Source organism: Mycobacterium kyorinense (genome assembly GCF_002101735.1).
Lineage (GTDB): Bacteria > Actinomycetota > Actinomycetes > Mycobacteriales > Mycobacteriaceae > Mycobacterium > Mycobacterium kyorinense.
Genome location: NZ_LQPE01000161.1, coordinates 1 through 55,193, shown reverse-complemented (window position 1 = coordinate 55,193; position 55,193 = coordinate 1). Strand labels below are relative to the sequence as shown.

Below are 55,193 nucleotides of genomic sequence, written 5' to 3'. Positions count from 1 at the left end.
TCGCGAGAAGGCTCTCGAACTGGCGATAGCCCAGATCGACAAGAATTACGGCAAAGGTTCGGTGATGCGCCTCGGCGACGAGGTGCGCCAGCCCATCTCTGTCATTCCGACCGGGTCGATTGCACTGGACGTTGCCCTGGGCATCGGCGGCCTGCCGCGCGGCCGGATCATTGAGATCTACGGCCCGGAATCCTCGGGTAAAACCACCGTCGCCCTCCATGCGGTGGCCAATGCCCAGGCCGCCGGCGGCATCGCGGCGTTCATCGACGCCGAGCACGCCCTGGACCCCGAGTACGCCAAGAAGCTCGGTGTAGACACCGATTCGCTGCTGGTATCCCAGCCCGACACCGGTGAGCAGGCGCTAGAGATCGCCGACATGCTGGTCCGTTCCGGCGCGTTGGACATCCTGGTCATCGACTCGGTGGCCGCACTGGTGCCACGTGCCGAGATCGAAGGCGAGATGGGCGACAGCCACGTCGGCCTGCAGGCCCGGCTGATGAGCCAGGCACTGCGGAAAATGACTGGCGCGCTGAACAATTCGGGCACCACCGCGATCTTCATCAACCAGCTGCGCGAAAAAATCGGTGTGATGTTCGGCTCACCCGAAACAACAACGGGCGGAAAGGCTTTGAAGTTCTATGCCTCAGTTCGCCTGGACGTCAGGCGAATTGAGACTCTTAAGGACGGAACGGACGCGGTGGGTAACCGAACCCGGGTTAAGGTGGTCAAGAACAAGTGCCTAGCCGAAGGCACTCGGATCTTCGATCCCGTTACCGGTACCACGCATCGAATCGAAGATGTTGTCGACGGACGCAAGCAAATTCACGTCGTGGCTGCGGCCAAGGACGGAACGCTGCATACACGGCCCGTGGTGTCCTGGTTCGACCAGGGAACGCAGGATGTGATCGGATTGCGGATCGCCGGAGGCGTAACCGTGTGGGCGACACCTGATCACAAGGTGCTGACGGAATACGGGTGGCGCCAGGCCGGGGAACTCCGCAAGGGAGACCGGGTGGCACAACCGCGGCGCTTCGATGGATTTGGTGCTAGTGCGCCGATTCCGGCGGATCACGCACGGCTGCTCGGCTATCTGATCGGAGATGGCTACGTGGGGGGTAAGACCCCTATCAACTTCATCAATGTCCAGCAGGCGCTTATTGACGACGTGACCCGAATCGCGGCGACGCTTGGTTGCGCGGCTCATCCGCAGGGGCGTATGTCACTTGCGATCGCTCATCGACCCGGTGAACGCAACGATGTCCTCGACCTCTGCCGGCGGGCCGGGATCTACGGCAAGCTGGCGTGGGAGAAGACGATTCCCGACTGGTTCTTCGAGCCAGATATCGCCGCCGATGTCGTCGGCAACCTGCTCGTCGGCCTCTTTGAGAGCGACGGCTGGGTGAGTAGGGAACAGACTGGAGCGCTTCGGGTCGGCTACACGACGACCTCCGAACAGCTCGCGCACCAGATTCATTGGCTGCTGCTGCGATTCGGCATCGTGAGCACCGTTCGCGATTACGATCCGACCCAGAAGCGGCCGAGTATCGTCAACGGCCGCCGGGTCCAAGGCAAGCGCCAAGTGTTCGAAGTACGGGTCTCGGGCATGGAGAACGTCACGGCATTCGCCGACGCAGTTCCCATGTGGGGGCCACGCGGTACGGCTCTTACGAAGGCCATTCCCGACGCCGCGCGGGGGCCGCGGCGTGGATCACAGGCGACATACCTGGCCGCGGAGGTGGCCGATGCCGTGCTGAATTACCTTGACGAACGTGGGGTGACCGCGCGGGATGCCGCTTCCATGATCGGTAAAGGTGCCGGCGATCCTCGTGGCGGCATGAAGCAGGTCTTGGGTGTCGGTCGTCTCCGCAGGGACCGCGTGCAGGCGCTGGCGGACGCCTTGGACGACAAGTTCCTTCATGAGGTGCTGGCCGAAGAACTCCGGTACTCAGTGATCCGAGAAGTGCTGCCAACGCGGCGGGTACGGACGTTCGACCTCGAGGTCGAGGAACTGCATAACCTCGTCGCGGAAGGGGTTGTCGTGCATAACTGCTCACCCCCCTTCAAACAGGCCGAGTTTGACATCCTGTACGGAAAGGGCATCAGCCGGGAAGGCTCGCTGATCGACATGGGCGTGGACCAGGGCTTCATCCGTAAGTCCGGCTCCTGGTTCACCTACGAGGGCGAGCAGCTCGGCCAGGGCAAGGAGAACGCCCGAAACTTCCTGATGGAGAACACCGAAGTGGCCCTCGAGATCGAGAAGAAGATCAAGGAAAAGCTCGGCATTGGCGCCGTGGTGACCGATGACGAAGTCCTGCCCGCCCCCGTCGACTTCTGACGGGGCGCCGGCTCGCGAGGAGCAGGCGCGGGCATTGTGCCTGCGCCTGCTCACCGCGCGGTCGCGCACCCGCGCAGAGCTGGCCGGGCAGTTGGCCAAGCGGGGATATCCCGACGACATCAGCGCCCGGGTACTGGACCGCCTGGCCGCTGTGGGCCTGGTCGACGACGTCGACTTCGCTGAACAATGGGTGCACTCCCGGCGAACCAACGCCGGAAAAGGCAAGCGGGCGTTGGCCGCTGAGCTGCGCACCAAAGGCGTCGACAACGACGTGATCACCGCGGTGCTCGACGGCATCAAACCTGCCGCCGAGCGGGACCGGGCCGAGAAGCTGGTGCGGGCCAGGTTGCGCCGGGAGTCGCTGAACAACGAGAACGACGACGCACGAGCCACCCGCAGGCTGGTGGCGATGCTCGGGCGCCGCGGATACAGCCAGAGCATGGCTTACGACGTGGTCAGCACGCAGTTGGCCGCCGAAAGGGAGCGTCGACGCGTCTAGCGTCCACGCGGGCCGAGGTTCGGTTCCAGTCTCCATGTTGCTTACATATACTTCAGGCATACATCACCAACATGGGAGGCTGGAGTGTCGGTGACGCAGATCGACCTCGATGACGAGGCGCTAGCGGAAGTTATGCGCATCGCGGGCGTGCACACCAAGAAGGAAGCCGTGAATCTCGCCTTGCGCGATTACGTCGAGCAATTCCGGCGCATCAATGCGCTCGCTCGGTCGCGCGAACATGCAAAGAGCTGGGACTACGAGGGCTGGCTCGCGGCGCGCGCCGACGAGAAGGCCGTCGGGCCTTGATCCACTTCCTGGTGGATTCCTCCGCGGTGTGGCGACTCCAACGGCAGCCAGAACTCACCGAGGCGTGGAGCTTGTCTCTTCGCAGAGGAGCCGTCGGATCATGCGAGCCACAACGTGCCGAGTTTCGTCGATCGGCGCGGAATGCGGACGAGTTCGATCAAATGGGCGAGATGTTTCGTGATGTGTACCCCGATGTGCCCGTGCCGAAATCTGTGTGGCGGTGGATCGATTCGGCGCAGCGACGGCTTGCAGGGGCGGGTGCGGTGCGCGCCCTGTCGGTCGTCGATCTGCTGATCTGCGCCACCGCGGCGGCGAACGGCTTAGTTGTCCTTCACGACGACGCCGACTACGAACTCGCGGAGCGCCACTTTCCCGATATCCGAGCGCAGCGCGTCGTGAGCGCCGGAGGGTAGCGGCCTTCTGGCCGACGTGTCTAGCCTGCCGCCTGCACCACTGGGGCGCCGGGCGTGCCCTCCGGTTCGATCGTTGCGGCCTCCAGCGGCGGACGGCGGGTGCGCCGCAGACGCTGTTCGATGCCGAATGCGACGCCCGACAGCGCCATGTTCACCGCGATCATCAGCGCGGCGATAACCACCAGTGCCGGAAGGAAATTGCCGTACTGCGAGCCGACAACGGTGCCCTGGCGCACCATTTCGACGAACGTGATCTGATACCCGATCGCGGTGTCTTTGAGCACTACCACTAGTTGTGACACCAGCACCGGCAGCATCGCGGTAATGGCCTGGGGGAGTAGGACCAGGCGCATGGTCTGGGTCCAGCGCAACCCGAGCGCTGCCGCGGCCTCCGACTGGCCGCGCGGCAGCGTATTCACGCCGGCGCGCACGATTTCGGCGATCACCGCGCCGTTGTACAGCGTCAGCCCGGTCACCACACCGGCCAACGCCAGCTGCCGGCCCGGAACGACGTCGTAAGCCGCGTAGCAAAAGTAGGCGAAGATCATCAGGATCAGCACCGGGATTGCGCGGAAGAACTCCACCACGACCGCGCACGGCCACCGGATCGCCGCGACCGTCGACAACCGGCCCACACCGAGCACCGCGCCCAGACCTGTTGCCAGCACCATCGACCATGCCGCCGCCGTCAGCGTGCCCCGAACCCCGGGCAGCACATAGGTTTTCCACAGGTTCGCGGTGAGAAACGGCGACCACTTCGCCGTCTCGAACTGTCCCTTGGCCTCCAGCCGGCAATACAGCGCCCAAAGCAGCAACGCCGCAACCACAACGGTGGCCACCGACAGCACCCGGTTGCGGCGCAGTCCACGCGGGCCCGGCGCGTCGAACAACACCGACGCGCCCGTCACCGCGCCACCTCCCAGCGTTTGCCCAGCCAACCGAATAGCAGGCCGAGTGGCAGTGTCAGGACGAGGAATCCGACCGCGAAGATGGCGCCCACCTCGATCAGCGCGGCGGTGTTCTCGATCATCGATTTCATCAGCAGCGCCGCCTCGCCCACACCGATCGCCGAAGCGATCGTCGTGTTCTTCGTCAACGCGATCAGCACCGACCCCAGCGGAACGATGACCGCGCGAAAAGCCTGCGGCAGCAGAATGAGTCGTAGGTTCTGGCCGAACGTCAACCCCAGCGACCGCGCCGCCTCCGCCTGTCCCACCGGGACGGTGTTGACGCCGGAACGCACCGACTCGCACACGAATGATGCGGTGTAGACGGTGAATCCGAGCACCGCCAGCCGGAAATCGCTGTCGTCGATCGAGGTTGGCGACGCCGAATCGGCCAGCGTCACACCCAGCGTCTGGGACAGCCCGAACGAGCAGAACAGGATGATCAGCGTCAGCGGCGTGTTGCGGACCAGGTTGACGTAGCCGGCGCCGATCCAGTTCAGCACAGGTACCGGTGCCAGCCGCATGGCCGCCAGCGCGGTCCCCAGTATCAGTGCGCCGACGGCCGACAGCACACTCAATTCCACGGTGACCCCGAACGCCGAGAAGATCTGCTCGCGATACTCGTTGAACATGGTCAATACCGATCGACCACCGGTGGTTTCGGCACCGCAAGACCCGACGCCCCAAAGTTCTTCTCGAAGAACATTTTCCACGACCCGTCGCGCTCCATCTTCTCGATCGCGTCGTCGACCTTGTTGCGCAGCGGCGTGTTGTCCTTCTTCAATCCGATTCCGTACTTCTCGGTGGAGAACGGCTTCCCGACCAGCTTGAAGGCGCCGGGGCTCTGTGCGGCATAGCCGGCCAAGATCACGTCGTCGGTGCTAACGGCGTCCACTGCACCGTTTTTGAGCGCTTCGACGCAGGCGGAGTAGGTGTCGTAGCGCTGCAACTGCACACCGGGGTAGCGGTCTTTGATCAACTGCGCCGCCGTGGAGCCCGCGACCGAGCACAGCTTCTTGTTGTGCTGCAACGACTGTGGACCGGTGATCCCGGTCTCGCCGGCACGCACCAACAAGCTCTGCCCGGCGATCAGATACGGCCCGGCGAAACCGACCTTTTTCTTGCGCGCATCGGTGATCGAATAGTTCGCGACGATGTAGTCGACTTGCCCATTGCGGATCAGCATCTCGCGTTGCCCCGCCGGCGCCTCGACCCACACGATGTCGTCCGCCGAGTAGCCGAGCTGCCGGGCGACGTAGCGCGCCACGTCGACGTCGAATCCGCTCATCGTTCCGTCGGGCTTCTTCAGTCCCAGCCCGGGTTGGTCGAACTTCACCCCGACCACGAGCTTGCCGCCCTGCCCGCCGCACCCCGCGGCCAGCGCCACCACCGCGAGTGCGATGACGACAAGCCGCAGCATGGTGACCTTCTAGTGGTTGAGGATCTTCCCGAGGAAGTCTCTCGCACGCTCCGTTCGCGGGTGCTCGAAAAAGTCAGCCGGTTCGGCGTCCTCGACGATCGTCCCGTCGGCCATGAACACGACGCGGTCGGCGGCGTGCCGCGCGAAGCCCATCTCATGGGTGACCACCAGCATCGTCATGCCATCACCGGCCAGAGACGTCATCACCGCCAGCACCTCGGAGATCATCTCGGGATCCAGCGCGCTCGTCGGCTCGTCGAACAGCATCACCTTCGGGTTCATCGCCAGCGACCGCGCGATCGCCACCCGCTGCTGCTGACCGCCCGACAGTTGCGCAGGATGCTTGTCGGCCTGATCGGCCACGCCCACGCGCTCCAGCAGCGCCATCGCGGTGTCCCGCGCCTCGGCCTTCGGCACCTTGCGGACCTTCATCGGCGCCAGCATCACGTTCTGCAGCACGGTCTTGTGCGCGAACAGGTTGAATGACTGAAACACCATGCCCACATCGGAGCGCAGCCGCGCCAACGCGCGGCCTTCGGCGGGCAGCTGGACGCCGTCGATCACGATCGTGCCGGAGTCGACGGTCTCCAGGCGGTTGATGACCCGGCACAGCGTCGACTTGCCCGAACCCGATGGGCCCAGCACCACGACCACCTGCCCGCGGCCCACATCCAGGTCGATGTCGGCGAGCACATGCTGACCGCCGAAATACTTGTTGACCCCGCGCAACGAGATCATCGGCCCGGTGGCCTCCATGCGCTGTGACCTTACTGGTCGCCGTACCATGGCCCCGTGACTTCGACGGCGCTAGCGGGCCGGACCTACCAGGTCCGCACCTACGGCTGCCAGATGAACGTGCACGATTCCGAGCGGTTGGCCGGGTTGCTGGAGGCGGCCGGCTACCACCGGGCGCCCGACGGCGCCGACGCCGACGTCGTCGTCTTCAACACCTGCGCCGTGCGTGAGAACGCCGACAACAAGCTCTACGGCAACCTCAGCCACCTGGCGCCGCGCAAGCGGACCAACCCGGACATGCAGATCGCCGTCGGCGGCTGCCTGGCGCAAAAGGACCGCGACACCGTGCTGCGCAAGGCGCCCTGGGTCGACGTCGTCTTCGGCACCCACAACATCGGGTCGCTGCCCACGCTGCTGGACCGGGCCCGGCACAACCGGGCGGCGCAGGTGGAGATCGCCGAGGCGCTGCAGGAGTTCCCGTCGAACCTACCCACCGCCCGCGAATCCGCTTACGCCGCTTGGGTTTCCATCTCGGTCGGCTGCAACAACAGCTGCACGTTCTGCATCGTGCCGTCGCTGCGCGGCAAGGAGGTCGACCGCAGCCCGGCCGACATCCTGGCCGAAATCCGATCCCTGGTCGCCGACGGCGTGCTGGAAATCACGCTGCTGGGCCAGAACGTCAACGCCTACGGCGTCTCGTTCGCCGACCCGGCCCTGCCGCGCAACCGCGGCGCTTTCGCCGAACTGCTGCGCGAGTGCGGCCGCGTCGACGGCCTGGAGCGGGTCCGGTTCACCTCACCGCATCCCGCCGAGTTCACCGACGACGTCATCGAGGCGATGGCCGAGACCCCGAACGTCTGCCCGGCCCTGCACATGCCGCTGCAGTCCGGCTCGGACCGCATCCTGCGGGCCATGCGACGGTCGTATCGCGCCGAGCGCTACCTCGGCATCATCGACCGGGTCCGGGCGGCCATGCCGCACGCCGCGATCACCACCGACCTGATCGTCGGCTTCCCCGGGGAAACCGAGGAGGACTTCGCGGCCACGCTCGACGTGGTGCGGCGGGCCCGGTTCTCCGCCGCGTTCACCTTCCAGTACTCCAAGCGCCCCGGCACCCCGGCCGCCGAGCTCGACGGACAACTGCCGAAACAGGTGGTGCAGCAGCGCTACGAACGGCTGGTCACACTGCAGGAGCAGATCTCGCTCGAGGAGAACCGCGCGCAGATCGGGCGCACCGTCGAGCTGCTGGTCGCCACCGGGGAAGGCCGCAAGGACGAGCGCACCGCGCGGATGAGCGGACGTGCCCGCGACGGTCGGCTGGTGCACTTCGCGCCCGGCGCCAACGAGGTGCGTCCCGGCGACGTCGTCACCACGGTGGTGACCGGCGCCGCGCCGCACCACCTGATCGCCGACGGCCAGCTCGTCACCCACCGCCGCACCCGCGCCGGCGACGCCCACGAAAACGCTCCGCGCGGAGTGGGTTTGGGAATGCCGGCGGTGCGGCGATGAACGCCAAAAACGACGGCGACTTCGACGCCTTCCGTGACGACATCGAGGCGGCCGAACGCCGCATCGCACGCGAAATCGAGCCCGGCGCAAGGGCTTTGGTGGTCTCGATCCTGGTGTTCGTGCTGCTGGCGTCGTTCATCTTGCCGCACACCGGCGACGTGCGCGGCTGGGACGTGCTGTTCGGCAGTCACGGGTCCGCCGACGCCGCGGTGGCACTGCCGTCGCGGGTGTTCGCCTGGCTCGCACTGGTATTCGGTGTCGGATTTTCGATGCTGGCGCTGCTGACCCGCCGCTGGGCGCTGGCCTGGGTGGCGCTGGCCGGCTCGGCGCTGGCCAGCGGTGTCGGCCTGCTGGCGGTGTGGTCACGGCAGACGGTGGCCGCGGGGCACCCCGGCCCGGGCATCGGGCTGATCGTGGCGTGGATCACCGTGATGGCGTTGACTTTTCACTGGACCCGGGTGGTTTGGTCGCGCACGATCGTGCAACTGGCCGCCGAGGAGCAGCGCCGCCGCGCCGCCGCGCAAAAGCAGTCCCGCACGCTGCTGGAAACCCTCGACGACGACGAGAAGCCAGGGGACGAGCAGTAGCTCGCCGTTAGGACTTCAGCGCCTCGGCCGCCGCGTCGGCCCACTGCCGCCACTGCTCGGCGTTGGCCTTGGCCTCCTCGGCCTCTTTCTCGCGCCCGGCGGCTTGGGCTTTGGCGGCCTGGCGTTCGAACTGCTCGGCACGAGCTTTGAACTGCTCGGCGCGGGCCTGCGCCTGCGGGTCGGCCCAGTCCGACTCGCCGGCCTCGCGCACCTTCTTCTCGACGGCGCGCAGCCGCCGCTCCAATTCGGCAGAGCGCTCCCGCGGCACCTTGCCGATCGCGTCCCACTTCTCGGCGATCGTCCGCAGGGCCGTCCTGGCGGCCTCGAGATTGCTGGTGTCGATCTTTTCCGCCTCGGCCAGCAACGCCTCCTTGGCGGCGGCGTTGGCCCGCAGCTCGGCGTCGCGTTCGGCCGTCGCGGCGTTACGCGCCTTGAAGAACGTGTCCTGGGCGGCCTTGAAGCGGTGCCACAGCGTGTCGTCGACGTCGCGGGCCGCCCTGCCCGCGGCCTTCCATTCGGTGAGCAGCTTGCGGAACTCGGCGCTGGTAGCACTCCAGTCCGTGGACTCGGCCAGCTCCTCGGCCTGCCGGCAGAGCCGCTCTTTGACCTCGCGGGCACCGGCCCGTTCCCGGTCCAGCTCGGCGAAGTGCGACCCGCGGCGCCGGTTGAACATCTCCCGGGCGGCCGAGTACCGCTTCCACAGCGCGTCGTCGGTTTTGCGGTCCAGCCCGCCGATTGTCTTCCACTCGTCGAGAATCGCGCGCAGCCGATCGCCGGCGGCTTTCCACTGCGTCGAGTTGGCGGCCAGTTCCTCGGCTTCGGCGGCCAACGCCTCCTTGCGGGCGGTCTGGGCGGCGCGGTGCTCCTCACGCCGGGCGCGCTCCGCGGCGGCCACCGCGTCGGCGTGGTCGGCGATGGCGGCCAGCCGGGCGGCCAGCGCGTCGACGTCTCCGAGCACGCTCGCCGTCGGCAAGGTCTCGGCCAGCGCCGCGGCGTTGGCCTTGATCTTGCGGGCGTCGCCGGTGCCCGACGCCAGCCGCTCCTCCATCAATGCGACTTCGGTGCTCAGATCGTCGAATCGCCGGCCGAAGTGGGCGAACGCGGCTTCGGGGTCGCCGGCCTGCCAGGAACCGATCACTCGTTCACCGGAGGCGCTGATCAGCCACACGGTGCCGTCGGGGTCGACGCGGCCGAACCGGTGCGGATCGGTGGCCAGCGGCGCTATCACGGGGTGGGGGGACGGTCTGGGGGTGGGCCGAGGGCCGGGACGCGGCCCGGGCCGGGGCACCGGCCTGGATTCGTTGCTGCGGGGCTCGTCAGCCATCTACACCGTCACCTACCCTTCGCGCGGGTTCATCCCGCGCACCTGCCGCGCATCGCGGCGCCGCCTGCCATAACTCCCGGAGATATCCCGAGGGTCCCCTTCAGTATTGAAGCAGCTTGGCGGGCGGCATGCCGCCACCTTTTTGTTGCCAACCCTGGCTACGACGTCATGTGACAGTGGGTTTGTACCCGCCACCGGTGACCGGCTACCGACGAGGAGATACCCATGGCAGACGCGGACATCGCCAGCCTGCTTGCCCTGGGTGCGGCGCTGTTCATCGCGATCGGCGACGTCCTTCACCAGCGTTCGGCACACGAGGTTACCGACGAGCCCGTCGGCAACCTCGGCCTGTTCGCCAAGCTGCTGCGCGATCGGCGCTGGTGGCTGGGCAGCCTGGTGTCCGCGGGCGGATTCGCATTGCAGGCCGCGGCGCTCGGTCTGGGTTCGGTGCTGTTGGTGCAGGCGCTGCTGGTCAGCTCCCTGCTGTTCGCGCTGCTGGTCAGCGCGCGACTGTCCGGCCGTGCGGTCACCCGCTGGGAGTGGGTGTGGGCGGTGTTGCTGGCGGCTGCGGTGGCGGTGATCGTCACGGTCGGCAACCCGCAGGCGGGGCAGTCGCGGGCGTCCTGGGAGACATGGGTCTGGGTCGCCGCCGTGATGGGGCCGGCGGTGGTGGCCTGCGTGATCGGCGCACGGATGCTCGGCGGCCGGGTGGCGGCGGTCCTGCTCGCGGTGGTGTCGGGTTCGCTGTGGGGCCTGTTCGCGGTGCTCACTAAGGGCGTCGTCGGCCAGATTCCGCACGGGGTCGGCGAGCTGCTGCGGACCCCGGAGCTCTACGCCTGGGCGCTGGTCGCGTTGGCCGGCACCAGCTGGCAGCAGTCCGCGTTCCGGGCGGGCGCACTGACGGCGTCGCTGCCCACGATGACGGTCACCGAGCCGGTCGTCGGGGCGGTGCTCGGGGTCGTCGTGCTCGGCGAGACGCTGCACACCGGCAGGGCCGGGTTCGTCGCCCTGGCGGCAGCGGTGGCGGTGATGGCCGCGGCCACGGTCGCGCTCGCCTACAGCGAGGCTACCGCCACCGCGCCACAGCCCGCCTAGTTGTCAAGGCGCACAACGGAATTCGTTGATGCGACACGCCCGGGCCGCGAATACCGGCCAGTGCCAGCGACTTTTGTGACACTGGAAACAACACCAGGCCGCATACCGCGAGGGGGTCCACCCATCACGTACGTCGATATCGCGGCGGTGCTTGCGCTGGTCGCAGCGTTGATTTCCGGCATCGGGGACGTGGTCCGCCAGCGCTCGGCGCAGGAGATCACCGACGAGCCGGTCGGCCACTTCGAGTTGTTCCGCATATTGTTGCGCGACACCCGGTGGTGGGTGGGCGGCGTGGCGGCGGCGGCCAGTTTCGGTCTGCAGGCCGTGGCGCTGGCCCTGGGGTCGGTGGTGCTGGTGCAGGCGCTGCAGGTGACGGCGCTGCTGTTCGCGCTGCCGATCAGCGCGCGGCTGACCGGTCAACCGGTGACCCGGCGGGAGTGGATGTGGGCTGTGCTGCTGGCCGGCGCCGTCGCCGTCTTCGTGAGCGTCGGCGATCCGGCCGCGGGCTACCAGCGGGCCTCGTTGGAGAGCTGGGCGGTGGCGGCCGCGGTGCTGGGCCCTGCGCTGGTGCTGTGTGTGGTCGCGGCGCGGATCTGCACAGGAGCCGTCGCCGCGGCGCTGCTGGCGGTGGTGTCGGCCTCGTCGTGGGCGCTGTTCGCGGTGCTGACCAAGGGCGTCGTCGACGTCCTGCCGCACGGCGCCGGGGCCCTGCTGCGTGCGCCGGAGCTCTACGCCTGGATCGCGGTCGCGCTGATCGGCACGGTGTTTCAGCAGTCGTCGTTTCGGGCCAGCGCCTTGACCGCTTCGCTGCCGACGATGACGGTGGCCGAGCCGGTGGTGGCCTCGGTGCTGGGGGTCACGCTGCTCGGCGAGACGCTCGACGCCGACGGCCCCGAGATGCTGGCCCTGGCGGCATCGGTGGTCGTGGTGGTCGTCGCGACGGTCGCGCTGGCCCGCGGCGAGGCCGCGACGATGACGGGCGGCGAAGACGTAGCGATCCCGGCCGCCGACCTCGAGCGGTGCCCGGACGCACGAGCTGTCGCGCCGGCGGCGGCAGGCACGGGCAGCGCCCCGCTCGGCCCCGCGCAATAGAGTGGCAGCAATGTGGAGGACGGATCTGGCAGCGCTGATCGCGCTGTGCGCCGCGTTGGCATCCGCGTTCGGGGATGTGATTCGTCAGCGCTCGGCGCAGGAGATCACCGACAAACAGGTCGGCCACCTCGAGCTGTTCGGCATGTCGCTGCGCGACCCCCGGTGGTGGTTGGGCGGCGCGGGCGCCGTCGCCAACTACGCGCTGCAGGCTGGGGCGCTGGCGCTGGCTTCGGTGATGTTGGTGACGTCCCTGCAGGTGACGGCGCTGCTGTTCGCACTGCCGATCTACGCGCGGTTCACCCACCACCGGGTCACCCGGTGGGAGTGGATGTGGGCCGCGGTGCTGGCGGTGGCGCTGGCGGTGGTCGTCGTCGTCGGTGACCCCACCGCCGGCCATTCGCGGGCGTCGCTGGAAACCTGGATCATGGTCGCCATCGTGATGGGCCCGGCCCTGGTCTTGTGCGTGCTGGGAGCGCGGATCTGGTCCGGCCCGGCAGCGGCGGTGCTGCTGGCGGTGGTCGCGGGGTCGTCGCTGGCGCTGTTCGCGGTGCTGACCAAGGGCGTCGTCGAGGTGCTCGAAGGCGGCTTCGGGGCGGTGCTGCGAGCGCCGGAGTTCTACGCCTGGATACCGTCTGCGCTGGCCGGGATGATCTTTCAGCAGTCGGCGTTCCGGGCGGGTGCGCTGACCGCCTCGCTGCCGACGATCACGGTGGCCAAGCCCGTGGTGGCCTCGGCGCTCGGCGTGATCGTGCTGGGCGAGAGCCTGCGGATCGACGGCGCTGAGGGCTTCGTGCTGACCGCGGCCGTCGCGATGGTCATCATTGCGACGGTGGCGCTGGCCCGCGGCGAGGCCGCCACCATCGCCGCCGGCGCGGGCCGCGACGCGCCGAGCGCCCCCGAGTCCACGGCGTCGCTGGGGCGCTAGCGTGCTGGGCGCCATAGCGATCGTTCCGACGGCGCCGGTGCTGGTTCCGCAGCTGGCCGGAGCCGCGGCCGTCGAAGTGGCCGACATTCGGGCGGCCGTGATCGCCGCGGCCGCCGCCCTGCCCCCGCAGTGGGTCGCGGTCGGCGTGGGTCGGACGGACGCCGTGTTCGGACCCGAAAGCGTCGGCACTTTCGCGGGTTTCGGCGCCGACGTGCCGGTGCGACTCTCACCCGAGGCGAGTGGTCCGCCAACCGAATTGCCGCTGCCGGTGTTGTTCACCGGCTGGGTGCGCGGGCAGGCCCAGCCCGACGCGCGCGCCGAGGTGCGCGTCTATTCCGCCGGCCTCGGCGCCGACGCGGCACGGGCGTGCGGAAGCCAGCTGCGCGCCGAGCTCGAGCAGGCCGCCGAGCCGGTGGGCGTGCTAATCCTCGCCGACGGCGCCAACACCCTGACCGCCGCCGCTCCCGGCGGCCACCACCCCGAAGACGTCGACGTCCAGCGGGCGCTCGACGAAGCACTGGCCAGCGGCGACCTCGCCGCGTTGGGCGCGTTGGGAGACCGGGTCGTCGGCCGGGTGGCGTTGCAGGTGCTGGCGGGGCTCGCCGAGCCGGCGCCGCGATCGGCCAAGGAGCTCTACCGCGGGGCGCCCTACGGGGTGGGCTACTTCGCCGGCGTCTGGCAGCCGTGAGGCCGCTGGCGATCGTCGGGCCGACCGGCACCGGCAAGTCGCAGTTGGCACTCGAGGTCGCCGAGCGGCTCGGCGGCGAGATCGTCAACGCCGACGCGATGCAGCTCTACCGCGGAATGGACATCGGCACCGCGAAACTGCCTGTGGCGCAACGCCGCGGCATCCCACACCATCAGCTCGACGTCCTCGACGTCACCGAAACCGCGACCGTCGCCCGCTACCAGCAGGCGGCCGCCGCCGACGTCGAGGCGATCGCGGCCCGCGGCGCGGTGCCGGTCATCGTCGGCGGGTCGATGCTGTACGTCCAGTCGCTGCTCGACGACTGGTCGTTCCCGGCGACCGACCCGGCGGTGCGGGCCAAATGGGAGCAGCGGCTGGCCGAGGTCGGGGTCGCCTCGCTGCACGCCGAGCTCGCCCGCCGCGATCCGGCCGCGGCGGCGTCGATCCTGCCGACGGACGGCCGGCGCATCGTGCGGGCGCTGGAGGTGGTGGAGCTCACCGGACAACCCTTCGCGGCGTCGGCACCCGACATCGGCGCACCCCGCTGGGACACCGCAATCATCGGATTAGATTGCGACACAGAGCTTCTCGACGAGCGGCTGGCCCGGCGCACCGACGCGATGTTCGAGCAAGGTCTGGTCGACGAGGTGGCCGGGCTGCTGGCAAAGGGGCTGCGCGACGGCGTGACGGCGTCCCGGGCACTCGGTTACGCCCAGGTGATCGCCGACCTCGACGCGGGCGGCACCGGCGAGGGCGGGCGGGAACCGACGTTCCTCGCCACCCGCCGCTATGTGCGACGGCAGCGGTCGTGGTTCCGCCGCGACCACCGCATCCACTGGCTCGACGCGGCCGCCGGCATCGTCGACGACGCCGTGCGGGCCTGGCGGCACGTATCCTGAGCTGGTGAATTTCGCCAAGGGCCACGGCACGCAAAACGATTTCGTGCTGTTGCCCGACGTGCGCGCCGAGTTGGCGCTGACCCCGGCGGCCGTCGCCGCCTTGTGCGACCGTCGCCGCGGCCTCGGCGCCGACGGGGTGCTGCGGGTCACCACCGCCGGCGCGGTCCTGGCGGCCGGCGTGCTCGATCGGCTGCCCGATGGCGTCGATGCCGACGACTGGTACATGGACTACCGCAACGCCGACGGATCGGTCGCCCAGATGTGCGGCAACGGCGTGCGGGTGTTCGCGCATTACCTGCGGGCCAGTGGGCTGGAGTCACGCGACGAGTTCGTCGTCGGGTCGCTGGCCGGCCCGCGGGCCGTGATCATGCATAGCGTCGGACCGGTCTACGCCGATGTCACCGTCGACATGGGCAAGGCCAACCGGCTCGGTACCGGGGAAGCCGTGGTCGGCGGTCGCCGGTTCGCGGGTATCGCGGTCGACGTCGGGAACCCGCATCTGGCGTGCGTGGACGTCGACCTGACCGCCGAGTCGCTGGCCGCGCTGGACGTCGCCGCGCCGGTGAGTTTCGACACCGCCCAGTTCCCGGACGGCGTCAACGTCGAGGTGCTGACCGCGCCCGCCGGCGGCGCCGTGAGCATGCGGGTGCACGAGCGCGGAGTGGGCGAAACCCGCTCCTGCGGCACCGGAACCGTCGCCGCCGCCGTCGCCGCGCTGGCCCACACCGGCGTGGCCACCGGGACCCTGACCGTCCGGGTGCCCGGCGGCGAGGTCGTCGTCACCGTCACCGAGGCCACCAGCTACCTGCGCGGGCCGTCGGTGCTGGTCGCCCATGGCGAACTCAGCGAGGAATGGTGGCGTGCCGAGCAGCGTTAATTCGGATGCGTGCCGCCGTCGAAGCGGGCACCATCGCTATTACCTATGACTGAATTTCCCGAACTCACGCCCAGCACGGGCGAATTGGCGCTCGACGACCGCTCGGCGCTGCGCCGTGTCGCCGGGCTGTCCACCGAACTCGCCGACATCTCCGAGGTCGAGTACCGGCAGCTGCGCCTCGAGCGGGTCGTGCTCGTCGGCGTGTGGACCGACGGCAGCGCCGCCGACGCCGAAGCCAGCCTCGCCGAGTTGGCCGCACTGGCCGAAACCGCCGGATCCCAGGTGCTCGAAGGCATGATCCAGCGCCGCGACAAGCCCGACGCCTCGACCTACATCGGCTCGGGCAAAGCGGCCGAGCTGCGCGAGGTGGTGCTCGCGACCGGCGCCGACACCGTGATCTGCGACGGCGAACTGTCCCCGGCCCAGCTCACCGCGCTGGAGAAGGCGGTCAAGGTGAAGGTCGTCGACCGCACCGCGCTGATCCTCGACATCTTCGCCCAGCACGCCACCAGCCGCGAAGGCAAAGCTCAGGTGTCGCTGGCGCAGATGGAATACATGCTGCCGCGGTTGCGTGGCTGGGGTGAGTCGATGTCCCGGCAGGCCGGTGGCCGCGCCGGCGGCAGCGGCGGCGGGGTGGGCCTGCGTGGCCCCGGTGAGACCAAGATCGAAACCGACCGGCGCCGCATCCGTGAGCGAATGTCGAAGCTGCGCCGCGACATCAAGGCGATGAAGCAGGTCCGCGATACCCAGCGCAGTCGCCGGCTGCACAGCGACGTGCCGTCGATCGCGATCGTCGGCTACACCAACGCCGGCAAGTCGAGTTTGCTCAACGCGCTCACGGGTGCGGGGGTGCTGGTGCAGGACGCGCTGTTCGCGACCCTCGAACCCACTACGCGCCGTGGGCAATTCGACGACGGACGACCGTTCGTGGTCAGCGACACCGTCGGTTTTGTCCGGCACCTGCCCACGCAGTTGGTCGAGGCCTTCCGCTCGACGCTGGAAGAGGTCGTCGACGCCGACCTGTTGGTGCATGTGGTCGACGGCTCCGACGTCAACCCGCTGGCCCAGATCAACGCGGTGCGTCAGGTGATCTCCGAGGTGATCGCCGACCACCACGGCGACCCCGCGCCGGAGCTGATCGTGGTCAACAAGGTCGACGCCGCAAGCGATTTGGCGCTGGCCAAGCTGCGCCGCGCACTGCCGGGCGCGCTGTTCGTCTCCGCGCGCACCGGCGAGGGCATCGATGTGCTGCGCCGGCGGATGGCCGAGCTGGCCGCCCCCACCGACACCGCGGTCGACGTCGTGATCCCGTATGACCGTGGGGATCTGGTGTCGCGCGTGCATGCCGATGGGCGGGTGCAGCAGACCGAGCACAACAGCGACGGCACTCGCATCAGGGCACGGGTTCCGGTGGCACTGGCCGCCAGCTTGCGAGAATTCTCGGCGAACGGTGATCCGTCGGCCACGTAACGCGGGGAAATCGGCGTAGGCGGCGTGCGGTATGCTGTGACGCGAACGTTGGCGCCACGAGGAATGACGCCAATACGTCGTGGAATGCTTCATCCCTCACCGATTCCGGTGATCAGTGCACCCGCACAAGCTCTTCTCGCGGCGATCGATTTTGCCGACCGGCAATATCGCCCCCGTGTGCGCTAGCGCCGCTTGACGTTTCGTCGCGGCAGCACGCACAACCAATGCCCGAAAGGCACTCAAAACACATGACGACATCCTTCGCCGATCTCGGCGTGCCCGCACCACTTGTCAAGGTGCTGACCGCCCGCGGCGTCACGACGCCGTTTCCGATTCAGGCCAACACCCTTGCCGACACCCTGGCGGGCCGCGACGTGCTCGGCCGCGGCAAGACGGGCAGCGGCAAGACCCTGGCCTTCTCGCTTCCGCTGGTCACCCGGCTCGCGGACGCCAAGCGGCGCCAGTCGCGCCCGTCGGGCCTGGTGCTGGCGCCGACGCGCGAACTGGCCACCCAGATCTGCGAGGTGCTCGAACCGCTGGCCGCGCCCTATGGGCTGAAAGTCACCACGATCTTCGGTGGTGTCCCGCAGACCCGGCAGGTGGCCACGCTGAAAAGCGGCGTCGACATCGTGGTGGCCTGCCCCGGGCGGCTCGAGGACTTGATGAAACAGCGGCTGATCAGCCTCGACGCCGTCGAGATCAGCGTGCTCGACGAGGCCGATCACATGGCGGACCTCGGCTTTCTGCCCGGCGTCACCCGCATCCTGGCGGCGACGCCGGCCGGCGGCCAGCGGCTGCTGTTCTCCGCGACGCTGGACAACGGCGTGGACAAGCTGGTCAAGCGGTTCCTGCGCAACCCGGTGTCACACTCCGTCGACGAGCTCAGCGCGCCGCCGGCGGCGATGACCCACCACGTGTTCCACGTCGCCGGCGCCGGTGACAAAAAAGAACTCGTGCACCGGCTGGCGTCCGGCGCCGGTCGCCGCATCCTGTTCATGCGCACCAAGCACCAAGCCCGCAAGCTCGCCAGGCAGCTCACCGAAGCCGGCGTGCCCGCGGTCGACCTGCACGGCAACCTCTCGCAGCCCGCACGGGACCGTAACCTCGCCGCGTTCGCCGCGGGGCGGGCGCGCGTCCTGGTCGCCACCGACATCGCCGCACGCGGCGTGCACGTCGACGACGTCGAGCTGGTGGTGCACGTGGACCCGCCTGCGGAGCACAAGGCGTATCTGCACCGATCCGGCCGCACGGCACGAGCAGGCAGCGCGGGCGACGTGGTCACCGTCGTGTTGCCCGAGCAACGCGACGACACCCGGCGGTTGCTGCGCAAGGCCGGAATCACGGTGACGCCGCAAGCGGTGGCCGCCGACTCGGCGCCGGTGCTGGCCCTCACCGGCGAGATCGCGCCGCCCCGCCATTCGGCCGGCCACGACCAGCCGGTCCGCCCGCCCGGACAACCACCACACGGTCACCCCCGGCAGCACAGCCGCCGCAGGGCCCGTCGGCCCCAGCGAATCGCCGGCTGAATCCCCGGGTTAAGCCCGGCGCGTCCAACCAACCGCCCGGTTGGTATATGTTGGGCGGCAGAGTCCCCAGCCGCCGGAGGTGATCCATGGGTAGCGCCATCAAATATGAGCGCACGCTGTTCGAGCCCGAGCATGAACTGTTCCGCGAGGCCTACCGCGCCTTCCTGGACCGCCACGTCGCGCCCTACCACGACGAGTGGGAGAAGGCCAAGATCGTCGACCGCGGGGTGTGGCTGGAGGCCGGCAAGCAGGGCTTTTTGGGCATGGCCGTGCCCGAGGAATACGGCGGCGGGGGCAACCCCGACTTCCGCTACAACACGATCATCACCGAGGAGACCGCCAAGGGCCGCTACAGCGGCATCGGCTTCGGGCTGCACAACGACGTCGTCGCGCCGTATCTGCTGCGGTTGTGCAACGAGGAGCAGAAGCAGCGCTGGCTGCCCAAGTTCTGCACCGGGGAACTGATCACCGCGATCGCCATGACCGAGCCGGGCACCGGCAGCGACCTGCAGGGCATCAAGACCCGCGCGGTCAAAGAGGGCGACCATTACGTGCTCAACGGATCCAAGACGTTCATCACCAACGGCATCAACTCCGACCTGGTGATCGTCGTGGCCCAGACTGATCCCGACAAAGGCGCGCAAGGCTTTTCGCTGTTGGTGGTCGAACGCGGGATGGAGGGATTCGAGCGCGGCCGGCACCTGGACAAGATCGGCCTGGACGCCCAGGACACCGCCGAGTTGTCGTTCACCGACGTCAAGGTCCCCGCGGAGAACCTGCTCGGGCAGGAGGGCATGGGATTCATCTACCTCATGCAGAACCTGCCGCAGGAGCGCATCTCGATCGCGATCATGGCCGCCGCGGCGATGGAAACGGTGCTCGAGCAGACGGTGCAATACACCAAGGAGCGCAAGGCTTTCGGCCGGCCGATCGGCAGTTTTCAGAACAGCCGGTTCCTGCTGGCCGAGCTGGCGACCGAAACCACCGTGGTGCGGATCATGGTCGACGAGTTCATCCGCTTACACCTCGAGGAGAAGCTGACCGTCGAACAGGCCGCGATGGCCAAGTGGTACTCGACCGAAAAGCAGGTGCACCTGATCGATCGCTGCCTGCAGCTGCACGGCGGTTATGGCTACATGCGCGAATACCCCATCGCGCGAGCCTATCTCGACGCGCGGGTGCAGACGATCTACGGCGGTACCACCGAGATCATGAAGGAGATCATCGGCCGCGGCCTCGGCGTCTAGGCGTGGTTGTATCCGTCGTGAGCCCGGTGCGCCCGCTCGAGCAGCTCCATCAGCTCGTCGGATTCCCGGATCCGCACGCGGTATTTCGTTGGTAGCGCGCGGATTTGGTCCTCCTCGCCCAATAGCCGGTTGAAGATCTTCTCCCGCTCGACCGGGTCCACCTCGTAGTGGCGGTCCAGGTACTCCGTCGCGTGCCGGCGGGCGTTGGCGACGGTGTTCTGCACCCGTCCACGCTCCGAGGCCAGCGACGCCACGGTCGTGATCACCAGAATGACGACGATCACCGTCAGCGAGACGGTGGTGCTCACCTCGCCGACGGGAACCGGCTTGCCGCCGTTGATGAACGGGACGTTGTTCTCGTGCAGCGCCTGCAGCATCAGCTTGACGCCGATGAACCCGAGGATGCCGGCCAAGCCGTAGGACAGATAGATCAGCCGGTCCAGCAGGCCGTCGATCAGGAAGTACAACTGCCGAAGACCCAAGAGCGAGAACGCCGTAGCGCTGAAAATCAAGTAGACGTTCTGGGTCAGGCCGAACAGCGCCGGGATCGAGTCGAACGCAAACAGTAGATCGCTGCCGCCGACCGCGATCATCACCAGCAGCATCGGTGTCATGACCCGTTTGCCGTTCTCGACAATGAACAACCGGTCGCCGTCGTAGCGATCGGAGGTGCGCAGGAATCGCTTGGCGATACGGATGACCGCAAGGTCGGCGGTGCGGCCCTCCGACGCCGTCGGCCGCACCAGGTTGCCCGCGGTGATCAACAGGACAACCCCGAAAAGGTAGAACGCCCAACCGAATAGGGTGATGAATGCGGCGCCCAGGAAGATGAATGCGGTGCGCGCCACCATCGCGACCACGATGCCGAACAACAGCACTTTCTGCTGGGCAACGCGCGGTACCGCGAAACTGCCGATGATCACCAGGAAGACGAACAGGTTGTCGACGGAAAGGGCTTCGTTACTCAAGTAGCACGCGAAATATTCGACGCCCATCGTGACGTCACCGACGATCATCACGGCGACGCCGAATAGTATTGCGATTCCCAGATAGGACGCCGACCAGACGGCGGCCTCGGACAGCGTCGGCGTGTGCGATTTGCGCACATGGAAGAAATAGTCGAACAACGTCAGACCGACGAGCAAGACGACGGTCAGGGTCCAGACCAGCGCGGAAACACCCATGTCAGTGCGTTTCCTCCCGTGGCGTTCCGCGCTGAGCCCTTCCCGGCACGGTAACGCACCCCCCGCCGACGTGCAGCGCACTCAGGCGCGACACCAATGCAGTCGAGCATCATTTCGACATCGGCTGGATATCTGTTTCCGTAATGTCTGCGATATGACTTCGCAATTCTCGTTGCGCTGGCGCAAAGTAGTGGAGCCCCGCGACGATGCGGGCTTTGGAGGTGTGGTGAGACGGCAGCAACGGCGATTCGGTGTGGCGCTCGGCGTGGCGGCCCTGGCGGCGGGCGCCTTCCTGGTGATGCCCACCGCGGCGGCGTCCCCGGAAAGCGACGCCGACGACGCGATCACCGCGGCATGGGACGCGGCCGGCGGCGAGAACTCCGACCTCGGTGCCAAGCAGGGCGACGTCTACGCCGTCGGCGCCGGGTTCGTCCAAAATTTCGACCACGGCAAGATCTTTTTCACGCCGCAGACCGGCGCGCGGTCGATGTACGGCGCGGTGCTCGACAAGTACGAGTCGCTGGGCGGCCCCGCGGGCAGCGACCTCGGCTTCCCGACCATCGACGAGGTGCCGGGCCTGGCCGGACCCGACAGCAGAGTCAGCACCTTCTCGGCCAGCGACAAGCCGGTGATCTTCTGGACGCCTGAGCACGGCGCGTTCGTCGTGCGCGGCGCCATCAACGCGGCCTGGGACAAACTGGGCAGCTCCGGCGGTGTGCTCGGCGTGCCGGTCGGCGACGAAACCTACAACGGCGAAGTCGCCACCCAGCCCTTCAGCGGCGGCCAGGTCTCCTGGAACCGGCTGACCAAGACGTTCACCACGACCCCGCCGCAGTTGGCGCAGCAGCTCGCGGACCTGCAGGTCCCGATCGATCCGACCGCGGCCATCAACATGGCCTGGCGCGCGGCCGGCGGGGCGTCCGGTCCGCTGGGCGCCAAGCAAGGCGGGCAATACCCGATCGGCGACGACGGGCTGGCCCAGAACTTCACCGGCGGCAAGGTGTTCTTCAGCCCCGCCACCGGCGCCAACGCCGTCGAGAGCGACATCCTGGCCAAATACGAGTCGCTCGGCGGGCCGGCCGGCAGCGACCTGGGTTTCCCGACGGCCAACGAGGCCGACGGCGGCATCAAGCCGGCCAGCAGGATCAGCACGTTTTCGGCCAGCGACAAGCCGGTGATCTTCTGGACCCCCGATCACGGCGCGTTCGTGGTACGCGGCGCAATGAAGGCCGCGTGGGACAAACTCGGCGGTGCCACCGGCAAGCTCGGCGCGCCGGTCGGCGACCAGAGCGTGGACCGCGACGTGGTCAGCCAAAAGTTCACCGGCGGCAAGATCGCCTGGGACCGTGCGAAAAACACGTTCAGCACCGAGCCGGGCAACCTGGCGTCGTCGCTGTCCGGTCTGCAGATCCCCGGACAGAACGCGCCGGCCGGTCCGGCCCGGCCGGCCGGTACCGGCGCCGGCGCAGGGCGTGCATGGCACTGGTGGTGGTTGCTGGGGCTCATTCCGGTGCTGCTGCTGATCGGGCTGGTCGCGTTGGCGCCGCGGGTGTGGCGCCGCCGACGAGCCGCTGCCCCGCACGCCGCGGCGTTCGAACCCGAACCCGAAACCGAGGCGCGCTATGACAGTGCCCCGGAGCCCGACCGGCGCTGGGCGGCCGGTGCGGAGGGCGAGCCCGCCACGTCACCGTTCTCCCGCGCCTACCCGGAGCCCGCGGAACGCACGCCGATGGCTGAGTCCAGCCGCCCGGACGCCGGCTGGATGCCTCGATCCGGCACGGGCCTGGACGAAGGCCTTGTGTCCGGCGAAACACCCAGCGCCGCAACGCCTTCCGGAGTCAGTCAAGATGTGGAGGAGCAAGAGGATCCCGACGCCGTGGACACGGCGCCGACGCGGATTCCCACCGAGAGCGAGCTGCGATCGGGACGGCACGCGGCCGCCGACACCGACACCGAGGAGCCCGCCGGGCCTGCCCACCCGGCGATCCACCTTCCGCTCGACGACCCCGACGAGGCGCCGGAGGGTTACCCGGTCAAGGGCAATGCCAGCTTCGGCCTGTACTACACGCCCGATAGTGCGCTCTACGACGACGCGTTCGCCGAAATCTGGTTCGCCAGTGAGGAAATCGCGCAGGTCAACGGTTTCACCCGGGCGGAGTAGCCGGGTCAGATCTTGCGGATGACGGTGACGACCTTGCCGAGCACGGCGGCGTCGTTTCCGGGGATGGGATCGAACGCCGGGTTGTGCGGCATCAGCCAGATCTGGCCGCCGGTGCGCTTGAACGTCTTGACGGTGGCCTCGCCGTCGATCATCGCCGCGACGATGTCGCCGTTGTCTGCGACGTTCTGCTGACGCACGACCACCCAGTCGCCGTCGCAGATCGCGGCGTCGACCATCGAGTCGCCGACCACCCGCAGCAGAAACAGCGCGCCCTCGCCGACCAACTCACGCGGCAGCGGAAAGACGTCCTCCACGGCCTCTTCGGCGAGGATCGGACCACCGGCCGCGATGCGCCCCAGCACCGGCACAAAAGTGGGCTCCGGCAAGGCATCCGAGCCTGACACGTCGGTGAGCACGGTGGGCCCGGCCGCTTCGTCGGCGCCGCGGACGTCGACCGCGCGCGGCCGGTTCGGGTCCCGGCGCAAATAGCCCTTGCGCTCCAGGGTGCGCAGCTGATGCGCCACCGAAGACGTCGACGTCAGGCCGACCGCATCACCGATTTCCCGGATGCTCGGCGGATAGCCGCGGCTGGTGACCGACGCGCGGATGACATCCAGAATTGTGCGCTGCCGTTCGGTCAGCCCGGAATCCGTGGATCGACGGCTGCTACCCGGGGTATCGCTGCGCTCGCTCATAGGAACGAAGGTAGACCCAATCGCACGGAATCTCAAACATGTGTTCGAGGCGTGTCGTCCGCGCCGACCGGGGTTGTCGGTGGCAGGGGTTACGGTCCGAATCGCAAGGCAACGATTCGATCACGTGTTCGGAATTCGAACGCACTATCGATTATAGTTCGAACAGGCGATCGATACAGCGTCGAGGAAAGGGGCACAGATGACCGCCATCGAGACCATTCGGCCGGACCTGCGTCGCCGTGCCCGCCCGGTCCGGGTGGGCCCCGCCGGCCAGCGTGACCGGCGAGCTCACCGCCCGCGGCCAGCGGGGCCCGCGGTCGCGCCGCCGCGATACCGCGGCACCGGGGTGCTGATGTCGACCGCGCCGCACCGGCCGCGCCCGATCACGCCGGCGACCACGGTGGCGCTGGCCGTGCTCGCCGCAATCATCACGGTGTGGCTCGGGCTGGTCGCCCACTTCGGCGCGGCCGTACAGGGCGATGCCGCGGGTCAGGTGCCCGACCGGCTCGCCGTGGTGCGAGTCGAACCGGGGGAGACGCTGTCGCATCTGGCCGCGCGGGTGGCACCGGACGCGCCGGCCGGACAGGTCGCCGAGCGCATCCGCCAACTCAACGGCCTCGACACCGCGGCGCTGGCTGCAGGGCAAACTCTGATCGCACCGGTCGGCTGACGGCTGCGCCCGTGGACGGCCAACGGCCGCAGCCGATCCCGGTGACGCTGGGCCTACCGGGTCGCGCGCGGGTACGCTCGGGATGTTCTGAGGTACCCGGCTATCAGCGCGGCGAAGGAGCGGCCATGCACTGTCCGTTCTGTCGTCACCCGGATTCCAGGGTGGTCGACTCCCGGGAGACCGACGAAGGCCAGGCCATCCGGCGCCGCAGGTCATGCCCCGAGTGCGGGCGGCGGTTCACCACCGTCGAAACCGCTGTGCTGGCGGTGGTCAAGCGCAGCGGGGTCACCGAGCCGTTCAGCCGGGAGAAGGTCATCAGCGGCGTGCGACGGGCGTGCCAGGGCCGCCAGGTCGACGACGACGCGCTGAACCTGCTGGCCCAGCAGGTCGAAGACACGGTCCGCGCCAAGGGGTCGCCGGAGGTGCCCAGCCACGAGGTCGGTCTGGCCATCCTGGGACCGCTGCGCGAACTCGACGAGGTGGCATACCTGCGGTTCGCCTCGGTGTACCGGTCCTTTTCCTCCACAGACGATTTCGAGCGCGAGATCGAGGCGCTGCGCGCACACCGCAAGGTCTCAGCGCCCGGCTAGGCTTCGTGCATGCCGCCCGACTTGCATCCCGACCTGAAAGAGCTCGCGCCGCTGCTGGGCACCTGGACGGGCCGGGGGTCGGGCAAATACCCGACCATCGAGCCGTTCGACTATCTCGAGGAAGTCGTCTTCGGCCATGTCGGCAAGCCATTTCTCGCCTACGGCCAAAAGACCAGGGCCGCAACCGATGGCAAGCCTCTGCACGCCGAGACGGGGTACTTGCGGGTGCCGCAGCCCGGTCAGCTCGAGCTGGTGTTGGCCCATCCCAGCGGGATCACCGAGATCGAGGTCGGCACCTATACGACAGCCGGCGACGTCATCGACATCGAGCTGACGGCGTCGACGATCGGCCTGACGCCGACCGCCAAAGAGGTGACCGCTCTTGGCCGGCGCTTCCGGGTCGACGGCGACCAGCTGTCGTATTCGGTGCAGATGGGCGCGGTCGGCCAGCCGTTGCAGAATCACCTCAGCGCGGTGCTGCGACGTAGCGGCTAGACGAAGTGCGTCACGCCGTCGTCGGCCACCCGGCCGGCAACGCGAACCCATCCTTCGGGATTCCAGGTGGTCTCGATCACCGACCCCTTGCCCTGGACGATGGTCAGATCGCGGCTGAGGTAGTCGGTGATGCGCACCGCGGCCGACCCGGTGGCTTCGTCCTCGGGTACACCCAGGCCCGGCGCGAACATCCGGGCACGCAGAGATCCGGCCGCCTGGTCGGTCCAGGTCCACAGGTAGTGGCCGATGTCGTCGGGAAACTCGGCGGGGTCGGCCGCAGCGAGTTCGTCGAGCGATTCGAGATCATGGATCGCCAATTCGGGCGCCCACTCCGAGCGGGCATGGATGGCGGTGACGTCGTCGCCGTAACTGACCTGCACGATGCCGGCGGGCAGTTGCAGGGTGCGGATCGGCGTGCCCCGCTGGCGCAGCCACCACGACACTCCCACCGCCGGGTGTCCGGCGAATGCGAGCTCGGTCATCGGTGTGTAGATGCGGGCATGCGCCGTCGTCGACCCGGGTGCGGGCAGATCGACGAATATCGTTTCGCTGTAACCCAATTGGCGTGACAGGCGCTGCCGATCGCGAACGTCCACCGTGCTGGCGTCGACGACTCCGAGGGGATTTCCGAAGTTGCCTGCCGAGTCGGTGAAAACGCGCAACACCGTGACGTCGATGCTCATGGGCTGACCCTACGACGTCGCAACATTCAGGTGGCGCTGCGTTCGTCGGAGCCCATGGCGTTCAACACCGCAACCCGGGTGTCATGCGGACCGGAGACCGTTCGCGCGCCGCCGCCGTTGCGCAGCAGTTCGCGCATCGCGGCGTCGTCGTATTCGGCGGGTTCGGTGGTATCGATGAATTGCTCGACAACCTCGATGAAGCGGTCGGGGTCGTCGTGGAACGGGAAGTGCCCGGAGCGCTCGAAGATCTCCAGCCGCGAGCCGGGCATTGCGGCGTGCGCCATCCATGCATGGCTGACCGGCACCACCACGTCTTCGGTGCCCCAGATGATCTGCGTCGGAATGGATCCCATCAAATAACATCGGTCCAGCATGGTGACCATCTGACCGCGCCAGTCCACCACCGCCCGCAGGGTGCGGGTGAACGCCGAGGAGGCCGTCGGCTCGGGCAGGTCGGCCAGCACCCGCAGTACGTCGGGCAGGTCGCGGCCCAAGGCGGTGGATCCCAGCAGCAAGCCGGCCGCGCGGCCGGCGAGCTGCACGGCGGGCAGCACGAAAGGCAGCCGCAGCAGCGCCAGCGCCTCGCCGCCCAGCGGCAGCGAGGCCAGTCGCAGCACCAGGTTGACGTCCTTGGTGACGCCGCCGGCGCCGACCAGGACCAGCCGTTCTACCAATTGCGGGAATTGGTAGGCGAATTGCATTGCCACGCCGCCCCCGAGCGAATGGCCGATCACCGTGACCCGCTCGATGCCGAGCACGGACAGCAGATCGCGCATCCCGTTGGCGTAGGCCGCCGCGGAGTAGTCGGCGCGCGGCTTGTCCGACTGCCCGTGCCCCAGCAGGTCGACGGCGATCACGGTGAACCGCTGCGCGAGCTTGGCGTGCACCGGTTCCCAGGTGGTGGAGTTGTCGCCGATGCCGTGGATCAGCAGAATGACCGGCCCGGAACCAGCGATCCGGTAGGCCCGCCGGTACCCGTGGATGGTGCGGAATTGAAGTGACGGCGTCACCTCACGCACCGGCCGGAGTCTGGTCATGTCGCCAACTTCGTTGTCGGGCCCGTCAGGCGGTCGGTCAGGCCGGATCGTCGTCGTCGAACTTCTTCTCCGCCTGCTGGGCCAAAAACCGTTCGAACTCTGCGCCGAGTTCGTCGCCGCTGGGCAGATCCTCGTCGCGCGTCAGCAGCGACCTGTTCTCCTGAGCGGCGACAAACGCATCGTACTGGCGCTCCAGCGCCGCCACCACTTGGGCCACCTCGGGGCTGGCCTCGACCTGCTCGTCGATCTTGGCCCGGATGTCGGCCGCCGCCTCTTCCAGCGCCTGCAGCGGCAGCTGCAGCGCCCCGGTCTTGGCGACCTGCTCCAGCAGCGCCTGCGCGGCGGCCGGGTAGTCGGTCTGGGCCAGGTAGTGCGGGACGTGCACAGTGAACCCGACCACCTCGTGGCCGTGCTGGGCCATTCGGTATTCGAGCAGGTTCGACGCGCTGCCGGGCACTTGGACCTCGGCGATCCACGGGGTGAAGTCGGCGATCAGCTCGCGGTTGTTGGAGTGCGCCGTCATCGTCACCGGCCGGGTGTGCGGGACCGCCATCGGGATGGTGCCCAGTCCGATGGTCTGGCGGACACCGAGACGTTCAGCCAGCAGTCGCACCGCAGTGATGAAGCGCTCCCATTTCAGGTCCGGCTCCATGCCGGCGAGCAGCAGAAACGGCGTGCCGACACTGTCGTGCAGCGCGTACAGGCTCAGCTCGGGGTCGTCGTAGTTGGTGAAGTGGTCGGTCTTGAACGTCATCAGGGGGCGTCGGGAGCGGTAGTCCAGCAGCTCGTCGATCGCAAACGACGCGACCAGCTCGGTGTTCAGCGCTTCCTTGAGGTGGGTGGCGGCCAGCCGGATCGCGTGACCTGCGTCGGAAAAGCCCTCCAGGGCGTGTACCAGCACCGGCCCGCGGCCATCAGACGACGACAACTGCGGCGCGGGGAACTCGAGCTCGTACATCCCGTTCTGTTCGGGCTGGTAGTGCTGTCCGTGGTCCGGGGGCTGGTGGTTGCCCATCGATTGCCTCCTCGTCGCGGCGCGGCGTAATGCAGCGTCTCCCATAGTCTCTCTCACATCGGCGGGTGACACCCGCCTCTACGTCGAAACGCGATGCCGTAAGGCCGCATTCCGCACGATCGGGCATGATCGGCGGGTGATGCGCACAGTGGTGGCGGGCCTGTCGGTGCTGGCCGTGATGCTGGCGGCGTGCGGGCAGCGGGCGGCGTCTGCGCCGATCACCAGCACATCCGAGCAAGCCGTCGCGCACGGCACTGCCGCAGGCCCGGTGCCGCCCGATCCGCGGGTGGGAGCGGTCTTTCTCGGCGGCGGCGACTTGCACACCTGCACCGGCTCCGTGCTGCATTCCGCCGGTGGCGACTTGGTGCTGACGGCGGCGCACTGCCTGGCGGCCGGGCTGCCGACCACCTTCGTCCCCGGTTTTTCTGGATCCGCCGCCGCTGCCGAGGTCTGGACGGTCGACACCGTGTATCTCGATCCCCGCTGGGTGGCGGCCCAGGACCCGCGCGCCGACTATGCCATCGCGAGGGTCAGCCGCGCCGACGGCGCCGCGATCGAGGCGAAGGCCGGTTCAGCGCTGTCGCTGGGCAGCGCTCCCGGGCCCGGCACCAGGGTCAGCGTCGTCGGCTATCCGGCCGGTGTCGGTGGCACGCCGATCGGCTGCCAGGCCGTTACCGAGACCACCCGCGGCGGATATCCCACGCTGCCCTGCGCGGGGCTGATCGACGGCACCAGCGGCGCGCCGTGGATCAGCGGGTCGACGGTGACGGGTGTGATCGGTGGGCTGGACGGCGGCGGCTGCGCGGAGAACGTCTCGTATTCGGCGCCGTTGGACGAGCAGACCACCGCGCTGTTGGCGCGTGCCGAGGCTGGCGGGCCGGGTGACGTTGCCCCGCAAGCCCTCAACGATGCGTGCTAGCGGCGGAACTGGTTGAGCGCCCGCATCTTGTTGGTGACGTCCAGCGCCGCCACCTTGTAGGCCTCGGAGAACGTCGGATAGTTGAACACCGCGTCGACCAGGTAGTCGACCGTGCCGCCGCAGCCCATCACCGCCTGCCCGATGTGCACCATCTCGGTGGCGCTGGTGCCGAAGATGTGCACCCCGAGCAGCCTGCGGTCCTCGGTTGACGCCAGCAGCTTGAGCATGCCGTAGGAGTCGCCGGCGATCTGGCCGCGGGCCAGTTCCCGGTAGCGGGCCACCCCGACCTCGTAGGGAATCGCGTCCTTGGTCAGCTCGACCTCGGTGGCGCCCACGTAGGAGACCTCCGGAATCGAGTAGATGCCGATCGGCTGCAGGTCGGTCATGCGTTCGGCGGGCTCGCCGAACGCATGATAGGCGGCCAGTCGGCCCTGGTCCATCGAGGTGGCGGCCAGGGCGGGGAAGCCGATCACGTCGCCGACGGCGTAGATGTGGTCGACTTTGGTGCAGAACTGGTCGTCGACGAAAATCCTTCCGCGGTGGTCGGTTTCGAGGCCGGCGTTCTCCAGGTCGAGGTCCTCGGTCTGGCCCTGGCGACCGGCGGAGTACATCACGGTCTCGGCGGGGATCTGCTTGCCGCTGGCCAGCGTGGTGACGGTGCCGACCGACCCGACGTCCACCGCCGTCACCTCCTCGCCGAACCGGAACGTGACGGCCAAATCGCGCAGATGGAATTTCAGCGCCTCGACGATCTCCGGGTCGCAGAAGTCCAGCATCGTCTCGCGCTTTTCCACGACCGTCACCTTGGTGCCCAGCGCGGCGAACATCGACGCGTACTCGATGCCGATCACGCCGGCGCCGACCACGACCATCGACGACGGCAGCGACTTGAGATCGAGGATGCCGTCGGAGTCCAGCACGCGTTCCTCGTCGAATTCGACCCCGCCGGGCCGCACCGGCTTGGTGCCGGTGGCGATCACGATGTAGTCGCCGGAAACGGTGACGCGCTCGCCGCGCGAGGCGTCCTCCACCAAGATGGTGTGTGGATCGACGAAGCGACCGTGTCCCACAATTAGGTCAATTCGGTTGCGCATCAACTGGTTTCGCACCACGTCGACCTGCTTGCCGATCACGTGCTGGGTGCGGGCCAGCAGGTCCGCCGGCGTGATCTTGTCCTTGACCCGATAGCTCGCGCCGTACAGCTCACGCTGGCTCATGCCGGTGAGGTAGACCACCGCCTCCCGCAACGTTTTCGACGGGATGGTTCCGGTGTTGACGCAGACCCCGCCCAGCATCCGGCCGCGCTCGATGACGGCGACCGACTTGCCCAGCTTGGCCGCGGCGATGGCCGCCTTCTGCCCGCCCGGACCAGAACCGATGACGACCAGGTCGTACTCCCGCATCGAACCCATGAGATAGACATTTACGCTGATTCGTCAAATCTCGCACCCCGACCGCGCGATACACAGTCGCGAGTTCATCCCCAGCCGGCCGATCGCGAGGCCCGGCCGTGCACGCCGTGACGGTGCCGGTTGCCAGCGTTCGCCCCATGACAACGCATCGAGCAGACTTTGAACTGAACCGCCCCGGCGCATTGATCGCCGCGCTGCCGGCCGTCTTGGGTTTCGTCCCGGAGAAATCACTGGTGTTGGTGTCGATCGACGCCGGCGAGCTTGGCTCCGTCATGCGCGTCGACCTGTCCGACAAGCTGCCCGACCGGCTGGGGCACCTCGCTGACGTCGCTGCCGCCGCCGATCCCGAGGCCGCCATCGCGGTGCTGGTCGACGCCGACGGCGCCGGTTGCCCGGTCTGCAACGAGGAATACCGGCAGCTGTGCGCCACCCTCACCGACGAGTTGTCGCAACGCGACGTCGTGTTGTGGGCCGCGCATGTGGTGGACCGGGTGGCCCCCGGCGGGCGGTGGCACTGCGTCGACGGCTGCGGTGCGGGCGGTCCGGTCGACGACCCGTCGGCGTCGCCGCTGGCGCTGGCCGCCGTGCTGGACGGCAGACGCCTGTACGCGCGACGTGCCGACCTGCAAGCGGTCATCGCCGCCGACGATGAGGCCGGCAGTGCCGAATTGGCCGCCCTCATCGAGCAGTGCGCCGCTGCCCGCGACGTGGCGTGTCGTGCGGATCCGGTCGCGCGCGGCCGCTGCGACATCGAGGCGGCGATGGCCGCCGCGGCGCGGGTCGCCGACGGGGGAGGGCTCGACGATGCGGAGGTGGCGCGGTTGGGCTGCGCGCTGGCCGACGTGCAGGTCCGCGACACGCTCTACGCCCTGGCCGTCGGCGAGAACGCCGGCGCGGTCGAGTCGCTGTGGGCGCTGCTGTCGCGCCGGCTGCCTGCGCCGTGGCGGACCGAGGCGCTGGTGTTACTGGCGTTCAGCGCCTACGCCCGCGGCGACGGGCCGCTGGCCGGGGTGTCGCTGGAGGCCGCGCTGCGCTGCGAGCCCGGCCACCGGATGGCGGGCATGCTGGACACCGCGTTGCAGTCGGGGTTGCGGCCGGAGAACATCCGGCAGCTCGCGCTCACCGGCTATCGGTTGGCCCGCCGGCTCGGGGTGCGGCTACCGCCGCGGCGCGCGTTCGGCCGCGCAGGCTAGACCTTCTCCACCTTGACCGCGTGGGCCATCTCGTGCGGCAGGCTCACGTTCTCGTGGCCCGGGATGACGATGGTCACCCCGCCGGCCGGGTTGGTCTCGACGGTCACCCGCGCGTTGGGTACGACGCCGGCGTCCTTCAGACGGGTGATCAGGTCGATGTCGCCCTGGACGTGCTCGGTGAGCTGGCGCACCACCACCGCGACCGGTGAGCCGGCCGGCAGCTCGGTCAACCGCACCAGGTTGGCGTCCTCGGCGCCCGTTTCCACACCGAGGTCCAGCAGCCCCGGGATCGGGTTGCCGAACGGCGAGGTGGTCGGGTTGTTGAGCACCTGCACCAGGCGGCGCTCGACGTCCTCGCTCATCACGTGCTCCCAGCGGCAGGCCTCGGCGTGCACGTCTTCCCACGGCAGGCCGATGACATCCACCAGCAGCCGCTCGGCGAGCCGGTGTTTGCGCATCACGGCAATGGCCAGCGCGCGGCCCTTGTCAGTCAGCTCGAGGTGCCGATCGCCGGCGACGTGCACCAGCCCGTCGCGCTCCATCCGGGACACGGTCTGGCTGACGGTGGGCCCGCTCTGGTCGAGCCGCTCGGCGATACGCGCACGCAGCGGCGTCACGCCCTCTTCCTCGAGGTCGTAGATCGTCCGCAGATACATCTCGGTGGTATCAACCAGGTCGTTCATTCACCCACCCTCCGTCGCAGCTCGAGTCTACTTGGCCAGCTGCGTGAATGGTTCGCTAACACACTCGCACGGTGAGTGGTGAGCCGCACGGCAGAAGTATGCCCGCCGCGTCGCGGCGGGCATACTCCGTCTGGGCCTCAGCTGGCGTAAGAGCGCAGCCGGTCGGCGCGTTCGCCGTTGCGCAGCTTGGCCATCACCTCGCGCTCGATCTGGCGCACTCGCTCACGGGACAGCCCGAACAGCTTGCCGATCTGGTCCAGCGTGCGCGGCTGCCCGTCGTCGAGGCCGAAGCGCAACCGGATCACCTGGTGCTCGCGCTCGTCGAGGGTTGCCAGCACGCTGCGGATGTCGGTGTGCAGCAACTCGGCGATCACCGCGTTCTCGGCCGACATCGCTTCGGCGTCCTCGATGAAGTCGCCCAGCGGAGCCTCCTCCTCGGAGCCCACCGGCATGTCGAGGCTGACCGGGTCGCGGCTGTGCTCGAGCAGGTCGTTGATCTTGTCGACCGGGATGCCCGACTCGGCGGCGAGCTCCTCGTCGGTGGCCTCGCGGCCGAGGTTCTGGTGCATCTCCCGCTTGATCCGCGCCAGCTTGTTCACTTGCTCGACGAGATGAACCGGCAACCGGATAGTGCGGCTCTGGTCGGCCATCCCGCGGGTAATGGCCTGCCGAATCCACCAGGTGGCATACGTGGAGAACTTGAATCCCTTTGTGTAGTCGAATTTCTCCATTGCGCGGATCAGTCCGAGATTGCCTTCCTGGATGAGGTCCAAGAGCGGCATCCCGCGACCCGTGTAGCGCTTGGCCAGCGACACCACCAGCCGCAGGTTGGCTTCCAGCAGATGGCGACGCGCCGCCTCGCCGTCGCGAACCACGGCCTGCAAATCACGTTTGCGGTTCTCGCCGAGCCGCTTACGGGTCTCCAGCAGATGCTGGGCGTACAGCCCCGCCTCGATGCGCTTGGCGAGTTCGACTTCGTCAGCGGCGTTGAGCAACGCCGTCTTGCCGATGCCGTTCAGATACACGCGCACCAAGTCCGCGGCTGGGCTTTGAGCGTCCAGATCGCTGTCAACCCGGCTTGTGGTGGCATTTGCCATAGCGGCCTCCCGATCGGCTTGAACTGTCATGTGGTCCAACGACCAACCCGAGCCAAGAGTTCCCACCACGCGCCGATCTCACACGCTTTGACGTGCACAAATGTGGCCGCGACCTGTGAAAGTGCTGAGAAACTCCGGCCGGTCGCCGATTACCCGGAACCCGGGGCGTCCGGTGGCGGCGCCGGTGCACGGCGCGGCTCCAGCGCGGGCCGCTCGGCGGTGGGGAAGATCGGGGTGCGGCGACGGGTGCTGTCGAACCGCCGGGGTTCGTCGGCGCGGCGCGGCGGCCGGTCGTTGGCGATCAACACGGCCATCCACGGCAACGGAATTGACGCAACCAGAATCAGCAGCGAGATCAGACCGTTGTGCCAGGCGCCGTAGGCGAGCGCGGCCAGCACCAGCGCGGGGATCCGGAATGCCATCAACGTCAGGTATTTGCGGACGCGCTCGCGGTGCTGCTCCTCATACGAGGGTGCCGCCGCGGTGATCAGCACCGGCCGACCGTCGTCGTCGAAACCCAGCTCGTGGCTGTGCTTCATCTCTTTACTGTCCCACACTCCGTCGACTCTGTCGTAACGGGTTTCCGGCACAATATGAGGCATGCAGACCCAGACGATCGAGCGCACCGATACCGACGAACGCGTCGACGACGGGACGGGCAGCGACACTCCGAAATACTTCCACTACGTCAGGAAGGACAAGATCGCCGAGAGCGCGGTGATGGGTACGCATGTCGTCGCGCTGTGCGGCGAAGTGTTCCCGGTGACCCGGTCGGCCAAGCCGGGCTCGCCGGTGTGCCCGGACTGCAAGCGGATCTACGACCAGCTCAAGAAGAGCTGACCCGCGCGGCTCTGAGGTCGCGGGCGCACTCGACGTTCGCGCCGGTGTCGTCCTGGTTGCCGATCCCGGTACGTGACTTCAGCCAGCGCCGCAGCCTGTGGGCATGAGTGGCCGGGGCCGGCCACTCCTCCTGGATGGCGGCGTTGAGCTCGGCGCCCAGCATGATCGCGAACCCGCCGAAGAAGGCGAACAACAAAAAGGCGATCGGGGTTGCCAAGGCGCCGTAGGTGTAGCCGGTGGAATTGATCCAGCGCAGGTAGAACCGCAAACCCAGTGTGGCGATGAGGAACACGACCGTGGCCAGCATCGCCCCGAGGACCAGCCGGTGTGTCGGCAGCGCCTCGGGCAGCGCCACGCGGTACAGGATTATCACGGCCACCATCAGCCCGATGATCAGCGCCGGGTAGTAGCCGATGTCCAACCAGCTGTCCGGGACGAACTGCTCCACCTTGCGGGGGCCCTGCACCATCAGCGGCGCGGTGGCGATCAAAAACAGCAGCATCGCGACGTACAACCCCAGTGCATAGAGCCGCTGGCGCACCGGATGGCGCAGGGGCGTTTGGTCGTGCGCCTCGACCACCGAATCGACGAACGCCGAAACGGCCGACGAGCCGGCCCACAGCGAGATCACGAAGCCCAGCGACACCACCTCGCCGCGCGCGCCCTTGTCGATGTCGCTGATCGTCGGCTTGATGATCTCGTTGACGACGTTGTCGGAAAAGAAGCTGTGCGCCATGGTCACCAGGCGGTGCTCGATGGCAGGCAGGGTGTCCGGACCGAACAGCGGTGCGACGTAGGCGAGGCTTCCGAGCATGCCCAGCAGCAGGGGCGGCAAGGACAGCGCCGACCAGAACGCCGCCTGCGCCGACTCGGAAAAGATGGAGTCATCCCAGCTTTTCGACAGCGTCCGGCGGGTGACGCACCAGATGTGGTGGCGTGAAGGCTTCGGGATCTGGCTGCTCATGATCAGTCCAGGATTCCTGACGTGGCGACCCGCCGCGCGGATTAGCGGTGGGCGAGTTGTGGGCTAAGGCTCCAGCGGGGCGCTGACTTCCAGCACGGCGGCCAATTCGATCAGCTTGGCCTCGTGTTCGTTCGCGTGATGCTGGCAGAAGAGAAGTTCGGCACCGGAGGGCAGCTTGGCACGCACCCGCGCGGCAGCGCCGCACCGGTCGCATCGATCAGCCCTAGTGAGTTCCGGACTGGTCAACGTTGCGTTCATGGCTACTCCTTCTGGCCTAACTCCACTGTCTCAAATGTCGGGGCGTTTGGCCTTCTTCCCCACGGGTTACCCGGTGTGTCGTTTCTCACGCCTACCCAGTTACCGGCTCGGGCAGGCTGTTCGGGTGAACTCCGAACCCGCGGTGCTGCTGCACCTGTGTTCAACAGACGACTGGTCGCGGGCGCAGGCCCGCGGCGAGCTTCGCCCGGAATCACTGGCCGACGCCGGCTTCGTCCATCTGTCGACGCCCGAACAAGTGCACCTGCCGGCCAACCGGCTCTACCGTGGTCGCACCGACTTGGTGCTACTAAACATCGACCCCGCCCGGTTGGCTTCGCCGGTGCGTTGGGAACCCGGTGTAGCAACGGATCCGGAGGCGATGCTGTTCCCGCATCTGTACGGCCCGCTGCCGATCGCCGCTGTGATCGACGTCACCAGCTACCGGCCGGGCGCCGACGGCGTTTTCCCGCCGGCCGCGGGATCTGCGTAGGCGTCGGCCTCGATCTCGACCAGCAAGTCGGGCGCAATGAGCGCCGAGACCTCGACCATGGTGGCCGCGGGACGGATCTCTCCGAAGACCTCTGCATGTACTTCGCCGACTTCGCGCCAGCGCGAAATATCGGTGACGTAGATGCGGGTGCGCACGACATCGGCCAGGGCCGCGCCGGCTTCACCAAGGGCAATCTCTATGCGGCGCAAGCAATCCCGGGTCTGCGCGGCGATGTCGTCGCCGGTGCCGGTTGTCCCCGACACCGCCACATGCGGGCCGATCCGCACGGCCCGCGAATAGCCGACCGTGGATTCGAAATGCGATCCGGACGAGACGAGGACGTGGCGCGATGACATGCGGTCAGGCTATTGCACTGCGCCGCAACACCGCTCAGTCGAGGTAGTCGCGCAGGACTTGCGAACGGCTGGGGTGGCGCAGCTTCGACATCGTCTTCGACTCGATCTGGCGGATGCGCTCACGGGTGACGCCGTAGACCTGGCCGATCTCGTCGAGGGTGCGGGGCTGGCCGTCGGTGAGCCCGAAGCGCAGCCGCACCACGCCTGCCTCGCGCTCGGAGAGCGTCTCCAGCACCGACTGCAGCTGGTCTTGCAGCAGGGTGAACGAGACCGCGTCGACGGCCACCACCGCTTCGGAATCCTCGATGAAGTCGCCCAGTTGGCTGTCGCCCTCGTCGCCGATCGTCTGGTCCAGCGAGATGGGCTCGCGGGCGTACTGCTGGATCTCCAGCACCTTCTCCGGTGTGATGTCCATTTCCTTGGCGAGCTCTTCCGGAGTGGGCTCGCGGCCCAGGTCCTGCAGCAGCTCTCGCTGGATGCGGCCGAGCTTGTTGATCACCTCGACCATGTGCACCGGGATGCGGATGGTGCGCGCCTGGTCCGCCATCGCGCGGGTGATCGCCTGGCGGATCCACCATGTCGCATAGGTGGAGAACTTGTAACCCTTGGTGTAGTCGAACTTTTCGACCGCGCGGATCAGACCCAGGTTGCCTTCCTGGATCAGGTCCAAAAACGCCATGCCGCGACCGGTGTAACGCTTGGCCAGTGACACTACCAGTCGCAGATTCGCTTCCAGCAGATGGTTTTTCGCGCGGTCGCCGTCGCGACAGATCCACATCATGTCGCGGCGCTGAGCGGCGGGCAGCTTCTCGCCGCGCTCGGCCATCTCGGCCATCAGCTGGGTGGCGTACAGGCCGGCCTCGATTCGCTTGGCCAGCTCGACCTCTTCTTCGGCGTTGAGCAGCGCCACCTTGCCGATCTGCTTGAGGTAGGCGCGCACCGAGTCTGCCGACGCGGTGAGCTCGGCGTCCTTGCGGGCCTGACGCAACGCCTCGGACTCGTCCTCGTCCCAGACGAAATCGCCTGAGGCTTTGTCCTTTTCGGTCGGCTCGGCGATTTCCTCGTCGTCAGAACCCTCGGCGCTCGCTGCGGCAGGGTCGGCCTCCGCCTCCGCCTCGTCGGTGTCCTCCGGCTCGGCGTCGGTGTCGTCGTCGCTCTCGGGTGCCACGTCTTCCTCGAGGTCCTCGAGGCTGAGGTCGGCGTCCAACTCGATGTCTTCGCCGGGCTCGCCGTCGAGTTCGGGTTCGGCGTCGAGCTCATCGACCTCGTCGTCGAGCGCGTCGGCTACAACGTCAGCGCCTTTGGTGGCGTCCTTGGCCGACGTGGCTTTCTTGGCGCGTCCACGCGCGGGTGCCGACTTGGCGGCGCTTTTCGCCGGTGCGCGGCCCTTTTTCGCGGTGTCGGCCGCCTTGGCGGTTTTGGCGGGTGTTTTGGCGGCTCGCGTTGCTGTCTTGGTAGCCCGTTTGGCGGGGGCGGAGCCGTTGGCGGACTTGGCCGCGGATCGCTTCGCCCCGGCTTTGGCGGGGGACTTGGTAGCGGTGCGCTTCACCGGCTCATCGGTTGCCGGGCTTGCTTTGGTCGCTGCCACGAAAACCCCTTCGGTCGCCTCAAGTTGTCACGCCGAGCCTTCGGCGCGGTTGGCGTGCGCTACCGAAAGTGTCGGCTATGTCGGATGTCGGCCTTGATATCAGCTTGGATGCTCGCCGCTAGTCGTGGGCGGCTGCCGGTGACCATTGTAACGACACACAAGGGTGGTGCCGCGCTGAGCGCGCAAATTCAGTGGGTGACGTCGCTGGTAGCGGCCATCGCCGCGCCGACGATACCGGCCGTGTTCAGCAGGGCGGCCGGAACCACCGGTGTCCGGTTTTTCAGCAACGGCACCCATTTGTCGGCCCTGCGACTGATCCCGCCGCCGGCGATGAACAGGTCGGGCCAAAAAGCGTTCTCGAAGGCGACCAGCACCTTGGTCACCTGCTTGGCCCACTTCTTGTAGCTCCAGCCTTTTTTGTCCCGGACCGACGACGCGGCGCGGTGTTCGGCTTCTTTGCCGTCGACGTCGACGTGGCCCAACTCGGTGTTGGGCAGCAGGATCCCGTTGTGAATCAGCGCCGAGCCGATCCCGGTCCCGAAGGTGAGCAGGATTACCAACCCGGTCTGGTCTTTGCCCGCCCCGTAGCGTTCTTCGGCGAGCCCGGCGGCGTCGGCGTCGTTGAGGACGACGACCTCCTGACCGTTCAGTTCGGCGCTGATGATGTCGCGCGCATTGGTGCCGATCCAGGCCTTGTCGACGTTGGCCGCGGTCTGCACGACGCTCTGGGTGACGACGCCGGGATAAGTCACCCCCAGCGGGCCCGACCAGCCGAACTCGTTGACAACCGCCGCGATGGTCTTGGCCACGGCCGGCGGGGTGGCCGGTTGCGGCGTAGCCAGCTTGTACCGGTCACCGATCAGCTGGCCCGTGTCCAGGTCGACGATCCCGCCCTTGATGCCGCTCCCACCGACGTCGACGCCGAAACCGCGCCGCTGCGGCGAATCGCTACTGGTCATCGGATCTCCTCGGGCGAGATGGGCCTGTTCGACCACACCCTAATGCGTCGATGCGCCGCCCACCGCCAGATCGCTGCGCTGCGGAAGCTGTGCTGCGATAGACCGGTGAGCACACCTGACAACCAGCCCGCCCGGCTGCGTGCGGTCGCCGAAGAGCTGGCCGGCGAAGCGGCAGCATTCGTGCGCCGCCGTCGTGCCGAAGTGTTCGGCGCCGACGCCAACGGCGAGGCGAGCGCGGCGGTGCAGACCAAGACAACCCCGACCGACCCGGTCACCGTCGTCGACACCGAAACCGAGCGGCTGCTGCGGGATCGGTTGGCGCAGCTGCGATCCGGCGACCCGATTCTGGGTGAGGAGGGCGGCGGGCCCGCCGATTCGGCGGCGGCCGGTGCGGTCACCTGGGTGCTCGACCCCATCGACGGCACGGTGAACTTCGTCTACGGCATCCCGGCCTATGCGGTGTCGGTGGCGGCGCAGATCGACGGCGTGTCGGTGGCGGGCGCCGTCGCCGACGTCGTCGCCGGACGGGTGTATTCGGCGGCGACGGGACTCGGCGCGCATCTCACCGACACGAACGGGACCCGCCGGCTGCGGTGCAGTGCGGTCGACGAGTTGTCGATGGCGCTGCTTGGTACCGGATTCGCATACTCGCGGCGGCGGCGCACCGCGCAGGCGGCGCTGGTGGCCAAGATGCTGCCGGTGGTCCGCGATGTGCGCCGCATCGGTTCTGCCGCACTGGATTTGTGCATGGTCGCGGCCGGCCGGCTCGATGGCTACTACGAGCACGGGCTGCATGTGTGGGATTCGGCGGCCGGGGCGCTGATCGCCGCCGAGGCGGGCGCGCGGGTGGTGTTGTTGCCCCCGGAATCGGACGGCAGCGCCGGGCTGGTGGTGGCCGCGGCGCCCGGGATCGCCGACGAATTGCTCGGTGCCCTCGCACGATTCGACGGGCTGGCCCCGATTCCCGGCTGAACTCAGCAGCTGCTGGAGTGGACTTTCGACAGCAGGGCCGGATCGGCCGGCTCGGCGCCCGGGCGCAATCCGGCGAGCACGGCGTCGATGTCGTCGCTGTGCGCCAGCGCGGTGAAGTCGGTGCCCAGCGCGAAATCGACGGAGTCGTCGGCGCGGTCGTCGCGGAACAACTCGGCGCACGGCGCCACCAGCCACACGGCCGCGGCGGAGGCCTGCCCGGCCTCGCCGAAGCGGATCTGGCCCTGGCAGGTCAGCCGGGTGCCCTCGTAGATCGGATCGTTGGCGGCCGTCGGCTGGGCGAACCCGAGGTCGTGCAGCGCATTGGCGACATCGGCGGCCTGACCGCCGCGTCCGCTGGCGTTGAGGACACGGATCTTGGTGTCGGCCAGTCTGGCCGGGGCGACATTCGTCATCGTGGAACGGGATACCGGCTCACCCAACCGGGGCTTCGCCGGATTCGACTGGTCGGGCGGCGGATTGCACACGACGGCCTCGTGGACCTCGGGCGGGCGGGTCAGCGCGATCGTCCACACCACGGCGGTTGCTACCAGCAGGACGATCAACAGGCAGATGGCGGGCCGGGCGTTGCGGCGCCGAAAAGGGCGACCGTGTTTGTCGAAGGCGGTGCCTTCGGTGATGAGCGCGACCACACGAGCACTCTAAACGCGATGTTTAACGCGGGATACCGCGGTTAAATAATCTGTGTGACGCAAATCACACTTGAAGACAGCGGGATACGGGCACGAATCGTTTGGCGGATGCGTTCGACGCTGGTACAAAGCGTTGCTTGCACAGTTTTCAAGGGGGAGCGAGGGGAGAGGCCGATGGCTACCGACTATGACGCCCCGCGGCGAACCGAGACCGATGACGTTTCGGAGGATTCGCTGGAGGAGCTCAAAGCGCGGCGGAACGAGGCGGCGTCAGCCGTGGTCGACGTCGACGAGTCCGAGTCCGCCGAGTCGTTCGAATTGCCTGGCGCCGACTTGTCCGGCGAAGAGTTGTCCGTGCGCGTTGTTCCCAAGCAGGCTGACGAGTTCACTTGCTCGAGTTGCTTTCTGGTGCAACACCGCAGCCGGCTCGCCAGCGAGAAGAACGGCGTGATGATCTGTACCGACTGCGCGGCCTGATCGGGATCAACTGCGCAATGCCGATAGCGCCCGCTCCGGGTGGCGGCAGCTCACCAGCCAGTACGGCGTCGGGTCGTCGGGGTCGTCGAGCACGACGAGCACCATGGGACCGACCCAGGCCCGGTGCAGCACAAAGGCCGCGGGATCGAGCTGGCGCCCCAGAGCCGCCGACTTGGCCGATCGGGGGATTTCCGCGGAGCGGGCGATCACGGTGACCGGCAGGTGCGCGTCGGCGGCCCACAGTTCGACCCCCTCGTCACCGGCGGTGACCCGTATCTCCATTCGTCCCAACCACAGCAGCGCACCGGTAGCCACCGCGAAAAGCACCGCGAACGGCAGCCAGTTCGGCAGCGCGGGCACCCCCTGGTTGACCTCTAAGGCGACGATCGCCGCGAGCGCGAAACCCGGCGGCCACCACCACCATGGCACCCACAAACGTTCGCGATACCGCACGCTTTGCGGCGCGACGCGCGTATCGGACACGCGGTCAAGGGTAATCTGTGCCCCCGTGTCGACCAGTGTGGCTGTTGTCCGTCTCGACCCCGGGCTTCCGCTGCCCAGCCGCGCCCACGACGGTGACGCCGGCGTCGACCTCTACAGCGCCGAAGACGTCGAACTCGCGCCCGGGCATCGGGCCCTGGTGCGGACCGGCGTCGCGGTGGCCATTCCGTACGGCATGGTGGGTTTGGTCCATCCGCGCTCCGGATTGGCTGCGCGCGTTGGACTTTCGATCGTCAACAGTCCCGGCACCATCGACGCCGGCTATCGCGGCGAGATCAAGGTGGCGCTGATCAACCTCGACCCCGCGACCCCGATCGCCGTGCACCGGGGCGACCGCATCGCGCAGCTGCTCGTGCAACGGGTCGAGTTGGTCGACCTGGTCGAAGTGGCGTCATTCGACGAGGCCGGGCTCGCCGAAACCTCCCGCGGCGACGGCGGACACGGCTCTTCCGGCGGACATGCGAGCTTGTAATGGCATTCGGTAGACGCAAAGCCCAAGACAACGACACACGCGACGCGGAAGTTGCGGCGGCACAGCCGGAAACTGCGGCCGAGCCCGAGGTGGAGCTCGACGGCCCCTTCGACATCGAGGATTTCGACGACCCTGCGGCCGCGGAGGTGGCCCGGCTGGACCTGGGCTCGGTGCTGATCCCGATGCCGGCGGAGGGCCAGCTGCAGGTCGAGCTCACCGAGACGGGCATTCCCAGCGCGGTGTGGATCGTGACCCCGAACGGGCGCTACACCATCGCCGCGTATGCGGCGCCGAAAACAGCCGGCCTGTGGCGTGAGGTGGCCGGTGAGCTCGCCGACTCGCTGCGCAAAGACGGGGCCCAGGTGAGCATTCAGGACGGTCCGTGGGGCCGGGAGGTGGTCGGCACCGGGGCCGGCGTGGTGCGGTTCATCGGGGTCGACGGGTATCGCTGGATGATCCGCTGCGTGGTCAACGGCGCACCGGAGGCCATCGACGCGCTGACTGTGGAAGCGCGAGAAGCGTTGGCGGACACCGTGGTTCGTCGCGGTGATACGCCGCTCCCGGTGCGGACACCGCTGGCGGTGCAGTTGCCCGAGCCGATGGCGGCTCAGCTGCGGGAGGCGGCCGCACAACAGGCGGCGGCCCAACAGGAAGCGTCCACCGAGCGCCGCAGCGCCGCCGGGTCGGCGATGCAGCAGTTGCGCAGCAGCACAACGGGCGGCTAAGCCGCGTCGCGCAGCGCGGCCAGGCACGCGGCGCCCAGCGCCGCCGGGTCGTCGCCGATCTCGTCGAGCGTCAGGGTCCGCAACGCCGCCCGCGGTGCGGCGGCGGCCCATTCGACGCCGACCTGCAGCGGGTGGATCGGGTCGTCGGTCGCGGCTGCGACGCCCAGCGGCGCGGCCAGGCGGGCCAGCTCCGCGCGGCTCGGCGCGACGTGCGCCGCGGCAGCGTCCATCGCGTCGGGCAGGTTCGGCCACAGGCGCCGCCAGGACCGGGCCAGCTCGTCGCCCAGCCATCGCGGGCTGGACGCCCGCATTTGCGCCATCGTCGCAGCCAGCCCGTCGCGTCGCAGCTGCTGCGCCGAATGCCGGGCCGCTAAAGAGGCCGGCGCGCCGTCGGGCGCCCCGGTCCAGGCGGGCAGCGCGGCCAGCACCGCCACCGCGCCGTCGGGGTGCCGCAGCGCCCAGCCGGCGGCCACCGCGGCACCGATTGAGACCCCGCCGACGGCGATCGGGCCGCGGCGCGCGGCGTTGTCCAGCGCGGCCAGGTAACCGTCGACCAGGCGGCCGGGCTGCGGCGGCGGCGCCACGACCAGCGCACCGGCGTCGCGCAGCGGGCCCCCGAACGCCCGCTCGATGTAGTCGTCGTCGGAACCCGTGCCGGGCAGTACGACGGTCGTCACACCGCGCAAGTCGACACCCACAGGCTCGATACTGCCCGGCGTTTAGGGGTACTCCACCGGCACCCCAGGGGGCCGCATGGCGCCCGGGAACTAACGGGTCTACGGTGTCCGTTGGCATAACGGGATTCGGCTCAGCCGAATTGTTGCAAAGAAGGTGATGGCGACGGCCGAAGGTTATCTGCGCCGGCTCACCCGTCGACTGACGGAGGACCCCGAGCAGCGCGACGTCGAAGAGCTGTCCGACGAGGCGGTCAACACCGGCGCGCAGCGGGCGATCGACTGCCAGCGCGGGCAAGAGGTCACGATGGTCGGCACGCTGCGCAGCGTGGAAGCCAACGCCAAGGGTTGCGCCGGCGGGGTGCGCGCCGAGTTGTTCGACGGCACCGACACCGTCGCGCTGGTGTGGTTGGGCCAACGCCGGATTCCCGGGATCGACTCCGGTCGCACGCTGCGGGTGCGGGGTCGGCTGGGCAAGCTGGACAACGGCACCAAAGCGATTTACAACCCGCACTACGAAATTCAGCGGTGACGGACTCTCACCGACCGGCGGTTCTGGCCCAGTTGGGCGGCGTCAGCGGGCTCGTCTACTCCTCGTTGCCGGTGGTTGTCTTTGTCGCCGTCTCCGCCGCAGCCGGCCTGATAGCTGCCGTCGGCGCGGCGGTCGGGGTGGCCGCAGTTGTCCTGCTGTGGCGGCTGATTCGGCGAGACTCCATCCAGCCCGCGGTGTCCGGGTTCGTCGGCGTCGCAATCTGCGCGGTGATCGCTTATGCGGTGGGGGAGTCGAAAGGCTATTTCCTGCTGGGCATCTGGACGTCCTTGCTGTGGGCGGTGGTCTTCGCGGTCTCGGTGCTGATCCGCCGGCCCGTGGTCGGTTACGCGTGGAGCTGGTTCGGCGGCCACGACCGCGGCTGGCGCGAGGTGCGAAGCGCGGTCTACGCCTTCGATATCGCCACGCTGACCTGGGTGCTGGTGTTCGCCGCCCGTTTCGTGGTGCAGCGGGTGCTCTACCAGAGCGATCGCACGGGGTGGCTGGCAGTGGCGCGGATCACGATGGGCTGGCCGTTGACCGCCGTCGCAGCTGTGGTGACCTACATGGCGATCAAGGCCGTGCAACGCGCGTTGGGCACTAGCCCTGCGGCGATCGCAAGCGCGGCGAAGCCGGGCGCAGCGGGTCGCCGCGCTAGCTCTGCGGCGATGTCTGATGCGTCGGCAGAAGCAGCTGGCGCAGCTCCGCCTCCACCTCAGTAACCGCGACGAACAGCAGCTCGTCGCCGCCTTCCAGCGGTTCGTCGGCCTGCGGAACGATCACCCTGGGGCCGCGCAGGATCGTCACCAGCGCCGCGTCGCGGGGCAGCTGCAGTTTGCGCACCGGCTTGCCGCCCCACGGCGTGTCGTCGGGCAGCGTGATCTCCACCAGGTTGGCCTGCCCCTTGCGAAACTCCATCAGCCGCACCAGGTCTCCGACCGCGACGGCCTCTTCGACCAGCGACGCCAGCATCCGCGGCGTGGACACCGCCACGTCGACGCCCCACGCGTCGGTGAAGAGCCATTCGTTGCGCGGATCGTTGACCCGCGCCACCACCCGCGGCACCGCGAACTCGGTCTTGGCCAGCAGGCTCAGCACCACGTTGGCCTTGTCGTCGCCGGTGGCGGCGATCACCACGTCGAACTCCTCGAGGTGCACCGACTCCAGCAGGCTGAGCTCGCAGGCGTCGCCCAGCCGCCAGTGCGCGGCCGGGATGGCGTCGACGTCGAGATGTTCGGGGTTGCGCTCGATCAGGCTGACTTCGTGGCCGCTTTCGAGGAGTTCACGGGCAATCGAGCGGCCCACCGCGCCGGCTCCGGCGATCGCGACTTTCATACCTCGAGGTCCTCGCTCGGCGGCAGGGCGGCAATGGCCATCGCCTCGGCGGCGCGGCCGGATATCGCGGCGATGTAGACCTGGTCGCCGGCCTGAATGACTGTTTTCTGTTCCGGCAACAGCCCGCTGCCGAACCGGATCAGGAACGCGACGCGTGCACCGGTGGCGGCCTCCAGGTCGGTGAGCCGATGTCCCACCCAGTCCTCGTGCAGCACCACCTCGACGACCGCGACGGTGCCGGTCGGGTCACGCCATTTGGTGGTTTCGCTCTCCCTGAGCAGAGCGTTGAGCAGACGGTCGGTGGTCCACGGCACGGTCGCGATGGTGGGGATGCCGAGGCGCTCGTAGACCGCCGCGCGTTTGGCGTCGTAGATGCGTGCCACCACGCGCTGCACGCCGAAGGTCTCCCGGGCCAGTCGCGCCGAAATGATGTTGGAGTTGTCACCGGACGACACCGCGGCAAAAGCCTCGGCCTCCTCGATCCCGGCCCGCAGCAACACGTCGCGGTCGAAGCCCAGGCCCAGCACCCGCTCACCGGCGAAATCCGGGCTCAGCCGGTTGAAGGCGGTGCCGTCACGGTCGATGACCGCGACATCGTGGCCGATCCGGGACAGGCCGTCGGCCACCGAAGACCCGACTCGGCCGCACCCCATCACTACTACCCGCACCCTGAGGTCCTTTCGGCGTCCCCTGCTCGTCGGGCCCGCGGCGCCGACCGCGTTGGCCAGCCGATTTGCGCCCGGAACATTCTCGTCTAGGGAACGCTACCGCCCGCGCCCGGTGGGCTTACTCTTGGCTCTCGTGTCCAAACTTTCGACGGCGGCGCGCCGGTTGGTGTTGGGTCGGCCGTTTCGCAGCGATCGGCTGAGTCATACCCTGCTGCCCAAGCGGATCGCGCTGCCGGTGTTCGCCTCGGATGCACTGTCGTCGGTGGCCTACGCGCCCGAGGAAGTTTTCCTGATGCTGTCGGTGGCCGGGCTGGCCGCCTACTCGCTGACACCGTGGATCGGTCTGGCGGTGGCCGCGGTCATGCTGGTCGTGGTGGCCAGCTACCGCCAGAACGTGCACGCCTACCCGTCGGGCGGCGGCGACTACGAGGTGGTCACCACCAACCTCGGCGCCAACGCAGGCCTGACCGTGGCCAGCGCGCTGATGGTGGATTACGTTCTGACCGTGGCTGTTTCGACGGCCTCGGCGATGTCGAACATCGGCTCGGCCATCCCGTTCGTGGCCGACCACAAGGTGCTGTTCTCGGTCACCGCCATCCTGCTGGTGATGGCGATGAACCTGCGCGGTGTCCGCGAATCCGGTGTGGCATTTGCCATCCCGACCTACGCGTTCATCATCGGGGTCGGCATCATGCTGGCCTGGGGGCTGTTTCGGATCTACGTGCTCGGCGATCCGTTGCGTGCCGAATCCGCCGGATTCCAGATGCATGCCGAACAGGGCAAGATCGTCGGCGTCGCGCTGGCATTCCTGGTGGCCCGGTCGTTTTCGTCCGGATGCGCGGCGCTGACCGGTGTGGAGGCGATCAGCAACGGGGTGCCGGCATTTCGTAAACCCAAGTCGCGCAACGCCGCCACCACGCTGCTGATGTTGGGCGTCATCGCGGTGAGCCTGCTGATGGGCATTATCGTGCTGGCCGAGAAGGCGGGCGTGCAAATCGTCGAAGACCCCGCCAAGCAGCTGTCCGGTGCGCCGCTCGACTACAACCAGAAGACTCTGGTTGCGCAGTTGGCGCAGGCGGTCTTCGGCAGCTTTCACGTCGGCTTCCTGCTGATCGCCGCGGTGACCGCCCTGATCCTGGTGCTGGCGGCGAACACCGCGTTCAACGGCTTCCCGGTGCTGGGCTCGGTGCTCGCCCAACACAGCTACCTGCCCCGCCAGCTGCACACCCGCGGCGACCGACTGGCCTTCTCCAACGGAATCGTATTCCTTTCCGTGGCAGCACTTTCGGCGATCATCGCCTTCCGCGCCCAAGTCACGGCGCTGATCCAGCTCTACATCGTGGGGGTGTTCATCTCCTTCACGCTGAGCCAGATCGGTATGGTCAAGCACTGGACCCGGTTGCTGCGCAACGAAACCGACCCCGGTGCCCGCCGCAAGATGATGCGCTCACGGGTGGTCAACACCGTCGGCTTCGTGTCCACCGGAACGGTGCTGCTCGTCGTGCTGGTCACCAAATTCCTTGCCGGAGCATGGATTGCGGTGGTAGCGATGACGGCGCTGTTCATCATGATGAAGGCGATCCGCAAACACTACGATGCGGTCAGCCGCGAACTGCAGGAGCAGGCCGCCGAAGACGAGGGCGTGGTGTTGCCCAGCCGTAACCACGCCATCGTGCTGGTGTCCAAGTTGCATCTGCCGACGCTGCGGGCACTGGCCTACGCGCGCGCAACCCGACCCGACGTGCTGGAGGCGGTCACGGTCAGCGTCGACGACGCAGAAACCCGTGAGCTGGTGCACAAGTGGGAAGACACCGATATCTCGGTGCCGCTCAAGGTCATTGCCTCGCCCTACCGCGAGGTCACCCGGCCGGTACTCGAGTACGTCAAACGGGTCAGCAAGGAGTCGCCGCGCACCGTCGTGACGGTGTTCATCCCGGAGTACGTGGTGGGGCACTGGTGGGAACAGGTGCTGCACAACCAGAGCGCGTTGCGGCTCAAGGGACGGCTGCTGTTCATGCCGGGCGTGATGGTGACGTCCGTTCCGTGGCAGCTGACGTCGTCGGAGCGGCTCAAAACGTTGCAGCCGCACGTGGCTCCGGGCGATGCCCGACGGGGAATCTTCGATTGACCGAACTAACCCTGACCGCCGGCGCACCGGCGAACGGAGGCAGCTGCGTGGCCCGCCACGACGGCCGGGTGGTGTTCGTCCGCTATGCGCTGCCCGGCGAACGGGTGCGGGCGCGGGTCACCGCGGACCGGAATTCCTACTGGCACGCCGAGACCATCGAGGTGATCGAGCCGTCGGATCACCGGGTCGAATCGTTGTGCCCGATCGCCGGCGTGGATGGCGCGGGCTGTTGCGACCTGGCGTTCGCCGAGCCGTCGGCGGCGCGCGCGCTCAAGGCCGACGTGGTGGCCAATCAGCTTGCGCGTCTTGGTGATCACCGCTGGCAAGGTGTCGCCGAACCCTTGTCTCCGACCGGCGCGACCGGATGGCGCACCCGGGTGCGGCTGGACGTCGGCGCCGACGGTCGCGCCGGCTTTCACCGTTACCACAGCGACGAACTGGTCACCGAGCTGAACTGCGCTCAACTGCACCCCGGAATGGTCGACGGACTGGATGCGCTCCGGTGGCCGCCGGGCCTACACCTACATGTCGCCGTCGACGACGACGATCAGCGCCATGTGGTGTGCAGCGTCCGCCAGGGCCGACGAACGTCGACCGACGTTGTCGAGGGCAGCTACCAGGCTGTGCAGCGGGTGGGCCGGCGCAGCTGGCGGGTGCCGGTGACGGCGTTCTGGCAGGCCCACCGCGACGCGGCGCGGTTCTACAGCACGTTGGTCGCCGACTGGGCGCAAGCCGGTCCCGGCATGACGGCCTGGGACCTCTACGGCGGTGCCGGGGTGTTCGCCGCGGTGCTGGGCGACGCGGTCGGGGAGACCGGGCGGGTGGTGAGCGTCGACACGTCGCGGGCGGCGGCGCGGGCCGCACGCGCCGCGCTGTCGGATCTCCCGCAAGTGTCGGTGGTCAACGATTCGGTCCGCCGGGCCCTGAGCGGCGAGCACGCCCGCGCCGATGTGGCCGTTCTGGACCCGCCGCGCTCAGGTGCTGGCCGCGAGGTCATCGATCTGCTGGCCGCCGCCGAGGTGCCGCGGATTGTGCACATCGGTTGCGAGGCAGCGTCTTTCGCTCGTGACATCGGCTTGTACCGCAGCCACGGCTACGCCGTCGAGAACATCCGGGTGTTCGACTCGTTCCCGTTGACCCACCACGTCGAGTGCGTGGCGCTTCTCTGCCGCGAGCGTGCATAGTTGTACCGCGTTCGCGGCGTGTCGGCGTACAAGCATGCACGTTCGCGGTCAACGGCGGTGAGCGCCGGAATCCCGCCGAGAAGGAAGGCGCAGCGGTCATGTCAGTGGGCGCGGTTAGTGACCGAGAAGGCGCCGCTTCTGTTCGGTGAATTCTTCTTCGGTCAGAATCCCGGAGTCCCGTAGTTCGGCGAGTTCGCGCAGTTCGGCGGCGATTCCCGTCACCGGACCGCCCGGCGGCCTCCGCGATGGTTTGGTGCTTGCGCGAGGCGCCGCCGCGGGCTCCCGACGGCCCATACCGGCGGTGCCGCCGAGAGCACGTCCGGCCATACTCGCCAGGGCCATTTCGCTGAAAAGCTGCCCCGAGCCGGCCGTCGCGATCTCCGGGGCCGCCGCGGCGGCGGTGGTCATCGGCAGCGCTGCGGCGGCTTGACGAAATGCCGGAGCCGCTGTTGCCCATGACTGCGGAACCGACAATGCACCGACCGAGGCGGCCTGGCCCATGCCTGCCGAGACTGGAGGCCAGCCCCAGCCTGGAAATGGGGTAAAACCTGGGAAGACGCCGCCGGTGTCTATCTGCGCGGCCTGCAGGGCGACGGCTACGCCGGCCGAATCCACGCCGAACGAGCCGGCCGAATCTATCCCGAACGAGCCGATGAGGTCGGCCCCGAGGCCCGCCGCGGCCATGGTCAACGCGGGGCTGGCACTAAGCACAGGTGCCGCCAGCGGGGGAGTGCGTCAACCGGTGTTGATGCGGCGGGCGTAGCCAGGCTCTGCAGTGCTTGGGGCGCCGCAGCGATTGACGAGACAGCGGTCGGCACGCGCGTACCGGCCGCAGTGCCGGTGGCTTGGGCCACCGCGGCGGCCTGACTGGCCGTGCCGCCCGGGTTGGTGGCCTGATCCGGCGGGGTGAACGGTGTCAGCTGCGAGGCGGCGGCCGCGCTGCCGGCATAGCCGTACATGGCCGCGGCATCTTGGGCCCACATTTCGGCGTAGTGCGCCTCGGTGGCCGCGATCGCGGGAGTGTTTTGGCCCAGGAAGTTCGTTGCCACCAGCGCGGCCAACTGAGCCCGGTTGGCGGCGACGACCGGTGGCGGCACGGTCATCGCGAACGCGGTCTCGTAAGCGGCGGCGGCGGCCTTGGCCTGGGTGGCAGTCTGTTCGGCTTGGGTTGCGGCGGCGTGCATCCACGCCGCGTACGGAGCGGCCGCGCCCGCCATAGCCGTTGATGCGGGCCCCAACCACTCTCCGGCCAGCTGGGAGATCACCGCTTCATATGAGGCGGCTGCCGAGCCCAGCTCCGTCGCCAGCCCGTCCCAGGCCGCGGCGGCGGCCAGCATCGGTCCCGACCCGGGGCCGGTGTAGATCCTGGCTGAGTTGACCTGAGGCGGCAACATCGCGAATTCCATTGCTGCCCGGTCCTTTAGCTGGCCGCGATTGCGTTGGCGGCCTCGCTGGCCGCATACGAGCCGGCGCTGATGCTCATGGTGGTCACGAACTGCTCGTGGATCGTCACGGCCTGGGCGCTGACCGCCTGATACAGCTGGGCCTGCGCGGCGAATCGCGCCGCGGTCAGCGCCGACACCGCATCAGCCGCAGCAGGGAGCACTCCCGTTGTCGGGGCAGCCGCGGTCGCGTTTGCGGCGCTCACTGCCGAGCCGATGCCTTGTAAGTCGCCGGCCGCCGCCGCCAGCATCTCCGGCTGCGTGGTCACGAACGACATCTGTTCCTCCTAGCGTGGCGAAATTGCGTTCCCCCAACACAAATGGCGCCGAAACGGCTCGCCGAGCGGGCGGTCGAGGGGCATCCGTCACACCGCAAGATGCCAATGCCGGACCGTCTGTTCGATCCAGCCGCGTCCGCACCCTTTGCACCTGACCTCCAGTTTCCGTCGCGCACCGCCCATCGGCTATTGGGCCTGACACCCATTCGGCGGGGGACCAGACCCGTATGGACAAACCTGTACCGCCCGGATCACCCTGGTGGCATGACGCGTCGAGCAGCGGTCATCAACGCGATGCGACGACGAGCGAGGGTCCCGGCAGGTGGCCTGTTCAGGTGGGTCGTGTTGATCAACGGCCTGATCTTTGCGCTCGGCACGCTGGTGCTCGTGATGTCGCCGGCAACCGTGTCGTGGCCCGTCAAGCTCACGGAGATCCCGGTTCTTGGCGTGGGGCTGGCGTTCATGCTGACCGCCAACGCGCTGCTGCTGCGGTCTAGGCTTGCGCCCCTGGATCGACTCGCCGTATCCATGTGGCGGGTTGATCCGCCCCGGCGCAGCGCCCGCCTCCACGACCGGGGTGACTTACAGCACCTCATCACATCGTTTAACGCCATGCTGGACAGGCTCGAATCAGAGCGCACAACCGCGAGCGCAGCGGCGCTGGCCGCGCAGGAGACCGAACGCCAGCGCATCGCGCGGGAGTTGCACGACGAGATCGGCCAGACCCTCACCGTGGCGCTGCTCACCCTCAAGCGGGCGGTTGACCGCGCACCCGCGGAAATACGCCCGGAGCTCGAGGACACTCAGGAAACTTTGCGAGGGAGCCTCGATGAGATGCGGCGCATCGCTCGTCGGTTGCGCCCGGATGCGCTCGAAGATCTCGGCTTGCCGAGCGCGTTGCACGCGCTGTGCAACGAGTTCACCCAGGCGAGCGGCGTCGGCGTCGTCAAACACATTGCGCCGCAAGCTGGCCGGCTCAGAGCCGACGTCGAATTGGTCTGCTATCGCGTCGCTCAGGAAAGCCTGACCAACATCGCCCGCCATGCCGGCGCCGACAAGGTTTGGTTGGATTTGCACACCACCGCAGACGAACTCACCCTGCGGATCGCCGACAACGGGAAAGGCGAGGTGGTCTCCGAAGGTGCGGGGATCGGCGGTATGCGCGAACGCGCGCTGCTCGTGGATGCCACTCTGACAATCACCTCACCAAGTAGCGAAGGGACCGATGTCAGGCTCGTGGTGCCGCTAACGACCGGTCAGAGCCAATGATGGTGTCCACTCCGGTGCGCATCCTGCTCGCCGATGATCATGCGCTTGTGCGAAGCGGCTTGCGGATGATCCTGGATGCCGAACCTGACCTGCGTGTCGTCGCCGAGGCCGCCGACGGATGCGAGGCCCTCGCGGCCCTCGACGACACCCCGGTCGACCTAGCCATCCTTGACATCGCGATGCCGCGGATGACCGGACTGCAGGCTGCGCGGGAGATCAATCGCAAGTACCCCCTCGTGCGGATGCTGATTCTGTCCATGCACGACAACGAGCAGTATTTCTTCGAAGCGCTCAAGGCGGGGGCATCCGGCTACGTTCTCAAATCGGTGGCAGACCGCGACTTGCTCGAGGCCTGCCGGGCGACCATGCGCGGTGAACCGTTCCTATATGCCGGGGCGGTGACAGCGCTGATCCGCGAGTATCTCCGGCTGGCACAGCACGGAGACGCGCTGCCCAACACCATTCTCACCTCACGCGAAGAGGAAGTGCTCAAACTGATCGCCGAGGGCTACTCGGCCCGCGAAATCGCGAATACCCTTGGCATTAGCGCCAAAACGGTGGATCGGCACCGAACCAACATCCTGCAGAAGCTTGGCCTGCGCGACCGCTTGGCACTAACCCGATACGCGATCAGGACCGGCCTGATCGAACCCTGATGGGCGTTGATCGCAACTACTGACTACTGCGTTCAGAGACGACACCCTTCGCGAGGCTTCCGGCCCCGGCGATGACCCCTCCGATGTAGGCCTTGACCACGTCACATGCGGACACCTCAGTGCCTTTCGGTAGCGCGGCCAGCCACGCGAGAGCATCTTCGCGTTCATTGTTGGCGTACACCCGGACTGGACACGGCAGCCAGGCGCCGATGCTACGGGTTGACGTCCGAATCCAGCCGATGTCGCTGGCAACCGCGCAGCCGTCGAGCAGCTGCACGTACGAGAATCCCAGCCGCGCGTCGGCCCACAGTGCACCCGGCGTGATGCGCCGGAAGCTCGGGCCGAACTGGTAGAGCAGGCGCATCCGGCTTCCCGTTCGTCGCGCCCGATCGACCATGGGCGCAAAGACCCGCCGGTAATCCCCGGCTGTTACCGTGCCGACGGCCTCGAGTGCCTGGATGCCCGGGGGCATGCCCGTAAGTTCCTTCAGCACAACGACTCTCCCTATCGCGGCGTCGATGCATAGCGTACTAGTGCAACTATTGCATAGTGCTACTATAGCTCTGATAGCTCTATTCGTGAAGAGGTTGTGCTCATGAAGGTCGCCATTGTCGGCGCCGGTATCGCCGGACCGACCCTTGCGTATTGGCTATGGCGTTACGGCCACGAACCGACGCTGATCGAGAAGGCGCCGCGGCTCCGCACGGGCGGGTATGCCGTCGATTTCTGGGGCGGCGGATATGCGGTCGCCGAACGGATGGGGCTCACCGCCGAATTGCACAGCACCGGATATGCGGTCCAGGACGTGCGTCTGGTGAACCGGCACTCGCGGAGAGTGGGCGGCTTTTCGGTGGATGCATTCCGGCGCAACGTCGATGGCCGATTCGTCACTGTGCCGCGTGGTGACCTGGCGGCCATGATCTACCGCTGCATCGACGGTCATGTCGAAACCCTCTTCGGTGAAGCCGTCTCGGCCATCACCCACGATGACTCGGGCGTACGGCTCACATTCGAACGCGGCGGACCCCGGATATTCGACTTGGTCGTCGGTGCCGGAGGCATCCATTCGCCGGTGCGCGATTTGGTGTTCGGGGCCGAAGCAGCATTCGAGGCCGATCTCGGTTATCGAGTCGCCGCGTTCGAAGCCGAGGGTTACCGGCCGCGCGACGAACTCGTCTACCTCGCCTACAACGCACCGGGGCGGATGGTGGGGCGGTTCGCGATGCGCGAAGACCGGACGCTGTTTCTGTTCGTTTTCACCGCCGATCACATGAGCGGACGTGATCCGCAAAACTTGGCTGAGGTCAACAACACGCTGCGCGACATCTTCGGTGACGCCGGTTGGGAGTGCCCCGAGATCTTGCGTCAGCTGGACGGTGCCGCCGATGTGTATTTCGACCGGGTTAGCCAAATCGTCATGGACCATTGGTCGCAGGGACGGGTGGCCCTCATCGGCGATGCCGCCGCCGCGGTTTCGTTGCTTGCGGGCGAAGGGGCAGGCCTGGCGATGGTGCAGGCCTACATACTGGCCGGCGAGCTCAATTGCGCGGCGGCCGATCACCGGGAGGCCTTTCGCCGCTATGAACAGCGGCTCCGGCCGATCGTTGAGTCCAGGCAGCGGTCGGCTCGAGGGTTCGCGGCGATGTTCGCGCCAAAGACGGCGCTGGGCCTGTGGGTCCGCAATCAGGCGTCCAAGCTGCTGAACGTTCCGCAGGTCGCCGACTGGGCCGTCCGACGCGAATTCCGCGACGACATCGAGCTGCCCGAGTACGCCGTCTAATTGCCCACGACCGTATTCTCGCGTCCACTACGGGCGGTTTATCCGGGCACGTCGGTGGGTACGTCATCGGCCTAACCTGGATTTTTCGCGGAACTTCGTGTGACACGGTGTTGAGTTAGCGAAAGTGCCTGTCCTGCAAGGGATAATGAGATTTCTCTACGATCCATTATTCCGGGCGGAGGCACTTTCTAAGCCTGAATCCGTGGATCAGTGATTTGGTGTCGTCGCGGGGCTGATTCTTGCACGAGTGGGGCGGTTGGGATTGGCGTG

The 55,193-nt window shown here is 68.0% G+C and carries 58 protein-coding genes and 3 pseudogenes (1 of these 61 running past the window's edge); 34 read left to right on the top strand and 27 right to left on the bottom strand.

Going from position 1 to position 55,193, the window contains the following annotated elements:
• The 4 genes and pseudogenes from recA to AWC14_RS23220 form a co-directional block, all read left to right on the top strand.
• Nucleotides 1-2,335, top strand: the 3' portion of a protein-coding gene (recA, locus tag AWC14_RS23235; RefSeq protein WP_045382246.1) for an intein-containing recombinase RecA. Its footprint begins 17 nt before the window's first position; 2,335 of the gene's 2,352 nt are visible here — the last part of the coding sequence; its start codon lies off the left edge, out of view; its stop codon occupies nt 2,333-2,335.
• Nucleotides 2,301-2,834 (top strand): recombination regulator RecX, encoded by a 534-nt coding sequence (gene recX / locus AWC14_RS23230; protein WP_045382248.1) that lies wholly within the window; start codon nt 2,301-2,303, stop codon nt 2,832-2,834. Before recA ends, recX begins: the two co-directional genes overlap by 35 nt.
• An 84-nt stretch (nt 2,835-2,918) precedes the next feature.
• Nucleotides 2,919-3,071 (top strand): annotated as a pseudogene (locus tag AWC14_RS23225) (type II toxin-antitoxin system VapB family antitoxin); the annotation flags it as partial.
• Nucleotides 3,072-3,168: 97 nt separating this feature from the next.
• Nucleotides 3,169-3,553 (top strand): annotated as a pseudogene (locus AWC14_RS23220) (PIN domain-containing protein).
• 20 nt (nt 3,554-3,573) lie between these two features.
• Here AWC14_RS23220 and AWC14_RS23215 read toward each other — a convergent pair.
• Genes AWC14_RS23215 through AWC14_RS23200 form a run of 4 tightly spaced genes read right to left on the bottom strand, consistent with a single transcriptional unit; the run spans nt 3,574 to nt 6,658 of the window.
• The gene (locus AWC14_RS23215; RefSeq protein WP_045382253.1) at nt 3,574-4,461 is read right to left on the bottom strand and encodes an amino acid ABC transporter permease; all 888 of its coding nucleotides are present in this window, start codon (nt 4,459-4,461) and stop codon (nt 3,574-3,576) included.
• On the bottom strand, nt 4,458-5,138 hold the full coding sequence (locus tag AWC14_RS23210; RefSeq protein WP_045382255.1) for an amino acid ABC transporter permease: 681 nt from the start codon (nt 5,136-5,138) through the stop codon (nt 4,458-4,460). Before AWC14_RS23210 ends, AWC14_RS23215 begins: the two co-directional genes overlap by 4 nt.
• On the bottom strand, nt 5,135-5,920 hold the full coding sequence (locus AWC14_RS23205; protein ID WP_045382257.1) for a glutamate ABC transporter substrate-binding protein: 786 nt from the start codon (nt 5,918-5,920) through the stop codon (nt 5,135-5,137). Before AWC14_RS23205 ends, AWC14_RS23210 begins: the two co-directional genes overlap by 4 nt.
• A gap of 9 nt (nt 5,921-5,929) precedes the next feature.
• Nucleotides 5,930-6,658, bottom strand: coding sequence for an amino acid ABC transporter ATP-binding protein (locus AWC14_RS23200; protein ID WP_162835662.1), 729 nt, complete (start codon nt 6,656-6,658; stop codon nt 5,930-5,932).
• Between the two features lie 54 nt (nt 6,659-6,712).
• Between AWC14_RS23200 and miaB the strand changes: the two genes are divergently transcribed.
• Both miaB and AWC14_RS23190 read left to right on the top strand, forming a co-directional pair.
• Nucleotides 6,713-8,164: a tRNA (N6-isopentenyl adenosine(37)-C2)-methylthiotransferase MiaB gene (gene miaB / locus AWC14_RS23195; RefSeq protein WP_045382261.1), complete on the top strand. Its 1,452-nt coding sequence runs from the start codon at nt 6,713-6,715 to the stop codon at nt 8,162-8,164.
• Entirely contained in the window at nt 8,161-8,751 is a 591-nt protein-coding gene (locus AWC14_RS23190) for an Rv2732c family membrane protein (protein WP_045382263.1), read from the top strand. The genes miaB and AWC14_RS23190 overlap by 4 nt, the downstream gene beginning before the upstream one ends.
• Before the next feature lie 7 nt (nt 8,752-8,758).
• Here the strand turns inward: AWC14_RS23190 and AWC14_RS23185 are convergent, their stop codons facing one another.
• On the bottom strand, nt 8,759-10,075 hold the full coding sequence (locus AWC14_RS23185; RefSeq protein WP_052425644.1) for a DUF349 domain-containing protein: 1,317 nt from the start codon (nt 10,073-10,075) through the stop codon (nt 8,759-8,761).
• Nucleotides 10,076-10,300: 225 nt separating this feature from the next.
• Here AWC14_RS23185 and AWC14_RS23180 point away from each other — a divergent pair, with 225 nt between their 5' ends.
• The 9 genes from AWC14_RS23180 to AWC14_RS23140 all read left to right on the top strand — a co-directional run bounded on the left by AWC14_RS23180 (nt 10,301) and on the right by AWC14_RS23140 (nt 19,894).
• Nucleotides 10,301-11,170, top strand: coding sequence for a DMT family transporter (locus AWC14_RS23180; RefSeq protein WP_045382267.1), 870 nt, complete (start codon nt 10,301-10,303; stop codon nt 11,168-11,170).
• 123 nt (nt 11,171-11,293) lie between these two features.
• Nucleotides 11,294-12,262, top strand: a complete 969-nt coding sequence (locus AWC14_RS23175) for a DMT family transporter (RefSeq protein WP_045382402.1) — start codon at nt 11,294-11,296, stop codon at nt 12,260-12,262.
• Between the two features lie 10 nt (nt 12,263-12,272).
• A complete protein-coding gene (locus AWC14_RS23170; RefSeq protein ID WP_045382269.1) occupies nt 12,273-13,187 on the top strand; it encodes a DMT family transporter in 915 nt (304 codons plus the stop codon).
• Between the two features lies 1 nt (nt 13,188).
• Entirely contained in the window at nt 13,189-13,875 is a 687-nt protein-coding gene (locus AWC14_RS23165) for a class III extradiol ring-cleavage dioxygenase family protein (RefSeq protein WP_045382272.1), read from the top strand.
• Nucleotides 13,872-14,774 (top strand): tRNA (adenosine(37)-N6)-dimethylallyltransferase MiaA, encoded by a 903-nt coding sequence (gene miaA, locus AWC14_RS23160; protein WP_045382275.1) that lies wholly within the window; start codon nt 13,872-13,874, stop codon nt 14,772-14,774. The genes AWC14_RS23165 and miaA overlap by 4 nt, the downstream gene beginning before the upstream one ends.
• 4 nt (nt 14,775-14,778) lie before the next feature.
• Nucleotides 14,779-15,651 carry a diaminopimelate epimerase gene (gene dapF, locus AWC14_RS23155; RefSeq protein WP_045382278.1) on the top strand — a complete coding sequence of 291 codons (873 nt, stop codon included), beginning with the start codon at nt 14,779-14,781 and terminating at the stop codon, nt 15,649-15,651.
• Between the two features lie 45 nt (nt 15,652-15,696).
• On the top strand, nt 15,697-17,121 hold the full coding sequence (gene hflX, locus AWC14_RS23150; RefSeq protein WP_045382280.1) for a GTPase HflX: 1,425 nt from the start codon (nt 15,697-15,699) through the stop codon (nt 17,119-17,121).
• Nucleotides 17,122-17,369: 248 nt separating this feature from the next.
• Entirely contained in the window at nt 17,370-18,647 is a 1,278-nt protein-coding gene (locus tag AWC14_RS23145; RefSeq protein WP_045382282.1) for a DEAD/DEAH box helicase, read from the top strand.
• An 86-nt stretch (nt 18,648-18,733) separates the two neighbouring features.
• Nucleotides 18,734-19,894, top strand: coding sequence for an acyl-CoA dehydrogenase family protein (locus AWC14_RS23140; RefSeq protein WP_045382284.1), 1,161 nt, complete (start codon nt 18,734-18,736; stop codon nt 19,892-19,894).
• Here AWC14_RS23140 and AWC14_RS23135 read toward each other — a convergent pair.
• Nucleotides 19,891-21,078 (bottom strand): TerC/Alx family metal homeostasis membrane protein, encoded by a 1,188-nt coding sequence (locus AWC14_RS23135; protein WP_045382286.1) that lies wholly within the window; start codon nt 21,076-21,078, stop codon nt 19,891-19,893. The genes AWC14_RS23140 and AWC14_RS23135 overlap by 4 nt on opposite strands.
• A gap of 298 nt (nt 21,079-21,376) precedes the next feature.
• Between AWC14_RS23135 and AWC14_RS23130 the strand changes: the two genes are divergently transcribed.
• Nucleotides 21,377-23,239, top strand: coding sequence for an LGFP repeat-containing protein (locus tag AWC14_RS23130; protein ID WP_235215989.1), 1,863 nt, complete (start codon nt 21,377-21,379; stop codon nt 23,237-23,239).
• Between the two features lie 5 nt (nt 23,240-23,244).
• Here the strand turns inward: AWC14_RS23130 and lexA are convergent, their stop codons facing one another.
• A complete protein-coding gene (gene lexA, locus AWC14_RS23125) occupies nt 23,245-23,934 on the bottom strand; it encodes a transcriptional repressor LexA (RefSeq protein WP_045382288.1) in 690 nt (229 codons plus the stop codon).
• Between the two features lie 199 nt (nt 23,935-24,133).
• Here lexA and AWC14_RS23120 point away from each other — a divergent pair, with 199 nt between their 5' ends.
• The 3 genes from AWC14_RS23120 (at nt 24,134) to AWC14_RS23110 (ending at nt 25,689) form a co-directional block, all read left to right on the top strand.
• Nucleotides 24,134-24,604: a LysM peptidoglycan-binding domain-containing protein gene (locus AWC14_RS23120; RefSeq protein WP_057003565.1), complete on the top strand. Its 471-nt coding sequence runs from the start codon at nt 24,134-24,136 to the stop codon at nt 24,602-24,604.
• A 125-nt stretch (nt 24,605-24,729) separates the two neighbouring features.
• Nucleotides 24,730-25,194: a transcriptional regulator NrdR gene (gene nrdR / locus AWC14_RS23115; protein ID WP_085241471.1), complete on the top strand. Its 465-nt coding sequence runs from the start codon at nt 24,730-24,732 to the stop codon at nt 25,192-25,194.
• A 9-nt stretch (nt 25,195-25,203) separates the two neighbouring features.
• Nucleotides 25,204-25,689, top strand: coding sequence for a peroxynitrite isomerase (locus tag AWC14_RS23110; protein ID WP_045382297.1), 486 nt, complete (start codon nt 25,204-25,206; stop codon nt 25,687-25,689).
• Here the strand turns inward: AWC14_RS23110 and AWC14_RS23105 are convergent.
• Genes AWC14_RS23105 through AWC14_RS23095 form a run of 3 tightly spaced genes read right to left on the bottom strand, consistent with a single transcriptional unit; the run spans nt 25,686 to nt 28,424 of the window.
• Complete coding sequence (locus tag AWC14_RS23105) at nt 25,686-26,372, bottom strand: PhzF family phenazine biosynthesis protein (protein WP_045382300.1); 687 nt, start codon at nt 26,370-26,372, stop codon at nt 25,686-25,688. The two genes, AWC14_RS23110 and AWC14_RS23105, sit on opposite strands and share 4 nt — an antisense overlap.
• 26 nt (nt 26,373-26,398) lie before the next feature.
• Nucleotides 26,399-27,409: an alpha/beta fold hydrolase gene (locus AWC14_RS23100; RefSeq protein ID WP_057003564.1), complete on the bottom strand. Its 1,011-nt coding sequence runs from the start codon at nt 27,407-27,409 to the stop codon at nt 26,399-26,401.
• A gap of 37 nt (nt 27,410-27,446) precedes the next feature.
• The gene (locus tag AWC14_RS23095; protein ID WP_045382306.1) at nt 27,447-28,424 is read right to left on the bottom strand and encodes a proteasome assembly chaperone family protein; all 978 of its coding nucleotides are present in this window, start codon (nt 28,422-28,424) and stop codon (nt 27,447-27,449) included.
• Nucleotides 28,425-28,602: 178 nt separating this feature from the next.
• Here AWC14_RS23095 and AWC14_RS23090 point away from each other — a divergent pair, with 178 nt between their 5' ends.
• The gene (locus tag AWC14_RS23090; RefSeq protein WP_428838999.1) at nt 28,603-29,343 is read left to right on the top strand and encodes a trypsin-like serine peptidase; all 741 of its coding nucleotides are present in this window, start codon (nt 28,603-28,605) and stop codon (nt 29,341-29,343) included.
• On the opposite strand, the gene sthA is transcribed toward AWC14_RS23090, so the two are convergent.
• Nucleotides 29,340-30,746 carry a Si-specific NAD(P)(+) transhydrogenase gene (gene sthA / locus AWC14_RS23085; RefSeq protein WP_142281804.1) on the bottom strand — a complete coding sequence of 469 codons (1,407 nt, stop codon included), beginning with the start codon at nt 30,744-30,746 and terminating at the stop codon, nt 29,340-29,342. The two genes, AWC14_RS23090 and sthA, sit on opposite strands and share 4 nt — an antisense overlap.
• A gap of 146 nt (nt 30,747-30,892) precedes the next feature.
• Here sthA and AWC14_RS23080 point away from each other — a divergent pair, with 146 nt between their 5' ends.
• Nucleotides 30,893-31,948: a DUF4192 domain-containing protein gene (locus AWC14_RS23080; protein WP_045382315.1), complete on the top strand. Its 1,056-nt coding sequence runs from the start codon at nt 30,893-30,895 to the stop codon at nt 31,946-31,948.
• Here AWC14_RS23080 and AWC14_RS23075 read toward each other — a convergent pair.
• From AWC14_RS23075 to AWC14_RS23065, 3 genes are all read right to left on the bottom strand, one after another.
• Nucleotides 31,945-32,631: an iron-dependent transcriptional repressor DtxR gene (locus AWC14_RS23075; RefSeq protein ID WP_057003528.1), complete on the bottom strand. Its 687-nt coding sequence runs from the start codon at nt 32,629-32,631 to the stop codon at nt 31,945-31,947. The genes AWC14_RS23080 and AWC14_RS23075 overlap by 4 nt on opposite strands.
• A 137-nt stretch (nt 32,632-32,768) precedes the next feature.
• Nucleotides 32,769-33,758: a sigma-70 family RNA polymerase sigma factor SigB gene (gene sigB / locus AWC14_RS23070; protein WP_081968238.1), complete on the bottom strand. Its 990-nt coding sequence runs from the start codon at nt 33,756-33,758 to the stop codon at nt 32,769-32,771.
• A 119-nt stretch (nt 33,759-33,877) separates the two neighbouring features.
• On the bottom strand, nt 33,878-34,285 hold the full coding sequence (locus AWC14_RS23065; protein WP_045382324.1) for a DUF3099 domain-containing protein: 408 nt from the start codon (nt 34,283-34,285) through the stop codon (nt 33,878-33,880).
• A gap of 43 nt (nt 34,286-34,328) precedes the next feature.
• On the opposite strand from AWC14_RS23065, the gene AWC14_RS23060 reads away from it, so the two are divergent.
• Entirely contained in the window at nt 34,329-34,568 is a 240-nt protein-coding gene (locus AWC14_RS23060; protein WP_045382327.1) for a DUF3039 domain-containing protein, read from the top strand.
• Here AWC14_RS23060 and AWC14_RS23055 read toward each other — a convergent pair.
• Entirely contained in the window at nt 34,555-35,532 is a 978-nt protein-coding gene (locus AWC14_RS23055) for a YihY/virulence factor BrkB family protein (RefSeq protein WP_045382330.1), read from the bottom strand. The genes AWC14_RS23060 and AWC14_RS23055 overlap by 14 nt on opposite strands.
• A 63-nt stretch (nt 35,533-35,595) precedes the next feature.
• On the bottom strand, nt 35,596-35,790 hold the full coding sequence (locus AWC14_RS23050) for a DUF7455 domain-containing protein (RefSeq protein ID WP_045382333.1): 195 nt from the start codon (nt 35,788-35,790) through the stop codon (nt 35,596-35,598).
• 73 nt (nt 35,791-35,863) lie between these two features.
• Here AWC14_RS23050 and AWC14_RS23045 point away from each other — a divergent pair, with 73 nt between their 5' ends.
• Nucleotides 35,864-36,280 (top strand): DUF952 domain-containing protein, encoded by a 417-nt coding sequence (locus AWC14_RS23045; RefSeq protein ID WP_428838998.1) that lies wholly within the window; start codon nt 35,864-35,866, stop codon nt 36,278-36,280.
• On the opposite strand, the gene AWC14_RS23040 is transcribed toward AWC14_RS23045, so the two are convergent.
• The 3 genes from AWC14_RS23040 to ppgK all read right to left on the bottom strand — a co-directional run bounded on the left by AWC14_RS23040 (nt 36,229) and on the right by ppgK (nt 39,183).
• Nucleotides 36,229-36,636 carry a RidA family protein gene (locus AWC14_RS23040; RefSeq protein ID WP_045382340.1) on the bottom strand — a complete coding sequence of 136 codons (408 nt, stop codon included), beginning with the start codon at nt 36,634-36,636 and terminating at the stop codon, nt 36,229-36,231. The genes AWC14_RS23045 and AWC14_RS23040 overlap by 52 nt on opposite strands.
• Nucleotides 36,637-36,670: 34 nt before the next feature.
• On the bottom strand, nt 36,671-38,224 hold the full coding sequence (locus AWC14_RS23035; RefSeq protein ID WP_045382344.1) for an RNA polymerase sigma factor: 1,554 nt from the start codon (nt 38,222-38,224) through the stop codon (nt 36,671-36,673).
• Between the two features lie 188 nt (nt 38,225-38,412).
• On the bottom strand, nt 38,413-39,183 hold the full coding sequence (gene ppgK / locus AWC14_RS23030) for a polyphosphate--glucose phosphotransferase (RefSeq protein ID WP_045382407.1): 771 nt from the start codon (nt 39,181-39,183) through the stop codon (nt 38,413-38,415).
• Nucleotides 39,184-39,288: 105 nt separating this feature from the next.
• Here ppgK and AWC14_RS23025 point away from each other — a divergent pair, with 105 nt between their 5' ends.
• Nucleotides 39,289-40,155, top strand: a complete 867-nt coding sequence (locus AWC14_RS23025; protein WP_045382347.1) for an inositol monophosphatase family protein — start codon at nt 39,289-39,291, stop codon at nt 40,153-40,155.
• A 2-nt stretch (nt 40,156-40,157) separates the two neighbouring features.
• Here AWC14_RS23025 and cei read toward each other — a convergent pair whose 3' ends face one another.
• Nucleotides 40,158-40,805, bottom strand: coding sequence for an envelope integrity protein Cei (cei, locus tag AWC14_RS23020; protein ID WP_045382350.1), 648 nt, complete (start codon nt 40,803-40,805; stop codon nt 40,158-40,160).
• A gap of 174 nt (nt 40,806-40,979) precedes the next feature.
• On the opposite strand from cei, the gene AWC14_RS23015 reads away from it, so the two are divergent.
• Nucleotides 40,980-41,282 carry a DUF4193 domain-containing protein gene (locus tag AWC14_RS23015; protein ID WP_045382353.1) on the top strand — a complete coding sequence of 101 codons (303 nt, stop codon included), beginning with the start codon at nt 40,980-40,982 and terminating at the stop codon, nt 41,280-41,282.
• Between the two features lie 6 nt (nt 41,283-41,288).
• On the opposite strand, the gene AWC14_RS23010 is transcribed toward AWC14_RS23015, so the two are convergent.
• The gene (locus AWC14_RS23010; RefSeq protein ID WP_045382355.1) at nt 41,289-41,765 is read right to left on the bottom strand and encodes a DUF3093 domain-containing protein; all 477 of its coding nucleotides are present in this window, start codon (nt 41,763-41,765) and stop codon (nt 41,289-41,291) included.
• A gap of 25 nt (nt 41,766-41,790) precedes the next feature.
• On the opposite strand from AWC14_RS23010, the gene dut reads away from it, so the two are divergent.
• Together dut and AWC14_RS23000 are read left to right on the top strand one after the other, a co-directional pair.
• A complete protein-coding gene (gene dut / locus AWC14_RS23005; protein ID WP_045382358.1) occupies nt 41,791-42,255 on the top strand; it encodes a dUTP diphosphatase in 465 nt (154 codons plus the stop codon).
• Entirely contained in the window at nt 42,255-42,980 is a 726-nt protein-coding gene (locus tag AWC14_RS23000) for a DUF3710 domain-containing protein (protein WP_045382361.1), read from the top strand. Before dut ends, AWC14_RS23000 begins: the two co-directional genes overlap by 1 nt.
• On the opposite strand, the gene AWC14_RS22995 is transcribed toward AWC14_RS23000, so the two are convergent.
• On the bottom strand, nt 42,977-43,678 hold the full coding sequence (locus AWC14_RS22995) for a hypothetical protein (RefSeq protein WP_045382364.1): 702 nt from the start codon (nt 43,676-43,678) through the stop codon (nt 42,977-42,979). The two genes, AWC14_RS23000 and AWC14_RS22995, sit on opposite strands and share 4 nt — an antisense overlap.
• 136 nt (nt 43,679-43,814) lie before the next feature.
• Here AWC14_RS22995 and AWC14_RS22990 point away from each other — a divergent pair, with 136 nt between their 5' ends.
• Nucleotides 43,815-44,186 carry an OB-fold nucleic acid binding domain-containing protein gene (locus tag AWC14_RS22990; RefSeq protein WP_045382367.1) on the top strand — a complete coding sequence of 124 codons (372 nt, stop codon included), beginning with the start codon at nt 43,815-43,817 and terminating at the stop codon, nt 44,184-44,186.
• Entirely contained in the window at nt 44,183-44,905 is a 723-nt protein-coding gene (locus AWC14_RS22985; RefSeq protein WP_081968240.1) for a DUF3159 domain-containing protein, read from the top strand. Before AWC14_RS22990 ends, AWC14_RS22985 begins: the two co-directional genes overlap by 4 nt.
• Here AWC14_RS22985 and AWC14_RS22980 read toward each other — a convergent pair.
• Nucleotides 44,838-45,518 carry a potassium channel family protein gene (locus AWC14_RS22980; protein WP_045382371.1) on the bottom strand — a complete coding sequence of 227 codons (681 nt, stop codon included), beginning with the start codon at nt 45,516-45,518 and terminating at the stop codon, nt 44,838-44,840. The genes AWC14_RS22985 and AWC14_RS22980 overlap by 68 nt on opposite strands.
• A complete protein-coding gene (locus AWC14_RS22975) occupies nt 45,515-46,186 on the bottom strand; it encodes a potassium channel family protein (RefSeq protein WP_162267237.1) in 672 nt (223 codons plus the stop codon). Before AWC14_RS22975 ends, AWC14_RS22980 begins: the two co-directional genes overlap by 4 nt.
• Nucleotides 46,187-46,319: 133 nt before the next feature.
• On the opposite strand from AWC14_RS22975, the gene AWC14_RS22970 reads away from it, so the two are divergent.
• Together AWC14_RS22970 and AWC14_RS22965 are read left to right on the top strand one after the other, a co-directional pair.
• Complete coding sequence (locus tag AWC14_RS22970; RefSeq protein ID WP_045382377.1) at nt 46,320-48,314, top strand: APC family permease; 1,995 nt, start codon at nt 46,320-46,322, stop codon at nt 48,312-48,314.
• Nucleotides 48,311-49,498: a class I SAM-dependent RNA methyltransferase gene (locus AWC14_RS22965; protein WP_045382380.1), complete on the top strand. Its 1,188-nt coding sequence runs from the start codon at nt 48,311-48,313 to the stop codon at nt 49,496-49,498. Before AWC14_RS22970 ends, AWC14_RS22965 begins: the two co-directional genes overlap by 4 nt.
• A gap of 114 nt (nt 49,499-49,612) precedes the next feature.
• Here AWC14_RS22965 and AWC14_RS30265 read toward each other — a convergent pair.
• Nucleotides 49,613-50,904, bottom strand: a pseudogene (locus AWC14_RS30265) (PPE family protein, SVP subgroup).
• Nucleotides 50,905-50,918: 14 nt separating this feature from the next.
• Entirely contained in the window at nt 50,919-51,218 is a 300-nt protein-coding gene (locus tag AWC14_RS22950) for a PE family protein (protein ID WP_045382386.1), read from the bottom strand.
• A 264-nt stretch (nt 51,219-51,482) separates the two neighbouring features.
• Between AWC14_RS22950 and AWC14_RS22945 the strand changes: the two genes are divergently transcribed.
• Nucleotides 51,483-52,487: a sensor histidine kinase gene (locus AWC14_RS22945; protein WP_081968242.1), complete on the top strand. Its 1,005-nt coding sequence runs from the start codon at nt 51,483-51,485 to the stop codon at nt 52,485-52,487.
• Nucleotides 52,487-53,143 carry a response regulator gene (locus AWC14_RS22940; protein ID WP_045382416.1) on the top strand — a complete coding sequence of 219 codons (657 nt, stop codon included), beginning with the start codon at nt 52,487-52,489 and terminating at the stop codon, nt 53,141-53,143. Before AWC14_RS22945 ends, AWC14_RS22940 begins: the two co-directional genes overlap by 1 nt.
• 16 nt (nt 53,144-53,159) lie before the next feature.
• Here the strand turns inward: AWC14_RS22940 and AWC14_RS22935 are convergent, their stop codons facing one another.
• Entirely contained in the window at nt 53,160-53,636 is a 477-nt protein-coding gene (locus AWC14_RS22935) for a SpoIIAA family protein (protein ID WP_045382392.1), read from the bottom strand.
• 102 nt (nt 53,637-53,738) lie between these two features.
• On the opposite strand from AWC14_RS22935, the gene AWC14_RS22930 reads away from it, so the two are divergent.
• Nucleotides 53,739-54,923 carry an FAD-binding domain gene (locus AWC14_RS22930; RefSeq protein ID WP_045382395.1) on the top strand — a complete coding sequence of 395 codons (1,185 nt, stop codon included), beginning with the start codon at nt 53,739-53,741 and terminating at the stop codon, nt 54,921-54,923.
• The last annotated feature ends 270 nt before the right edge of the window (nt 54,924-55,193 follow it).

Coding starts and splice junctions, on each gene's coding strand:
- recX (WP_045382248.1), top strand. CDS start 2,301: ATGACGAAGTCCTGCCCGCCCCCGTCGACTTCTGACGGGGCGCCGGCT.
- AWC14_RS23205 (WP_045382257.1), bottom strand. CDS start 5,920: ATGCTGCGGCTTGTCGTCATCGCACTCGCGGTGGTGGCGCTGGCCGCG.
- AWC14_RS23200 (WP_162835662.1), bottom strand. CDS start 6,658: ATGATCTCGTTGCGCGGGGTCAACAAGTATTTCGGCGGTCAGCATGTG.
- AWC14_RS23190 (WP_045382263.1), top strand. CDS start 8,161: ATGAACGCCAAAAACGACGGCGACTTCGACGCCTTCCGTGACGACATC.
- AWC14_RS23185 (WP_052425644.1), bottom strand. CDS start 10,075: ATGGCTGACGAGCCCCGCAGCAACGAATCCAGGCCGGTGCCCCGGCCC.
- AWC14_RS23180 (WP_045382267.1), top strand. CDS start 10,301: ATGGCAGACGCGGACATCGCCAGCCTGCTTGCCCTGGGTGCGGCGCTG.
- AWC14_RS23170 (WP_045382269.1), top strand. CDS start 12,273: ATGTGGAGGACGGATCTGGCAGCGCTGATCGCGCTGTGCGCCGCGTTG.
- hflX (WP_045382280.1), top strand. CDS start 15,697: ATGACTGAATTTCCCGAACTCACGCCCAGCACGGGCGAATTGGCGCTC.
- AWC14_RS23145 (WP_045382282.1), top strand. CDS start 17,370: ATGACGACATCCTTCGCCGATCTCGGCGTGCCCGCACCACTTGTCAAG.
- AWC14_RS23140 (WP_045382284.1), top strand. CDS start 18,734: ATGGGTAGCGCCATCAAATATGAGCGCACGCTGTTCGAGCCCGAGCAT.
- AWC14_RS23135 (WP_045382286.1), bottom strand. CDS start 21,078: ATGGGTGTTTCCGCGCTGGTCTGGACCCTGACCGTCGTCTTGCTCGTC.
- AWC14_RS23130 (WP_235215989.1), top strand. CDS start 21,377: ATGCCCACCGCGGCGGCGTCCCCGGAAAGCGACGCCGACGACGCGATC.
- lexA (WP_045382288.1), bottom strand. CDS start 23,934: ATGAGCGAGCGCAGCGATACCCCGGGTAGCAGCCGTCGATCCACGGAT.
- AWC14_RS23120 (WP_057003565.1), top strand. CDS start 24,134: ATGACCGCCATCGAGACCATTCGGCCGGACCTGCGTCGCCGTGCCCGC.
- nrdR (WP_085241471.1), top strand. CDS start 24,730: ATGCACTGTCCGTTCTGTCGTCACCCGGATTCCAGGGTGGTCGACTCC.
- AWC14_RS23110 (WP_045382297.1), top strand. CDS start 25,204: ATGCCGCCCGACTTGCATCCCGACCTGAAAGAGCTCGCGCCGCTGCTG.
- AWC14_RS23105 (WP_045382300.1), bottom strand. CDS start 26,372: ATGAGCATCGACGTCACGGTGTTGCGCGTTTTCACCGACTCGGCAGGC.
- AWC14_RS23100 (WP_057003564.1), bottom strand. CDS start 27,409: ATGACCAGACTCCGGCCGGTGCGTGAGGTGACGCCGTCACTTCAATTC.
- AWC14_RS23095 (WP_045382306.1), bottom strand. CDS start 28,424: ATGGGCAACCACCAGCCCCCGGACCACGGACAGCACTACCAGCCCGAA.
- AWC14_RS23090 (WP_428838999.1), top strand. CDS start 28,603: ATGCTGGCGGCGTGCGGGCAGCGGGCGGCGTCTGCGCCGATCACCAGC.
- sthA (WP_142281804.1), bottom strand. CDS start 30,746: ATGCGGGAGTACGACCTGGTCGTCATCGGTTCTGGTCCGGGCGGGCAG.
- AWC14_RS23080 (WP_045382315.1), top strand. CDS start 30,893: ATGACAACGCATCGAGCAGACTTTGAACTGAACCGCCCCGGCGCATTG.
- AWC14_RS23075 (WP_057003528.1), bottom strand. CDS start 32,631: ATGAACGACCTGGTTGATACCACCGAGATGTATCTGCGGACGATCTAC.
- sigB (WP_081968238.1), bottom strand. CDS start 33,758: ATGACAGTTCAAGCCGATCGGGAGGCCGCTATGGCAAATGCCACCACA.
- AWC14_RS23060 (WP_045382327.1), top strand. CDS start 34,329: ATGCAGACCCAGACGATCGAGCGCACCGATACCGACGAACGCGTCGAC.
- AWC14_RS23055 (WP_045382330.1), bottom strand. CDS start 35,532: ATGAGCAGCCAGATCCCGAAGCCTTCACGCCACCACATCTGGTGCGTC.
- AWC14_RS23050 (WP_045382333.1), bottom strand. CDS start 35,790: ATGAACGCAACGTTGACCAGTCCGGAACTCACTAGGGCTGATCGATGC.
- AWC14_RS23040 (WP_045382340.1), bottom strand. CDS start 36,636: ATGTCATCGCGCCACGTCCTCGTCTCGTCCGGATCGCATTTCGAATCC.
- ppgK (WP_045382407.1), bottom strand. CDS start 39,183: ATGACCAGTAGCGATTCGCCGCAGCGGCGCGGTTTCGGCGTCGACGTC.
- AWC14_RS23015 (WP_045382353.1), top strand. CDS start 40,980: ATGGCTACCGACTATGACGCCCCGCGGCGAACCGAGACCGATGACGTT.
- AWC14_RS23000 (WP_045382361.1), top strand. CDS start 42,255: ATGGCATTCGGTAGACGCAAAGCCCAAGACAACGACACACGCGACGCG.
- AWC14_RS22990 (WP_045382367.1), top strand. CDS start 43,815: ATGGCGACGGCCGAAGGTTATCTGCGCCGGCTCACCCGTCGACTGACG.
- AWC14_RS22980 (WP_045382371.1), bottom strand. CDS start 45,518: ATGAAAGTCGCGATCGCCGGAGCCGGCGCGGTGGGCCGCTCGATTGCC.
- AWC14_RS22950 (WP_045382386.1), bottom strand. CDS start 51,218: ATGTCGTTCGTGACCACGCAGCCGGAGATGCTGGCGGCGGCGGCCGGC.
- AWC14_RS22945 (WP_081968242.1), top strand. CDS start 51,483: ATGACGCGTCGAGCAGCGGTCATCAACGCGATGCGACGACGAGCGAGG.
- AWC14_RS22940 (WP_045382416.1), top strand. CDS start 52,487: ATGGTGTCCACTCCGGTGCGCATCCTGCTCGCCGATGATCATGCGCTT.
- AWC14_RS22930 (WP_045382395.1), top strand. CDS start 53,739: ATGAAGGTCGCCATTGTCGGCGCCGGTATCGCCGGACCGACCCTTGCG.